The 57,531-nt window shown below is 70.8% G+C and carries 50 protein-coding genes (2 of these 50 cut by a window edge); 19 read left to right on the top strand and 31 right to left on the bottom strand.

The annotated features are described in order from the left end of the window. The 4 genes in view from AB0M76_RS20235 to AB0M76_RS20220 are tightly spaced (at most 16 nt apart) and all read left to right on the top strand, a layout consistent with a single transcriptional unit that may run on beyond the window. Positions 1-33 carry the 3' portion of a bifunctional cytidylyltransferase/SDR family oxidoreductase gene (locus tag AB0M76_RS20235; protein ID WP_365954138.1) on the top strand. The gene continues 1,473 nt to the left of window position 1, outside the view, so 33 of the gene's 1,506 nt are visible here — the last part of the coding sequence; its start codon lies off the left edge, out of view; it ends in the stop codon at positions 31-33. A gap of 5 nt (positions 34-38) precedes the next feature. Further along, complete coding sequence (locus AB0M76_RS20230) at positions 39-854, top strand: rhamnogalacturonan acetylesterase (RefSeq protein WP_365954137.1); 816 nt, start codon at positions 39-41, stop codon at positions 852-854. Next, complete coding sequence (locus AB0M76_RS20225; RefSeq protein ID WP_365954136.1) at positions 851-1,651, top strand: Ig-like domain-containing protein; 801 nt, start codon at positions 851-853, stop codon at positions 1,649-1,651. The genes AB0M76_RS20230 and AB0M76_RS20225 overlap by 4 nt, the downstream gene beginning before the upstream one ends. Before the next feature lie 16 nt (positions 1,652-1,667). After that, complete coding sequence (locus AB0M76_RS20220; RefSeq protein WP_365954135.1) at positions 1,668-3,269, top strand: glycosyltransferase family 2 protein; 1,602 nt, start codon at positions 1,668-1,670, stop codon at positions 3,267-3,269. Between the two features lie 73 nt (positions 3,270-3,342). On the opposite strand, the gene AB0M76_RS20215 is transcribed toward AB0M76_RS20220, so the two are convergent. After that, on the bottom strand, positions 3,343-4,395 hold the full coding sequence (locus AB0M76_RS20215) for a hypothetical protein (RefSeq protein ID WP_365954134.1): 1,053 nt from the start codon (positions 4,393-4,395) through the stop codon (positions 3,343-3,345). 221 nt (positions 4,396-4,616) lie between these two features. Between AB0M76_RS20215 and AB0M76_RS20210 the strand changes: the two genes are divergently transcribed. After that, on the top strand, positions 4,617-5,684 hold the full coding sequence (locus AB0M76_RS20210) for an LCP family protein (protein WP_365954133.1): 1,068 nt from the start codon (positions 4,617-4,619) through the stop codon (positions 5,682-5,684). A 62-nt stretch (positions 5,685-5,746) separates the two neighbouring features. Here the strand turns inward: AB0M76_RS20210 and AB0M76_RS20205 are convergent, their stop codons facing one another. From AB0M76_RS20205 to AB0M76_RS20180, 6 genes are all read right to left on the bottom strand, one after another. Continuing rightward, complete coding sequence (locus AB0M76_RS20205) at positions 5,747-7,231, bottom strand: amino acid permease (protein ID WP_365954162.1); 1,485 nt, start codon at positions 7,229-7,231, stop codon at positions 5,747-5,749. Positions 7,232-7,362: 131 nt separating this feature from the next. Next, positions 7,363-9,279 (bottom strand): 1-deoxy-D-xylulose-5-phosphate synthase, encoded by a 1,917-nt coding sequence (dxs, locus tag AB0M76_RS20200; RefSeq protein ID WP_266662632.1) that lies wholly within the window; start codon positions 9,277-9,279, stop codon positions 7,363-7,365. Between the two features lie 265 nt (positions 9,280-9,544). Continuing rightward, positions 9,545-10,804 carry a sugar ABC transporter permease gene (locus AB0M76_RS20195; RefSeq protein ID WP_365954161.1) on the bottom strand — a complete coding sequence of 420 codons (1,260 nt, stop codon included), beginning with the start codon at positions 10,802-10,804 and terminating at the stop codon, positions 9,545-9,547. Between the two features lie 29 nt (positions 10,805-10,833). Then, positions 10,834-11,622, bottom strand: a complete 789-nt coding sequence (locus AB0M76_RS20190) for an ATP-binding cassette domain-containing protein (protein ID WP_365954132.1) — start codon at positions 11,620-11,622, stop codon at positions 10,834-10,836. A gap of 279 nt (positions 11,623-11,901) precedes the next feature. Continuing rightward, positions 11,902-13,017 carry a sugar ABC transporter substrate-binding protein gene (locus AB0M76_RS20185; protein WP_365954131.1) on the bottom strand — a complete coding sequence of 372 codons (1,116 nt, stop codon included), beginning with the start codon at positions 13,015-13,017 and terminating at the stop codon, positions 11,902-11,904. A gap of 117 nt (positions 13,018-13,134) precedes the next feature. Next, positions 13,135-14,337, bottom strand: a complete 1,203-nt coding sequence (locus tag AB0M76_RS20180; RefSeq protein WP_365954130.1) for an ROK family transcriptional regulator — start codon at positions 14,335-14,337, stop codon at positions 13,135-13,137. Between the two features lie 584 nt (positions 14,338-14,921). Between AB0M76_RS20180 and AB0M76_RS20175 the strand changes: the two genes are divergently transcribed. Beyond that, positions 14,922-16,700, top strand: a complete 1,779-nt coding sequence (locus tag AB0M76_RS20175; protein WP_365954129.1) for an HAD-IC family P-type ATPase — start codon at positions 14,922-14,924, stop codon at positions 16,698-16,700. On the opposite strand, the gene AB0M76_RS20170 is transcribed toward AB0M76_RS20175, so the two are convergent. The 5 genes from AB0M76_RS20170 to AB0M76_RS20150 form a co-directional block, all read right to left on the bottom strand. After that, positions 16,693-17,628, bottom strand: coding sequence for a carbohydrate ABC transporter permease (locus AB0M76_RS20170; protein WP_365954128.1), 936 nt, complete (start codon positions 17,626-17,628; stop codon positions 16,693-16,695). The genes AB0M76_RS20175 and AB0M76_RS20170 overlap by 8 nt on opposite strands. Positions 17,629-17,641: 13 nt before the next feature. Then, positions 17,642-18,586, bottom strand: a complete 945-nt coding sequence (locus AB0M76_RS20165) for a sugar ABC transporter permease (RefSeq protein WP_365954127.1) — start codon at positions 18,584-18,586, stop codon at positions 17,642-17,644. 19 nt (positions 18,587-18,605) lie between these two features. After that, entirely contained in the window at positions 18,606-20,039 is a 1,434-nt protein-coding gene (gene ngcE, locus AB0M76_RS20160; protein WP_365954125.1) for an N-acetylglucosamine/diacetylchitobiose ABC transporter substrate-binding protein, read from the bottom strand. 298 nt (positions 20,040-20,337) lie between these two features. Further along, entirely contained in the window at positions 20,338-23,052 is a 2,715-nt protein-coding gene (gene acnA, locus AB0M76_RS20155) for an aconitate hydratase AcnA (RefSeq protein ID WP_365954124.1), read from the bottom strand. A gap of 199 nt (positions 23,053-23,251) precedes the next feature. Beyond that, complete coding sequence (locus AB0M76_RS20150; RefSeq protein WP_365954123.1) at positions 23,252-23,407, bottom strand: hypothetical protein; 156 nt, start codon at positions 23,405-23,407, stop codon at positions 23,252-23,254. Between the two features lie 295 nt (positions 23,408-23,702). Here AB0M76_RS20150 and AB0M76_RS20145 point away from each other — a divergent pair, with 295 nt between their 5' ends. From AB0M76_RS20145 to AB0M76_RS20095, 11 genes are all read left to right on the top strand, one after another. After that, positions 23,703-25,232, top strand: a complete 1,530-nt coding sequence (locus AB0M76_RS20145; RefSeq protein WP_365954122.1) for a UDP-N-acetylglucosamine 1-carboxyvinyltransferase — start codon at positions 23,703-23,705, stop codon at positions 25,230-25,232. A gap of 742 nt (positions 25,233-25,974) precedes the next feature. Continuing rightward, positions 25,975-27,141, top strand: a complete 1,167-nt coding sequence (locus AB0M76_RS20140; protein WP_365954160.1) for a helix-turn-helix transcriptional regulator — start codon at positions 25,975-25,977, stop codon at positions 27,139-27,141. Positions 27,142-27,199: 58 nt separating this feature from the next. Beyond that, complete coding sequence (locus tag AB0M76_RS20135) at positions 27,200-27,610, top strand: hypothetical protein (protein ID WP_365954121.1); 411 nt, start codon at positions 27,200-27,202, stop codon at positions 27,608-27,610. Then, complete coding sequence (locus tag AB0M76_RS20130) at positions 27,607-27,816, top strand: hypothetical protein (RefSeq protein ID WP_365954120.1); 210 nt, start codon at positions 27,607-27,609, stop codon at positions 27,814-27,816. Before AB0M76_RS20135 ends, AB0M76_RS20130 begins: the two co-directional genes overlap by 4 nt. Continuing rightward, positions 27,813-27,941, top strand: coding sequence for a hypothetical protein (locus AB0M76_RS20125; protein WP_365954118.1), 129 nt, complete (start codon positions 27,813-27,815; stop codon positions 27,939-27,941). Before AB0M76_RS20130 ends, AB0M76_RS20125 begins: the two co-directional genes overlap by 4 nt. Before the next feature lie 161 nt (positions 27,942-28,102). Continuing rightward, positions 28,103-29,239, top strand: a complete 1,137-nt coding sequence (locus AB0M76_RS20120) for a radical SAM protein (RefSeq protein ID WP_365954117.1) — start codon at positions 28,103-28,105, stop codon at positions 29,237-29,239. After that, the gene (gene amcA, locus AB0M76_RS20115) at positions 29,200-29,436 is read left to right on the top strand and encodes a multiple cyclophane-containing RiPP AmcA (protein ID WP_365954116.1); all 237 of its coding nucleotides are present in this window, start codon (positions 29,200-29,202) and stop codon (positions 29,434-29,436) included. Before AB0M76_RS20120 ends, amcA begins: the two co-directional genes overlap by 40 nt. 65 nt (positions 29,437-29,501) lie before the next feature. Beyond that, the gene (locus tag AB0M76_RS20110; RefSeq protein WP_365954115.1) at positions 29,502-30,176 is read left to right on the top strand and encodes a pentapeptide repeat-containing protein; all 675 of its coding nucleotides are present in this window, start codon (positions 29,502-29,504) and stop codon (positions 30,174-30,176) included. A gap of 13 nt (positions 30,177-30,189) precedes the next feature. Continuing rightward, positions 30,190-30,906 (top strand): hypothetical protein, encoded by a 717-nt coding sequence (locus AB0M76_RS20105; RefSeq protein ID WP_365954114.1) that lies wholly within the window; start codon positions 30,190-30,192, stop codon positions 30,904-30,906. Positions 30,907-31,083: 177 nt separating this feature from the next. Next, complete coding sequence (locus AB0M76_RS20100; RefSeq protein WP_365954113.1) at positions 31,084-31,704, top strand: excalibur calcium-binding domain-containing protein; 621 nt, start codon at positions 31,084-31,086, stop codon at positions 31,702-31,704. A gap of 115 nt (positions 31,705-31,819) precedes the next feature. Continuing rightward, the gene (locus AB0M76_RS20095; RefSeq protein ID WP_365954112.1) at positions 31,820-33,202 is read left to right on the top strand and encodes a cytochrome P450; all 1,383 of its coding nucleotides are present in this window, start codon (positions 31,820-31,822) and stop codon (positions 33,200-33,202) included. A gap of 26 nt (positions 33,203-33,228) precedes the next feature. On the opposite strand, the gene AB0M76_RS20090 is transcribed toward AB0M76_RS20095, so the two are convergent. Further along, the gene (locus AB0M76_RS20090; protein ID WP_365954159.1) at positions 33,229-34,710 is read right to left on the bottom strand and encodes an MFS transporter; all 1,482 of its coding nucleotides are present in this window, start codon (positions 34,708-34,710) and stop codon (positions 33,229-33,231) included. A gap of 163 nt (positions 34,711-34,873) precedes the next feature. Here AB0M76_RS20090 and AB0M76_RS20085 point away from each other — a divergent pair, with 163 nt between their 5' ends. Next, positions 34,874-36,991: a prolyl oligopeptidase family serine peptidase gene (locus AB0M76_RS20085; protein ID WP_365954111.1), complete on the top strand. Its 2,118-nt coding sequence runs from the start codon at positions 34,874-34,876 to the stop codon at positions 36,989-36,991. A 15-nt stretch (positions 36,992-37,006) separates the two neighbouring features. Here the strand turns inward: AB0M76_RS20085 and AB0M76_RS20080 are convergent, their stop codons facing one another. From AB0M76_RS20080 to AB0M76_RS20005, 16 genes are all read right to left on the bottom strand, one after another. Beyond that, positions 37,007-37,675 carry an HAD-IA family hydrolase gene (locus AB0M76_RS20080; protein WP_365954110.1) on the bottom strand — a complete coding sequence of 223 codons (669 nt, stop codon included), beginning with the start codon at positions 37,673-37,675 and terminating at the stop codon, positions 37,007-37,009. A 102-nt stretch (positions 37,676-37,777) separates the two neighbouring features. Further along, positions 37,778-38,713 (bottom strand): oligopeptide/dipeptide ABC transporter ATP-binding protein, encoded by a 936-nt coding sequence (locus tag AB0M76_RS20075; protein ID WP_365954158.1) that lies wholly within the window; start codon positions 38,711-38,713, stop codon positions 37,778-37,780. 98 nt (positions 38,714-38,811) lie between these two features. Continuing rightward, positions 38,812-39,879 (bottom strand): ABC transporter ATP-binding protein, encoded by a 1,068-nt coding sequence (locus tag AB0M76_RS20070; protein WP_365954109.1) that lies wholly within the window; start codon positions 39,877-39,879, stop codon positions 38,812-38,814. Then, positions 39,876-40,865 carry an ABC transporter permease gene (locus tag AB0M76_RS20065; RefSeq protein ID WP_365954108.1) on the bottom strand — a complete coding sequence of 330 codons (990 nt, stop codon included), beginning with the start codon at positions 40,863-40,865 and terminating at the stop codon, positions 39,876-39,878. Before AB0M76_RS20065 ends, AB0M76_RS20070 begins: the two co-directional genes overlap by 4 nt. Beyond that, entirely contained in the window at positions 40,862-41,866 is a 1,005-nt protein-coding gene (locus AB0M76_RS20060; protein WP_365954106.1) for an ABC transporter permease, read from the bottom strand. Before AB0M76_RS20060 ends, AB0M76_RS20065 begins: the two co-directional genes overlap by 4 nt. A gap of 22 nt (positions 41,867-41,888) precedes the next feature. Further along, the gene (locus AB0M76_RS20055) at positions 41,889-43,631 is read right to left on the bottom strand and encodes an ABC transporter substrate-binding protein (protein ID WP_365954105.1); all 1,743 of its coding nucleotides are present in this window, start codon (positions 43,629-43,631) and stop codon (positions 41,889-41,891) included. 267 nt (positions 43,632-43,898) lie between these two features. Next, positions 43,899-44,621, bottom strand: coding sequence for a hypothetical protein (locus AB0M76_RS20050; RefSeq protein ID WP_365954104.1), 723 nt, complete (start codon positions 44,619-44,621; stop codon positions 43,899-43,901). Positions 44,622-44,932: 311 nt separating this feature from the next. Continuing rightward, positions 44,933-45,643, bottom strand: coding sequence for a GntR family transcriptional regulator (locus tag AB0M76_RS20045; protein WP_365954103.1), 711 nt, complete (start codon positions 45,641-45,643; stop codon positions 44,933-44,935). A gap of 55 nt (positions 45,644-45,698) precedes the next feature. Further along, on the bottom strand, positions 45,699-46,661 hold the full coding sequence (locus tag AB0M76_RS20040; protein ID WP_365954102.1) for an ornithine cyclodeaminase family protein: 963 nt from the start codon (positions 46,659-46,661) through the stop codon (positions 45,699-45,701). Beyond that, positions 46,658-47,704 (bottom strand): proline racemase family protein, encoded by a 1,047-nt coding sequence (locus AB0M76_RS20035; protein ID WP_365954101.1) that lies wholly within the window; start codon positions 47,702-47,704, stop codon positions 46,658-46,660. The genes AB0M76_RS20040 and AB0M76_RS20035 overlap by 4 nt, the downstream gene beginning before the upstream one ends. Further along, the gene (locus AB0M76_RS20030; RefSeq protein WP_266634140.1) at positions 47,701-48,705 is read right to left on the bottom strand and encodes a proline racemase family protein; all 1,005 of its coding nucleotides are present in this window, start codon (positions 48,703-48,705) and stop codon (positions 47,701-47,703) included. The genes AB0M76_RS20035 and AB0M76_RS20030 overlap by 4 nt, the downstream gene beginning before the upstream one ends. A 16-nt stretch (positions 48,706-48,721) precedes the next feature. Beyond that, complete coding sequence (locus tag AB0M76_RS20025) at positions 48,722-49,654, bottom strand: dihydrodipicolinate synthase family protein (RefSeq protein WP_365954100.1); 933 nt, start codon at positions 49,652-49,654, stop codon at positions 48,722-48,724. 76 nt (positions 49,655-49,730) lie between these two features. After that, positions 49,731-51,131, bottom strand: a complete 1,401-nt coding sequence (locus tag AB0M76_RS20020; RefSeq protein WP_365954099.1) for an FAD-dependent oxidoreductase — start codon at positions 51,129-51,131, stop codon at positions 49,731-49,733. Beyond that, on the bottom strand, positions 51,112-51,426 hold the full coding sequence (locus tag AB0M76_RS20015; RefSeq protein ID WP_365954098.1) for a (2Fe-2S)-binding protein: 315 nt from the start codon (positions 51,424-51,426) through the stop codon (positions 51,112-51,114). Before AB0M76_RS20015 ends, AB0M76_RS20020 begins: the two co-directional genes overlap by 20 nt. 188 nt (positions 51,427-51,614) lie before the next feature. Beyond that, positions 51,615-52,766 carry an FAD-binding oxidoreductase gene (locus tag AB0M76_RS20010; RefSeq protein WP_365954097.1) on the bottom strand — a complete coding sequence of 384 codons (1,152 nt, stop codon included), beginning with the start codon at positions 52,764-52,766 and terminating at the stop codon, positions 51,615-51,617. A 102-nt stretch (positions 52,767-52,868) separates the two neighbouring features. Next, entirely contained in the window at positions 52,869-55,265 is a 2,397-nt protein-coding gene (locus AB0M76_RS20005; RefSeq protein ID WP_365954096.1) for a collagenase, read from the bottom strand. 173 nt (positions 55,266-55,438) lie between these two features. Here AB0M76_RS20005 and AB0M76_RS20000 point away from each other — a divergent pair, with 173 nt between their 5' ends. After that, positions 55,439-56,836, top strand: a complete 1,398-nt coding sequence (locus AB0M76_RS20000; protein WP_365954095.1) for an aminopeptidase P family protein — start codon at positions 55,439-55,441, stop codon at positions 56,834-56,836. A 25-nt stretch (positions 56,837-56,861) separates the two neighbouring features. On the opposite strand, the gene AB0M76_RS19995 is transcribed toward AB0M76_RS20000, so the two are convergent. After that, positions 56,862-57,389: a hypothetical protein gene (locus AB0M76_RS19995; RefSeq protein WP_365954094.1), complete on the bottom strand. Its 528-nt coding sequence runs from the start codon at positions 57,387-57,389 to the stop codon at positions 56,862-56,864. Between the two features lie 89 nt (positions 57,390-57,478). Further along, on the bottom strand, positions 57,479-57,531 hold the 3' portion of the coding sequence (locus AB0M76_RS19990) for a RidA family protein (protein WP_365954093.1). The gene runs 373 nt beyond the window's last position; 53 of the gene's 426 nt are visible here — the last part of the coding sequence; its start codon lies beyond the right edge, outside the window; it ends in the stop codon at positions 57,479-57,481.

Below are 57,531 nucleotides of genomic sequence, written 5' to 3'. Positions count from 1 at the left end.
CTGATCCAGACCACGGAGGACCAGGGGGTCTAGGCGTGATGTACACACCCGGACAGCAGCAGCCGCCGCGGAGGATCTTCGTGGCCGGCGACTCCGAGGCGGTCACCCGGCCGTACAGCTATCTGCCGATGGTGGGCTGGGCCCAGGCACTGCCCCTCTTCCTCACCGATGCGGTCGAGGTCGTCAACTGTGCCCGCGCCCGCGCGAGTTCGAAGAGCTTCCGCGAGCGCGGCCGGCTCCAGTGGATCCTCGACAACCTGGAGCCCGGCGACTACCTGCTGTTCGGCTTCGGCCAGATCGACTGGAAGACCGACCCCGGCCTGCACACCAAGCCGTTCTCCACCTTCCAGGAGAACATGGCCGCCTTCGTGCACGGCGCGCGCGAGCGCCAGGCCCACCCGGTGATCCTGCTGCCGTACGAACGGCGCCGCATGGACGCGCACGGCAACGTCGCCCGCTTCCTGGGCGACTACCCGCTCGCGGCCCGGCAGCTGGCCGAGGACGAGCACGTTCCGGTCGTCGACCTGTACGGCCAGAGCGTGCAGTGGTGGGAGGAGCTGGGGCCGGAACCGTCCAAGCTCGTCTTCACCTATCTGCGGCCCGGTGAGCCGCTGCTGGAGAACGTCCAGGACGGGGACAACGTGCACCTGCGCGCGGAGGGCGCGATCGAGTGCGCCCGGTTCGTCGCCCGCAGCCTCGCCGAGCAGGGCGTCATCCCCTCCCCGTGGGTCCGCGACCTCGACCGCCGCCGGTTCTCCTACGAGGAGATGGGCTGGCTGGACGAGGAGACGTTCTCGCACCGTACGAAGTCCCGGGTGTCCGAGCCCGCGGCACGCAAGGAGTCCAGCGCGTGAACCTCCTCCGCCGCGGGCAGGCCGTCGGCGACACCCCGTCACTGGGCGCCGTGTACGCGGCCCTTTACAGCTCCGCCGACCCGCGCCGCGGTGTCTCCCCGGGCGAGACCGTCCAGTTCGGCCTGTCCGTCGCACCCGATCAGGGCGCCTCGCGCGGCTGCGCGTACCTGGCGGAGGAACCGCTGACCGCCGTCGGCGAGATCGTCGGCGTGCAGGGGCTGGAGTACTTCCCCCGCCAGCGCTGGTTCCGGGCCCGCGCCGACGCCGGGGAGCAGACGACGGGGGTCCTGCACCTGCGCGTCGGCGACTCGGCCACGGCACGCAGCATCCGGCCCCGGATCCTCGTGGGCATCCCGGACGCCTCGGGCCGCAAGCTCGTACGGACGGGGAAACTCGCCGCCGAGCCCCTGCCGCTGCGGCCGGCCACCGCCCGTGGCCTGCGGATCGCGACCGAACCGGACCGGCCGGGCACCGTCAACGTGCTCTCGGCTGCGCCGGCGGGAAGCACGGCCATCTCCGTGACACAGCCGCGGGGCGGCCGGGCGCAGCTGTCGCAGGACGGCTGGGTCACGTACGCGCCCGCCCCCGGTTTCACCGGCTACGACCGGTTCGAGTACACGGTGGGCACGGCCTCGGCCGCCAAGCTGACCTCGCACGTGAACGTCTTCGTGGGCTCCTTGGAGCACATCCCGGGCGCCTTCCCGCAGCATCCGTCGGACAGCGCCCCGCGTCCTTGGCAATGGCCCGAACTCACCGGGGAGATGCCGTGGCCCCGCCCCGCCGCTCCGCAGAACTGACGAGGATCCCGACATCATGAACACCGCCGTCGTCGGCCCCACCGACGTCAAGGACGTGACGGTCGCCGTCCGGGTCTGCAATCAGGCCGCCGCGCTCGACGCCTGCCTGGCTTCCGTCTTCGTGCAGTCCATCGGTACGGAGCGACTGGAGATCATCGGCGTCGACGACGGCTCGACCGACGAGAGCGGGTCCGTACTCGCGCGCGCGGCGCACCAGTACCCCGCGTTCGTCCGCGTGGGGCAGGTGTCGCACGGGCTGAGTCCGGCGGCCGCCCGCAACTGGGCGCTGAGCCAGGTGCGCGGACGGTACGTCATCTTCCTGGAGGCCACGGACCGGCTGGCACCGGACGCGCTGGAGCGGATGGTCGCGGCGGCCGACGCGAACGAGGCCGACGTCGTGCTCGGCAAGCTGGAGAGCTCGGGCCGGCATACGGTCGCGACGTCGATGTTCCGCAAGAACCAGGCCTACACCGATGTGTACGCCTCGCGCGTCTACTGGTCGCTGACGCCGGACAAGCTGTTCCGCACCAGCCTGCTGCAGCGCCGCGGGCTGGCCTTCCCCACCGACATGGTGATCGGCGACGACCAGGCCTTCACGGCCGGCGCCTTCATCGGGGCCGACAACGTCTCGGTCGTCGGCGACGCGACCTGCGTGGTCAAGGGCCCCTCGCCGGCGGAGCGGGCGACGCTGCCGGACCGGGTCGCCCTGGTCTCCCGGATGCTGGCCCTGGTCGGCTCGCAGCTGCCCGAGGGGCCGCGCCGGGACAAGCTCCAGTCCCGCCACCTGGAGGTGGAGCTCGGCAAGGCGACCGCGGCCGCGCTGATGTCCGCCACCGATGCGGCGGAGCGGGACCAGGCGCTGTGGGCGGCCGCCGAGGTGCTGCGCACCCAGGCGTCCCCGGGGGCGCTGGCGCTGCTGCCGCGCATGGTGGCCGTACGGTTCGCCCTGCTGGCGCAGGGCCGCTTCGCCGAGGCGCAGCGGATGGCCGCGTTCGAGGCGGACAAGGAGCGTCCGGCCGTCCGTAAGACGGTGGAGAACGGCCGGGTGTACACGACGCTGCCGTTCTTCCGCGACCCGCAGGTCGCCCTGCCGGACGAGCTGTTCGACATCACCGGTGACATGACGGTCACCCACCAGTTGGAGAAGGCCCGCTGGGACGGGCCGATGCTGCTGCTGGAGGGCTTCGCGTTCTTCGAGCAGCTGTCGACGAAGGACCGCGCCACCCGGGTGGTGCTGCGCGAGCGGACGAGCGGTGCGATGGAGAGCTGCCCCGTCACGGCCCGCAGGGACGACGAGCTGACCAACGCCAAGGGCAGGCCCCGGGCGATGGGCCGCTTCTCCTGCCGGGTCAACCTGGCGCAGACCTCGAGCGGCTGGCCGCTCCCGCCGGGCACCTGGGACCTGCACCTCGCGGTCGGCTTCGAGGGCGTGACCCAGGAGGTGCGGCTCGGCCCGCGTCGTGCCGAGGAGCTCGACACGACGGCCCGGATGCCGGTGCGGATCGCGGCCGCGCCCGGTACGCAGGGCTTGGAGCTGGCGGCCACCCCGTACTACACGGAGTCCGGCGCTCTCAGCATCGAGGTGTCGCAGCGGACGCCGCTGCCGCGGCACGCCTGACGGCAGGGCCGCGGGACGGCCGGGACGGCCGTCCCGGCCGGCGCGGCCTGCCCGCCCGGCGCCGGCGTCCGCCTCAGACGGCGTCCCAGGGGCCGAAGACCAGCCCCTGCTGGGTCGTGTCCTGACGGGTGCAGATCAGTGCGCCGTCCGCGTCGAGGGCGGCCACGACGATGCGGCCTGCCGCGTCGACCGCCACCTGGGGCGCGTGCGCGCCGTGGCCGCCGAGGGAGGCCCACCAGGTGCCGTAGCCCTCGTTCTCGGTGACGTAGGCGGTGAGTTCGATGTCGCCCTCGGCGCCGGTCTGCGCGAGCACCGTGCAGTCGTAGCCGCCGATGACGGCCCGGACCACGCCCGGCGCGCCCGTGCCGCCGGCGCCGCCGAGGGCCATCAGGCCGCCGCCCTGCGCGCCCTGCTGCCCGGCCCGCCAGGCGACCAGCGAGCCGTCGCCCGGGTAGCGCCAGAAGTACGTCACCCTGCGCGGCCCCGTCTCGCACAGGACCGGGGTGCCGGGGACGACCGGCGTGGGGATGCGGTCGGCGAGCTGGAAGCGGCCCTGGCCGACACCCACCCAGCGGTCGGCTCCGGCCCGGCCGAGGGCGAGCAGCTCGAGCGGCCCGCCCGCCGACATGAGCGGGGCCACGTCGCCCGCGTACGGCTCCGGCGCCACCTGCTTCCAGCCGCCCCACGCGCCCTCGGCGTTGCGGCTGCGCCGCAGGACGCCGCCGTGACGCAGGGAGACGAGGACGTGCGTGGAGCCCGAGCGCTGGTTGACGGCGATGCGCGGCGGGCCGGCCAGCCGTTCGTCGGCGGGGCCGCCGCGCAGGCCGGGGGTGCCGAGGCTGTGCCAGTCGATCATTCCTCGGCCCGGCTGGAACTGGGTGGAGACGATGACCTCCGGCCCCTCCGAGTCGTCCTGGGCGGCCCGCAGGGCGACGAAGTGCACGTACCCCTCGCGGCTCTGCGCCATCGAGACGGTGCCCAGCCAGCCCGGGACCTCGAACGCGTCGGGGCCGGTCCAGCCGGCGCGGGGGGCCGCGGCCTCGGTCCAGCGCAGCAGGCCGTGCGGGGTGCACGCGTAGGCCGTCAGGCGGCCGTCGCCGCCCTTGAACAGCCAGTTTCCGGCCACCGACGGTGACCGGCGGGAACCTGGTCCGCCCGGGGCCGCATCCTGCGCCGTGCGGTCGGAAGTGGCGCCCCGGCTACCGCTTTTGCCTCGGATCACGCCACTGTCCACCCTTCTGCCGAGTATGTCCTGCTCAAGCGACGAGGCTCTTCACCGGAAAGAACCAGCCACTCGAAAGTGTGTCTTATGATGCACCCCATCGATAATAGAAGGGCTCTGCCTCCATGACCGACCGGCCCTCGGCCACTACTCCCCCGTCCCGGCGCAAGCCGCGGCGCGGCGGCAGGCGACGTGCCCTGCGAATCGTGCTGCTGACGGTGGCCGTGCTCATCCTCGCGGCCGGTGGCGCGGGCTGGTGGGCCTACAGCCATCTCAACGGCAACATCGACAGCGTCGACCTGGACCAGGCGATCGGCGACAACCGCCCGAAGAAGGTCGTCGCGGGCGCGCAGAACGTCCTCGTACTCGGCTCCGACTCGCGCGCGGGGGCCAACGCGGACCTCGACCACGGCGATGTGAGCGGCGCCCGCTCGGACACCGCCATGCTGGTGCACATACCCGAGGGCCGGTCCAAGGCCACCGCGGTGAGCATCCCGCGCGACACCCTGATCAGCCGGCCCGAATGCAAGGACGCCGACGGCAAGACCGTCAAGGCCGCGAACCGGGTCATGTTCAACTCGGTCTACTCGCTGGCCGGACCGGCCTGCGTGGTCAAGACCGTGGAGCAGATGTCCGGGATCCGCGTGGACCACTTCGTCGAGGTCGACTTCGCCGGGTTCAAGGGCCTGGTGGACGCGCTCGGCGGGGTCACCGTCACCCTGGACAAGCCGATGAGCGGAGCGAAGGGCGGCCTCAAGCTCGACGCCGGCACGCACCGCCTGAACGGCGCCGACTCGCTGAAGTTCGTCCGTACCCGCTACGGCTACGGCGACGGCAGCGACCTCGGGCGCATAGGGCTCCAGCAGCAGTTCATGATGGCGATGCTGTCGGAGATCAAGAAGCAGGACGCGCTCGGCAACCCGGCCCGGCTCTACAAGCTCGCCGACGCCGGCACGAAGTCGCTGACCACCGACTCCGACCTCGCCTCCCTCACCTCCCTGGCCGACTTCGCCCAGAGCATGAAGGGCGTGGACCCGGACACCATGGAGACGATCATGCTTCCGGTCGCCTACGACAAGGTGGACCCGAACCGCGTGGTCGTCGCGGAGCCGCAGGCGGGCCAGCTCTGGGAGGCCCTGCGCACCGACCGGAAGATCCCGGCGGAGGCGAAGAAGTCCCCCGCCAAGGGCTGACGGACCGGCACGGAAGCCGGCCGTACGGGTGACCCGTACGGCCGGCTTCCGGCTTTCCTCCGCTAGAACTTCGCGTCGGCGCCGACCTTGCCGAGGCGGCTGTGCGAGCGTCCGTAGGCGAAGTAGACGACGATGCCGATCGCCATCCAGACGACGAAGCGGATCCAGGTCTCGGCCGGCAGGTTGAGCATCAGCCAGAGCGAGGCCGCGATCGACAGGATCGGGATCACCGGCACCCACGGGGTACGGAAGGACCGGTGCAGGTCGGGACGGGTCTTGCGCAGGATGATCACGCCGAGGGCGACGAGCACGAAGGCGAACAGGGTGCCGATGTTCACCAGTTCCGCGAGCTTCTCCAGGCTGGTGAAGCCCGCGACGACGGCGATGATCCCGCCGAGCAGGACGGTCGCCCGGTAGGGGGTGCGGTACTTGGGGTGGGTCACGGAGAAGACGCGCGGCAGCAGTCCGTCACGGCTCATCGCGAAGAACACGCGGGTCTGGCCGAGCAGCAGGATCATGCACACGGTGATCAGGCCGACGGCCGCCCCGAGGCTGATGGCACCGGAGAAGAAGGGCTGGTTCACCGACTTGAAGGCTTCGGCCAGCGGCGCGGTCGGCGACATCTCCGTGTACTTCTGCATGCCGGTGACCACCAGCGTCACGGCGACGTAGAGCACGGTGCAGACCAGCAGCGAGCCGAGGATGCCGCGCGGCATGTCCCGCTGCGGGTTCTTGGTCTCCTCGGCGGCCGTGGCCACGACGTCGAAGCCGATGAAGGCGAAGAAGATGAGGGAGGCCGCGGTGAAGATGCCCATGACGCCGAAGTTGGTGGGCGCGTAGCCGAAGAGCAGCTGGACCAGTGGCGCGTGCAGGCCGTTGCCCGCCTCCTGCGGCTGGGCCGGAGGGATGAACGGCGAGTAGTTGTCGGCCTTGATGAAGAACAGGCCCGCGATGATGACCAGCAGGACCACGAAGACCTTGATGGCGACCACGACCGCGGTGATCCGCGCCGAGAGCTTCGTCCCGACGACCAGAATCGCCGTCAGCACCAGGATCAGCAGGAAGGCCAGCAGGTCGAAGCTTCCCCCCGCGTCCGGTCCGGACAGCGCGGTGGGCAGGTCCCAGCCCAGGTTGGTGTGCATCAGGTGACGCACGTACCCGGACCAGCCGACCGCCACGACGGCGGTGCCCAGCGCGAACTCCAGCACCAGGTCCCAGCCGATGATCCAGGCGGGCAGCTCACCGATCGAGGCGTACGAGAAGGTGTACGCGGATCCGGCCACCGGCACGGTGGACGCGAACTCGGCGTAGCAGAGCGCCGCGAGAGCGCAGACGATGCCCGCCGCCACGAAGGCGAGGGAGGTGGCGGGTCCGGCGTTGTTACGGGCAGCGATGCCCGTGAGGACGAAGATGCCGGTGCCGATGATGACACCCACACCGAAAACCGTCAGGTCCCAGGCGGAGAGCGACTTCCGGAGCGCGTGTTCCGGCTCCTCCGTGTCACGGATGGACTGCTCCACCGTCTTGGTGCGGAAGGGGCTGTTCATATCCCTACTCACCGACGCACCTCCGAACAGGTGTCGACGCACGCGAACGGGCCGGGAGGCCCACCCCTTCAAGGGTGATCTCCCGGCCCGTGACGTGCAACCGCGCGGCGATCCAGTGGCTGGTACCCGTCCTAGTCGACGGCGGCGGCCGGCTCGGTGTCGAACCGCCCGTCCAGCTTGGCGACCAGGCCTGTGACCTGGCGGGCGATGTCCGGCGCGGTCAGCCCGATCTCGGCCATGATCTCCTTGCGGAGGGCGTGGTCGAGGAAGCGCTGCGGGATGCCGAAGTCGCGCAGCGGCACGTCGACACCCGCGTCGCGCAGCGCCTGCGCGACGGCGGAGCCCACGCCGCCGGTGCGGCCGTTGTCCTCGACGGTGACGACCACGCGGTGCCGGTCCGCGAGCGGGGCCAGGGCCTCGTCCACGGGCTTGACCCAGCGGGGGTCGACGACGGTCGTGGAGATGCCCTGCTTGTCGAGCAGGTCTGCGATCTCCAGGCACATCGGGGCGAGTGCGCCGACGGATACGAGCAGTACGTCCGGACGGGTGACCTCGGGGGCCGGGGTGCGCAGGACGTCCATGCCGCCGATCCGGCCGACGGCCGGGACGGCCGGGCCGACGACGCCCTTGGAGTAGCGCACGACGGTCGGGGCGTCCTTGACCTCGACGGCCTCGCGGAGCTGGGCGCGCAGCTGCTCGGCGTCGCGCGGGGCGGCGAGCCGCAGGCCGGGTACGACCTGGAGGATGGACATGTCCCACATGCCGTTGTGGGAGGCGCCGTCGTCGCCCGTGACACCGGCCCGGTCCAGGACGAAGGTGACCCCGCACTTGTGCAGGGCCACGTCCATCAGGACCTGGTCGAAGGCGCGGTTGAGGAAGGTCGCGTACACCGCGAAGACCGGGTGGACCCCGCCGGTGGCGAGGCCCGCCGCCGAGGTGGCGCCGTGCTGCTCGGCGATGCCCACGTCGTAGATGCGGTCCGGGAAGGCCTCGGCGAACTTGTTGAGGCCGACCGGGTGAAGCATGGCGGCGGTGATGCCGACGATGTCCGCGCGCTCGTGGCCGAGCTTGACCATCTCGTCGGCGAAGACGGAGGTCCAGCTGGCGGCGGCGGTCTTGACCGGCAGTCCGGTGTCCGGGTGGATCACGCCGACCGCGTGGAAGCGGTCCGCCTCGTGCTCGAGGGCCGGGGTGTAGCCGCGGCCCTTCTGGGTGAGGCAGTGCACGATGACCGGGCCGCTGAAGCGCTTGGCGCGCTGCAGGGCGGACTCCAGGGCCTCGATGTCGTGGCCGTCGATGGGCCCGATGTACTTCAGGCCGAGGTCCTCGAACATGCCCTGCGGGGCGATGAAGTCCTTGAGGCCCTTCTTGGCGCCGTGCAGGGTCTCGAAGAGCGGCTTCCCGACGACCGGGGTGCGCTCCAGGAGCTCCTTGCCGCGGGCCAGGAAGCGCTCGTAGCCGTCCGTGGTGCGCAGGGTGGCCAGGTGGTTGGCGAGGCCGCCGATGGTGGGGCCGTACGAGCGCTCGTTGTCGTTGACGACGATGACCAGCGGACGGTCCTTGGCGGCGGCGATGTTGTTCAGCGCCTCCCAGGCCATGCCGCCGGTCAGCGCGCCGTCGCCGATGACGGCGGCGACGTGGTGGTCCTCCCGGCCGAGCACCTCGTTGGCCTTGGCGAGGCCGTCGGCCCAGCCCAGCACGGTGGAGGCGTGGGAGTTCTCGATCACGTCGTGGTCGGACTCGGCGCGCGAGGGGTAGCCGGAGAGGCCGCCCTTGGTGCGCAGGCCGGCGAAGTCCTGGCGGCCCGTGAGCAGCTTGTGGACGTAGGCCTGGTGGCCGGTGTCGAAGAGGACCTTGTCCTTGGGCGAGTCGAAGACCCGGTGCAGAGCGATCGTCAGTTCGACCACCCCGAGGTTGGGGCCGAGGTGCCCGCCGGTCTTGGAGACGGCGTCGACGAGGAAGGACCTGATCTCGGCGGCGAGCTGGTCGAGCTCCTCCTGGCTGAGCCGGTCCAGATCGCGCGGTCCCTTGATGCGGGTCAGCAGCACCCGTGCCTCCTTGCAGTTGCTTGCTGGTCTGTCGAGTCTAATGTTCCGTCGGCGACCGCCGTCATCGGGCTGCCGCACACGGGTCACAGCTTTGTCATGGCTGTAGACATCCCTGTGCAGATCACCCCGATGTCACACCTCACATTCAGGCGTATACCCACACAGGCGTACGCACAGATGTGCGTACAGACGTACGCACGGATGCCCGGTGCCACACGGGGTGGCACCGGGCACTGTGACCGGTCTTACCGCATCGGGCGCGGTGTCAGGCGCGTCCGGCCGTCTTCTGGGTCTTGCGGGTGACCGAGTCGATCACCACGGTGGCCAGCAGCACCGCACCGGTGATCATGTACTGGATCGGCGTGGCGATTCCCTCGAGAGCCAGACCGTACTGGATCGAGGTGATGACCATGACGCCGAGGAGGGCGTTCCAGGTCCGGCCCCGGCCGCCGAAGAGGCTGGTGCCGCCGATCACGGCCGCCGCGATCACGTTCATCAGCAGGTCGCCGGCGCCGGCGCTCTGGTTGGCCGCCGCGATCTTGGAGGCCCAGAAGAGCCCGCCGACGGCGGCGAAGGTGCCCGCGATGGCGAAGACCGCGATGCGGATCCCGGCGACGTTGATGCCCGCGCGCCGGGAGGCCTCGACGCTGCCGCCGAGCGCGAAGACGTTGCGGCCGAACGAGGTACGGCGCAGGAGGAAGTCCGTGCCGACCAGCACCAGCACGAAGAGCACCACCGCGAGCGGCAGACCCTTGTACTGGTTGAACACCGCGGCGGGACCGAAGGTGAACAGGGCCAGCAGGCCCGTGCGCAGGGCGATCTCGCTCATCGGGCGGGACGGGACACCCGCGGCCTCGCGGCGGCGGCTGTCGAAGAACGAGGCCAGGAAGTATCCGACCACGGCGACCGCGGCGAGGCCGTAGCCGGCCGCCACGTCCGTGAAGAAGTACGTGGTGAGCCGGCCCACCGGACCGTCGGGGTCGATGTTGATCGTGCCGTTGCTGCCGAGGATCTGCAGCATGGCGCCGGACCAGAAGAGCAGGCCCGACAGGGTGACCGCGAAGGCCGGTGCGCCGATCCTGGCGAAGAAGAAGCCGTGGATTGCGCCGATCAGGGCGCCGCCGGCGACCGCGGCCAGGATCGCCACCCACTGGTTGACTCCGTGGGTCACGGCCAGGACGGCGAAGATCGCACCCGAGACACCGCTGACGGAGCCGACCGAAAGGTCGATCTCGCCGAGCAGGAGCACGAAGATGATGCCCACGGCCATCATGCCGGTGGCGACCATCGTGATCGCGATGTTGGTGAGGTTCTCCGGGGACAGGAAGTTCTCGTTCAGTCCCTGGAAGATGCCCCAGATGACGATCAGACCGATGACGACCGGGAGGGAGCCCAGGTCGCCGGCCTTCATCTTGCGGCCGAACTCGCTCAGGTAGCCGGCCAGCCCCTGCTCACGCACGAGCAGGCGCGGGTCCACCGCGGGAATGGCGTCCGCCGGGGCGGCGGGGTTGGCGAGCTGGGCCACCTCTTCCGCATGGGTGTGGTGTTCGGTGCTCACTTGCTGGCCTCCCCGGTACGGGCCGCACGGCGGGTCACGGCGTTGTCCGTGGCTCCGGTGATGGCGGAGATGATCTCTTCCTGCGACGTGTCCTTGACGGTGAAGACGCCGTTGTTGCGGCCCAGCCGCAGGACCGCCACCTTGTCGGCGACGGCCTTCACATCGGCCATGTTGTGGCTGATGAGGATGACGGCGTGGCCGCGCTCGCGCAGCCGCTCCACCAGGTCGAGGACCTGTGCGGTCTGCTCGACGCCGAGGGCGGCCGTGGGCTCGTCGAGGATGACGAGCTGGGGCTCGCCGAGCATCGAACGGGCGATCGCCACGGTCTGGCGCTGACCGCCGGAGAGCGAGGCGATGGGGATGCGGACACTGGGGATCCGGATGGACAGGGTGGTCAGGAGCTCGCGGGCGCGGCGCTCCATCTCCACCTCGTCCAGGACTCCGCGGCGCTTGAGCTCGCGGCCCAGGAAGAGGTTGCCGACGACGTCGATGTTGTCGCACAGCGCGAGGTCCTGGTAGACCGTCGCGATGCCCAGGTTCTGGGCGTCGTGGGGCTTGGTGATCGAGACCGGCTTGCCTTGCCACTCGATGACTCCGTCATCGATGGGGTGGACGCCGGCGATCGTCTTGACGAGCGTGGACTTGCCGGCGCCGTTGTCGCCGACCAGGGCGACCACCTCGCCGGAGTGGATCTCGAGTTCTACGTCGGTGAGCGCCTGGACGGCACCGAATCGCTTCGAGACCCCTCGCAACGCCAGCACGGGCGCAGCGGACACATGAACCATCTCCTTCGCCGCCTGACCGGCGGGGATGTCGTGCAGTAAGTGCAGGAGCGGGGTGGGTTGGGGAAATCGTTTCTGCCCGGCGCCCCACGGGTGGCGGGGGAAGAGGGCGGGGCGCCGGGCAGGCGTGGGGGTCCTGGTGGACCGGAGGCCGCGGGGGCGGGCCTCCGGCCGGCAGGACGCTGGGGCCTCGGCAGGCCCGGGGGGACCTGCGTGCGGCCGGCACCGGCCCGTTTCGGGGCCGGGATGGCCTACAGGGGGCCTGTGTGAGGCCCGGTCGGCCTACTTCAGGCCGAGGGTGGTGCAGGCGGCCGCGTACTTGTCGGTGCAGATCTCGTCGGCCGTGTAGACACCGTCCTTGATGACAGTGTCCTTGATGTTGTTCTTGGTCAGCGAGACGACGGGGACCAGGACCGAGGGGATGCCCTTGTCGGTCGGGCTGTCGACCTTGGAGGTGGTGGCACCGTCCAGCTTCTCGCCCTTGGCAAGCGCGACGGCCATCTTCGCGGCGGCCTCGGCCTCGGGGGCGTACGGCTTGTAGACGCTCATGAACTGCTCGCCCGCAACGATCCGCTGCACACCGGCGAGTTCCGCGTCCTGGCCGGTGACCGGGGGCAGCGGGTCCATGCCGGCCGCCTTGAGGGCGGTGATGATGCCGCCGGCCATGCCGTCGTTGGCGGAGTAGACGCCGACGATCTTGTCCTTGCCGATCGCCGAGATCGCACCCGCCATGTTCGTGTTGGCGTTCTCCGGCTTCCACTCCTTGGTGTCGTACTCCTTGCCGATGGTCACCTTGCCATCGAGGACGGAGTGCGCACCCTTCTTGAAGAGGGCGGCGTTCGGGTCGGTGACCGACCCGTTCATCATGACGATCTCACCGGCCTTGGCCTTGTCGCCCAGGGCCTCGAGCAGGGCCTTGCCCTGGACCTTGCCGACCTCTTCGTTGTCGAAGGAGGTGTAGGCGTCGATCGGGCCCTCGGCGAGGCGGTCGTACGCCACGACCGGGATGCCCTTCTCCTTGGCCTTCTTCACCGATCCGGCGATGGCCTTGGAGTCAACGGCGTCGATGACCAGGACGTTCACCTTGTTGGTGATCATCGTGTCGACCTGCGAGTTCTGCGTGGTCGCGTCCTGCTTGGCGTTGGCGTAGACCACCTCGGCCTTGCCGCCGGTGAGTTCGGCGACCTTCTTCTCGAAGAGCGGCTTGTCGAACTTCTCATAGCGCGCGGTCTGGTTCTCCGGCAGGAGCAGACCGATCTTGATCGCGCCACCCGCGGCGGCGGAGCCGGACTCCTTCGGCTTCTCACCGGCCTCCTTGGCGCTGCCACAGGCGGCAAGGGAAGCGGCCATCGCGGTGGCGGCGACGGCTACGGCGGCTCTACGCATGCGCGTGTTCATTTCTTGAACCTCCCTGACGAGGCCGCAACATTGCGGCCGAGGTGGACGTGAGTCAACCTCGGCCGCAGTTTGCCGTCAAGGAGTGAATCCTTAACGAGATGACAACGGTGCCATCCGTTATCTAACTGAAGGCAAGAGCTTGAGGGTCGGCGAACCGGCCAGAAGGGTTGAATCGCCCATCTCGCTCAGCACCAGGGCCAGCGCGCCCAGCACCTCGGCCCGGCTGCCCAACGACCCGGTGAGCACGGACAGTTGCCGTGCCGCACTGGGGATCGCGTACCGCCCCACCGACTCACGTATGGGGGCCAGGATCAGTTCACCGGCCTCCGCCAGCGAACCGCCGAGCACCACGCGGCTCGGATTCAGAACATTGCACAGGTTCGCGACACCACTACCCACATGGCGGCCCACGTCGGCGATGACCCGGCGGCAGCCCGGATCGCCCTCCCGGGCGAGTTCGACCACCCGCTCCATGGTGAGCTCGGGCCCGTGCGTGCTCTGCAGCAGCGGCAGCACGTACCGGGCCGCGGCGAACGTCTCCAGGCAGCCGCGGTTGCCGCAGCGGCAGACCGGGCCGGACTCGTCGAGGGTGATGTGTCCGATCTCGCCGGCGGTGCCGCCGGGCCCCCGGTAGATCTGGCCGTTGATCACCAGGCCGGCGCCGACGCCGCTGGCGACCTTGATGTACGCGAGGTCCTTGACCCCGCGGCCGCTCCCCCACACCAGCTCCCCGAGCGCTCCGAGGTTGGCGTCGTTGTCCACGTACACGGGCACGCCGAGGCGCTGCGACAGCTCCTGGCGCGGGTTGATCCCGGCCCAGCCCGGCAGGATCGCGGTGGAGCCGAGGGTCCCGGACTCCACGTCGATGGGGCCGGGGACGCCGAGCCCCACTCCGATGACCTTGTCCAGGCCCACCCCGATGCCTGCGATCAGCTCTCCGACCAGGGCTTCCGCCCGGTCGAAGCCGTCCGCCCAGGAGGCGTCCACGTCCAGCGGGGCGGACTCCTCGGCCAGGACCTGGTGGGCGAGGTTGCCGACCGCCACCCGAAGGTGGGTGTGGCCGAAGTCCACGCCGATCACGATGCCCGCGTCGCCGCTGAGCGAGACGCTGCGCGCCCGCCGCCCGCCGGCCGAGGTGTCCGTGACCTCGACGGTCCCACCGTCCTTGAGCTCGCGGACGATGTTGGAGACCGTGGCCGCCGACAGTCCGGTGGACCGGGCGATCTCCGCCTGGGTCAGCGAACCCGCGAGCCGCACCGCCCGCACGACCCGTTCGAGATTCGCGCGGTGCAGTGAAGACTGCGATCCGGGAGTCTGCACGACTCATCCACTCCTGCCCATAAGCGACGGCCGACCGTCGCCCCCCGAGCCGGCATCGCGGCTTGGTGCTCCGAGACCCCGGCGTCTCTCCAACTTGTGAACCTTAAGTCGAGCCTTTGGCCCTCCAGACGTCAAGAGGCTGACACGGAACGAATCGACCCCTACCGGTCATAAGTATGAAAGACATCCCTCTAGATCGTGCTACGGTCGCCGAGGCGCCGGTCCTCTGCGGCCTTTCCGGCCGGATCGGGCGCCTTGTAATGACGGCGCTACGCAAGGAGGTGTTCGGGATGAGTCCCGATCGAAGTCCTTGCAGCGCTCTCGTCGGCTGACCTTGATCAGCTGATCCTTCCCTGAGTGCGCACGGCTGCGGTACACCACCGCTGTCCCCGTGCGTTTCTGCATTCCTTCTTTCCCCTCCCCACCTTTCCTTCCGCATGCCCCGGCCCTTCCGCCGGGCGTGCGTCATCCATGCCCATCGGCGTGTCCGCCGGCGCTTCGCGCCGCCCTGCGCCGACCCATGATCACTCCACGTGACCGCGCGGCTCCGTGCTGCCCGGACGCAGTGGAGGGAGGTATTCGTCATGACCATGCTCACCCCCCGTACCCCGGCCAAGCTCGCACCGCCGGGCAAGGGCCGCCGCGAGCACAAGGCCGCCGAGCTGGAGTCCCGCACCCGGCTCGCCGGCGAGCAGCTCGCCCGTTTCGGCGCCCGCCCCGGCGCCCAGGTCCTGCAAGACCTTTCCGCCACGCGCAGCGGCCTCACGCACGCGGAGGCGGCGCTCCGCCTGGAGCGGCACGGCGCCAACGTCGTCGCCCACGAGCGCGCCCCGCGCTGGTGGGTCCAGCTGGCGAAGGCGTTCCGGAACCCCTTCATCGCCGTCCTGGTCTTCCTGGCCGCCGTCATGTGGTGGCAGGACCCGGCCGATCCCGGTGTCGTCATCCTCTCCGTGATGGTGGGGATCAGCGGACTGCTGCGCTTCTGGCAGGAGTTCCGCTCCGGCCGCGCCGCCGACGCACTGAAGAAGCTCGTCACCACCACCTGTGCGGTGCAGCGCCGGGCCGGCAGCGGCGCGGGGCCGACCACCCTCGAGGTGCCCATGGACCGGGTGGTTCCGGGCGATGTGGTGAAGCTGGCCGCAGGTGACCTGATCCCGGCCGACCTGCGGCTGATCACCTCCAAGGACCTGATGGTCGGCCAGGCCGCGCTGTCCGGCGAGTCCCTGCCGGTGGCCAAGGCCGACACTCCCCCTCGCTCCGCCGGGGGGACCCCCGGCATCGAGGACTTCGGCCAGTTCGAGACCACCGACCCGGTCGAGGCCGGCAACCTGGTCCTCATGGGGACTTCGGTCACCTCCGGCACCGCCACCGGCGTGGTCGTCGCCACCGGCGCCGACACCTACTTCGGCTCGATGGCCGGCTCGCTGATCGGCGAGCGCCCGCAGACCAACTTCGACAACGGGGTGCGCAAGGTCAGCCTCCTGCTGATCCGCTTCATGCTGGTCATGGTCCCGGTCGTGTTCGCGATCAACGGCCTCACCAAGGGCGACTGGGACGAGGCCTTCCTCTTCGGCATCGCCGTCGCTGTCGGCCTGACCCCCGAGATGCTGCCGATGGTCGTCTCCGCCAACCTGGTGCGCGGCGCGATCGCCATGTCCAAGCGCAAGGTCGTCGTCAAGCGCCTCAACGCGATCCAGAACCTCGGCGCGATGGACGTGCTCTGCACGGACAAGACCGGCACCCTCACCGAGGACCGGATCGTCCTGGACCGCTACCTGGACGTGCACGGCAACGAGGACAGCGAGGTCCTGGAGTACGGCTACCTCAACTCCCACTTCCAGACCGGCCTGAAGAACCTGATGGACCAGGCGGTCATCAACCGGGTCAACGAGGCCGAGGAGGTTGTCGTCGACGCACGGTTCTCGATGGTCGACGAGATCCCCTTCGACTTCGCCCGCCGGCGGATGTCCGTGGTACTCAACCGCAACAGCATCGTGGGCGACCTCGGCCGCTCCGAGCACATCGTGATCACCAAGGGTGCGGTGGAGGAGGTCCTGGACCGTCCCCTTCATCCAGTCCCGGGCCTCGTGGCCGGTGATGGTGACGACCGTCCTCGCGGTGCTGACCGGGCTGTACCTGCCCTTCTCGCCGCTTTCCGGGTCGCTGGGCTTCGTGCCCCTGCCGGCGGGTTACTTCCCGTGGCTGATCGGCGTACTGCTGGCGTACTGCACGCTCACGCAGCTCCTGAAGACCCTGTACATCCGCAAATTCGGCAGCTGGCTGTAGGCGCCCGGCACGACGGGCCGAACGGACGGCCGGGGGCGATCGGCGTCGCCCCCGGCCGTCGCAGCCCCGCTACTTGAGGGTGGCGGAGGTAAGGCCGGCCTGGATCTGGCGCTGGAAGGAGAGGTAGACCGCCAGCATCGGGATGATTGCGATGGTGGCGCCGGCGAACAGCACCGGCAGGTCCGTCTCGTAGCCCATCTGGTACTGGAGCTGGATGAGGCCCTGGGTGAGCATGTAGCGCTCGGGGTCTCCGGTCGTCTGCGGCTGCATCAGCACGGCGGGCAGGATGTACTGGTTCCACTGGCCCAGGACATTGAATATCCCGACGCTGATCAGGCCGGGCTTGGCCATCGGCACCATCACCTGGAAGAAGATCCGGGTGTCGGAGGCCCCGTCGATGACCGCCGCCTCGTAGATCGCCGTCGGCAGCGTCCGGAAGAAGGAGTGCATGAAGAAGACGGTGAACGGCATCGAGTAGGCGACGTACACCAGGATCAGGCCCTGGTAGGTGTTAAGCATGTCGAAGCGCTTGACCATGAAGAAGAGCGGGACGAGCGCCAGGAAGACGGGGAACATCGCCCCGCTGACGAAGAAGTAGTAGATGACCCGGTTGCCCCGGAAGGGGTAGCGGGCCAGTACGTACGCCGCCATCGAGCCGAGCAGCATGGTCAGCGGCACCGAGAAGACGAGCACGATCAGCGTGTTGGCGAAGTAGTCGCCGATGCCCTTGGTCCAGGCCCGCGCGAAGGCGTCGAAGTGCCAGTTGGAGGGCAGGCTCAGGGCCGAGCCGCCGATCTGCGCGTCGGTCTTGAAGGCACCGAGCGCGAGCCAGATCAGGGGCAGCACGATCATTATCGCCCAGATGGCGAGGAATCCGTGCGAGAAGACGTTGAGGACTGTGCCCTCGGAGCCGGGCTTGTCCCGCTCCTTGGTCCGTCCGGGCCCGCCGGACCGCTCCGCGGCCGCTTCGCCCGGAGCCTTGATCACTGTGGACTCTGCAGTCATCGTGGCACTCCTCTCAGAACTCGATGCGCTCGCGGCGGGTGGCGCGCAGCGTGATGACGGAGAGGATCATGGTCAGGACGAGCATGACCACGCCCATGGCGCAGGCGTAGCCGCTCTTGCCGAAGTACAGGAAGTTGCGCATCAGGACCGTCGCCATGACCTCGCTGTGGTGGTCGGGGCCGCCGCCGAACTGTTGTGAGGTCATGGTCGACACCAGGACGAACATGTCCATCGCGGCGATGCCCAGATAGACCGCGGCGGTCTGCACAGAATCCCACAGCAGGGGCAGGGTGACCCTGAAGAAGGTCTGGGCGCGCCCGGCGCCGTCGAGCAGCGCGGCCTCGTAGATGTCCTTGGGGACGGACTGCATGGCCGCGGAGAACAGGACGAGGTAGAAGCCGACGCCATGCCAGACGACGATGAACAGCAGACACCAGAGGACGAGGTTGGGCTCGTTGAGCCATTCGACGGGGTGCTGTGCGTCGATCAGGCCGATCTTGGCGAGGAAGCCGTTGAGCAGGCCGCCCTCGTCACTGCGGTAGATCGCGCCGAAGAGCACGGCGAGGATGGCCAGGGAGAGGACCTGCGGGAAGAAATAGATGATCTTGTAGAAGCGCGAGCCGCTGACGCCCTGCACTCCGCCGGCCCCGCTGCGCCCTCCCGCGTTCACCATGAAGGCGAAGAAGAGGGCGAGCAGGATGGTGATCACCGGGACGAACACCAGGAGCAGCAGGTTGTGCCAGAGTGCGCCGCGGAAGACCTCGTCGTTCAGCAATGCCGAGTAGTTGTCCAGGCCGACGAAGTCGAACGTCGGTGACTGGCCGCTCCAGTTGGTGAAGGAGTACCCGAACGTCTGTACGTACGGCCAGATGACGAAGGTCAGGTACAGCGCGAGGGGCGCGAGGAGGAAGCCGGTGATGAAACCGCCCTTCCCTCTCCCCTGGGCTACATGGCTCATGGTGTCCGTCCCTGCGGTGTCAGCTGCGGTGGTTGTTCTTGGCGTTCGGGTCCTTCGCCGCCTTGTCTACCGCAGCCTGGGCCCTCTTGATCCACTCCTTTGGCTGAATCCGCTGGGCCATCAGCTCATTGGACGCATTCTGGATCTCGGTGTCCATCTCGCTGTACCAGTCGGGGTAGCGGTAGGCGAAGGTGTTGCCGCCCGCCGCCTTGAGCGCCTCCACCGCCGACTGGGTGCCCGGCCGCAGCTTGACGCTCGGGTCCACGCCGTCCTTCACCACGGTGAGCGAGTTGGCCTGCTGGGCGAAGATCGTCGCCCACTCCCGGGACAGCATCGAGCGGAGGAACTCGAAGCCCGCGGCCTTGTTGGCCGCCTTCTCCGGGACGATGAAGGGCTCGTCGACGCCGGCCCGGATGGCCTCGAAGGGCAGCTTGCTGTCGGCGAGCAGCGGCATCGGCAGGAACTTCATGTCGAAGTCCTCCGGGGTCTGCTTCAGCTGCTCGTTCTCCAGCCAGGAGCCGGAGGGGATGAAGGCGGCCTTGTACTGGTTCCAGGCGGTCTGGGACTCCGTGTGGGTGAGGCCGTTGGTGCCCGGCATCAGCAGGCCCTTCTCGACCACCTCGTAGACCGCCTCGACGGCGGCGAGGGCGGCCGCGTTGCCCTCGAAGGCGTTCGGCTCCAGGTTGTCGATCGCCTTCATGGCCTCCAGACCGCCCTTCTTGGCGATCAGGTCCATGATGACGACGTTGATGTAGTACGGGTACTTGCCCTGGTGGGCGAGGCCGCCGATGCCCGCCTCCTTGGCCTTGGTACAGACGGCCAGGAACTCGTCCCAGGTCTTCGGCGGCGCCCAGCCCTTCTCCTTGAAGAGCTTGCCGGAGTACCAGAAGCCGAACACGGCGTACACGTACTTCAGCACGACGTACTTGCCGCCCTGCAGGCCCTGTTCGTAGGCACCCTCGACCAGGGTGTCGCGCACCTTCTTGGCCGGGTCGTCGAGCGAGGGCGCGTCGAGCACGGCGGTGAGGTCGGCGAGCTGGCCGCCCTTGGCGAGCACGTCCAGCTTGATCTGCTGGGCGCCCGAGTCGTCGATGACGTCCGGCGGGTTGCCGCCGTTGAAGCGCGGCTGGAGCTTGGCGGTGATCTCCTGGGTGCCGAGGTGGGAGCTGGTGGTGCCCCACTTCTTGTCGAAGGCGGCCTCCCAGGCCTTCGCGTAGTCGTCGCCGAACCCGCCCTTGAAGACGACGACGTCGAGCTTGCCGCCCTTGGCGACGCCGAAGGGGTTCTCCTTGGACACGACCCCCTTGTCCGGGCCCTTCGTCGAACCGTCCCCACCGCCGGAGGCGCAGGCGGACAGGAAGCTCATCGTCGGCACCGTGATCAGTCCGAGTGCCGCGGAGCGCTTGATCAGATCACGGCGCCCGAGTCCCTCACCAGTGGATCCCATGCTCATGTCCTCGCCTTCGTCAGAAGTGTGAAGGAGGCCGGAAATCACGGCGGTTGCCGTGCATGCGGACATCACCGCAGGTCCCCCGCCCATCCCCCGGTCCGGAGCCGCTCGTACCGCGGTGATCCGGACGGGCACAGGTATAGTCCACTTCCGCTCGTCTGAGCAAGATCATGCACACGGATGTCCGTCAGCTTTTCCGAGTTGAGACCTCCCCGAAACCTGGACCCTGCCCGGCAAAACGGAAGGGCCGTACCCCCTTAACGGGGATACGGCCCTTTGGTGCCGATGTGCTCAGCGGTGACTAGCCGCGGATCAGGTTCCGGAGCACGTACTGCATGATGCCGCCGTTGCGGTAGTAGTCCGCCTCACCCGGGGTGTCGATGCGGACGACCGCGTCGAACTCCACACCGGTGTCGGTGGTGACCTTGACCGTGCGCGGGGTGGTGCCGTTGTTCAGCTCCTCCACACCGGTGAAGGAGAAGGTCTCCTCGCCGGTGAGGCCCAGCGCGGCCGCGGTGGCACCCTCCGGGAACTGCAGGGGCAGGACGCCCATGCCGATCAGGTTGGAGCGGTGGATGCGCTCGTAGGACTCGGCGATGACGGCCTTGACGCCGAGCAGCGCGGTGCCCTTGGCGGCCCAGTCACGGGACGAGCCGGAGCCGTACTCCTTGCCCGCCAGGATGACCAGCGGGATGCCGGCGGCCTGGTAGTTCTGCGAGGCGTCGTAGATGAAGGAGACCGGCGCGCCCTCGACCGTGAAGTCGCGGGTGAAGCCGCCCTCGGTGCCCGGCGCGATCTGGTTGCGCAGGCGGATGTTGGCGAAGGTACCGCGGATCATGACCTCGTGGTTGCCACGGCGGGAACCGTACGAGTTGAAGTCGCGGCGCTCGACACCGTGCTCGGTGAGGTACTTGCCGGCCGGGGTGTCGGCCTTGATCGCACCGGCCGGGGAGATGTGGTCGGTGGTGACCGAGTCCCCCAGCTTCGCCAGCACGCGGGCGCCGGCGATGTCGGAGACCGGGGTGGTCTCCATCGTCATGCCGTCGAAGTAAGGGGGCTTACGGACGTAGGTGGACTGCGGGTCCCACTCGAAGGTGTTGCCGGTCGGGATCGGCAGCGCCTGCCACTGGGCGTCGCCCGCGAAGACGTCCTGGTAGGACTTGTTGAACATGTCCTCGCCGATGGCGTTCGCCACGACGTCGTTGACCTCGGCCTCGGACGGCCAGATGTCCTGCAGGAAGACCGGCTTGCCCTCGGTGTCGACCCCGATGGCGTCCTTGGTGATGTCCACCTTCATGGAGCCCGCGATGGCGTACGCGACGACCAGCGGCGGGGAGGCCAGGTAGTTCATCTTGACGTCGGGGTTGATCCGGCCCTCGAAGTTGCGGTTGCCGGAGAGCACCGAGGTGACCGCGAGGTCGTGCTCGTTGATCGCCTTCGAGATCTCCTCGTCCAGCGGACCGGAGTTGCCGATGCAGGTGGTGCAGCCGTACCCGACGAGGTTGAAGCCCATCTTGTCGAGGTACGGGGTCAGGCCGGCCTTGTCGAAGTAGTCGGTGACGACCTTCGAGCCCGGGGCCAGGGTGGTCTTGACCCACGGCTTGCGCGACAGGCCCTTCTCGACCGCCTTCTTCGCCACGAGGGCCGCGGCCACCATGACGTAGGGGTTCGAGGTGTTGGTGCAGGAGGTGATCGCGGCGACGGTGACGGCGCCGTGGTCGATCTCGAAGGACGAGCCGTCCGCCAGGGTGACCAGGGTCGGGCGGGTCGGCACGCCGTTGACGGCGGCCGGGGCGTCGGAGGCCGGGAAGGACTCCTTGCCCGCCTCGTCGTCGTCCTCGACGTAGTTGCGCACGTCCTGGGCGAACTGCTCGGCGGCGTTGGCGAGGACGATGCGGTCCTGCGGGCGCTTCGGGCCGGCGATGGAGGGGACGACCGTGGAGAGGTCGAGCTCCAGCTTCTCGGAGAAGTCCGGCTCGGCGGCCGGGTCCAGCCACAGGCCCTGGGCCTTGGCGTACGCCTCGACGAGCGCGACCTGCTGGGCGTCGCGGCCGGTCAGACGCAGGTACTTCAGGGTCTCGTCGTCGATCGGGAAGATCGCGGCGGTGGAACCGAACTCCGGCGACATGTTGCCGATGGTGGCGCGGTTCGCGAGGGAGGTGGCGGAGACGCCCTCACCGTAGAACTCGACGAACTTGCCGACGACGCCGTGCTTGCGGAGCATCTCGGTGATGGTCAGCACCAGGTCGGTGGCGGTGGTGCCGGTCGGCAGCTCGCCGGTCAGCTTGAAGCCCACGACGCGCGGGATCAGCATGGAAACCGGCTGGCCGAGCATCGCTGCCTCGGCCTCGATGCCGCCGACGCCCCAGCCCAGCACGCCCAGGCCGTTGACCATGGTGGTGTGCGAGTCGGTGCCGACGAGGGTGTCGGGGTACGCCTGGCCGTTACGGACCATGACCGTGCGGGCCAGGTGCTCGATGTTGACCTGGTGGACGATGCCGGTGCCCGGGGGGACGACCTTGAACTCGTCGAAGGCGGTCTGGCCCCAGCGCAGGAACTGGTAGCGCTCCTTGTTGCGGCCGTACTCCAGCTCCACGTTCTGGGCGAACGCGTCGCTGGTGCCGAACTTGTCGGCGATGACGGAGTGGTCGATGACCAGCTCGGCCGGGGCCAGCGGGTTGATCTTCGACGCGTCGCCGCCGAGGGCCTTGACGGCCTCACGCATGGTGGCGAGGTCCACCACGCAGGGGACGCCGGTGAAGTCCTGCATGATCACGCGGGCCGGCGTGAACTGGATCTCCTCGCTGGGCTGGGCCTGCGAGTCCCAGTTACCGAGCGACCGGATGTGGTCGGCGGTGATGTTCGCGCCGTCCTCGGTGCGAAGCAGGTTCTCCAGCAGGACCTTCAGGCTGTAGGGAAGGCGGGCGGAGCCCTCGACCTTGTCCAGCTTGAAGATCTCGTACGACTCGTCGCCCACCTGCAGCGTGCTGCGGGCGTCGAAGCTGTTCGCCGACACGACAGTCTCCTTCATGCATGAAATTCGCGCGTTTTACCGCAATCCTGCCGCCACGCCCTGTGGCCAATCCGCTAAGGTAAGGCTAAGTTAGGTAATCCTTACCAGCAGGGGCGGCTACGGTACGCCTTCGGCAGATATCTCGATGTCGAGATAACTCTAGTGCATTGCCGCGCCCTGGTCATGCACGGCATGGGCCAGATCACAGGGAAGGCGTACGGGAAGACGTACGCACGGTCAGCGCGGCCGGGACGGTCAGTCGGCCCGGCGGCGCGCCCTGCGGGGACTCCAGCAGCGCGACCGGCGCGGCGACGGCGTTCTCCCCGATCGCCTCCGGCCGCAGGGTCACGGTGCTCACCGCCGGGTCTCGAGTCGCGTCGCGGGGCGGCCGCGCCGTACGCGGAGCGCAGCGCGATCCGCCGGGCCCCGGAGGCGGCGAGGTGGTCGAGGTCCACCCACACGTCCACGGGCCGCAGTTTCTGTCCCCTTTGTCCCCACAAGAGCGGGAACAGCTCACCCGCCTCCTCGGCCGGGTCGTCGCGCACCACGCACCCGCCTGTCCGACCATGGGACCAGGCGGAACTGACGGTCAGTAACACCCATCTGCCACACCCGACGCGGGTGTCATCTCATATCTGAGATACGGTGCATCCATGGCAGACGACTACCTCGTACGCATCGGCAAGCTCATCCGTGACGCCCGGCAGCACCGGGGCTGGACACAGAGTCAGCTCGCGGATGCACTCGGCACCAGCCAGAGCGCCGTGAACCGGATCGAGCGCGGCAACCAGAACATCAGCCTTGAGATGATCGCCCGAATCGGTGAAGCTCTCGACAGCGAGATCGTCTCCCTGGGCTATGCCGGCCCGATGCATCTGCGGGTCGTCGGCGGGCGCCGGCTGTCCGGCGCCATCGACGTCAAGACGAGCAAGAACGCGTGCGTGGCGCTGCTGTGCGCCTCCCTGCTCAACAAGGGCCGCACGGTCCTGCGGCGGGTCGCCCGCATCGAGGAGGTCTACCGGCTCCTCGAGGTCCTGAACTCCATCGGTGTCCGCACCCGCTGGATCAACGAGGGCGTGGACCTGGAGATCGTCCCGCCGGTCCGCCTCGACATGGACGCCATGGACGCGGACGCGGCCCGCCGCACCCGGAGCATCATCATGTTCCTGGGCCCGCTGCTGCACCGGATGGACCAGTTCCGCCTGCCGTACGCCGGCGGCTGCGACCTCGGCACCCGCACCATCGAGCCGCACATGATCGCCCTGCGCCGCTTCGGCCTGGACATCACCGCGACCGAGGGCATCTACCACGCGAAGGTCGAGGCGGGGGTCTCCCCGGGCCGCCCGATCGTCCTGACCGAGCGCGGGGACACGGTCACCGAGAACGCCCTGCTGGCCGCCGCCCGGCACGACGGCGTCACGGTCATCCGCAACGCCTCCTCCAACTACATGGTCCAGGACCTGTGCTTCTTCCTGGAGGCGCTGGGCGTCAACGTCGAGGGCATCGGCACGACCACCCTGACCGTCCACGGCGTCCCGAACATCGACGTGGACGTGGACTACTCCCCCTCCGAGGACCCGGTCGAGGCGATGAGCCTGCTCGCCGCCGCGGTCGTCACGGAGTCGGAGCTGACGATCCGCCGGGTCCCGATCGAGTTCATGGAGATCGAGCTCGCGGTGCTGGAGGAAATGGGCCTCGACCACGACCGCTCGGCGGAGTACACGGCGGACAACGACCGCACCCGCCTGGTCGACCTGACGGTCCGCCCCTCGAAGCTCGAGGCGCCGATCGACAAGATCCACCCGATGCCGTTCCCCGGGCTGAACATCGACAACGTCCCGTTCTTCGCGGCCATCGCGGCCGCCGCCCAGGGCCAGACCCTGATCCACGACTGGGTGTACGACAACCGGGCCATCTACCTGACGGACCTGAACCGCCTCGGCGGCCGCCTCCAACTCCTGGACCCCCACCGCGTCCTGGTCGAGGGCCCCACGCGCTGGCGCGCGGCGGAGATGATGTGCCCGCCGGCCCTGCGCCCGGCGGTGGTCGTCCTCCTGGCCATGATGGCGGCGGAGGGCACCTCGGTCCTGCGCAACGTCTACGTCATCAACCGCGGCTACGAGGAACTGGCGGAACGCCTCAACTCGGTAGGCGCCCAGATCGAGATCTTCCGCGACATTTAGGGATTCGGGCGCAAGGTATCGAAGCGGAAAAGTGGCCGCTGACCTGCGGAAATGCCTTCCGATGCCCCTCGACACCTTCCAGCAGTTTCCATCCCCTTGCGCAAGAACTGTGCAACGGATGACCCAACGACTGACGCAGTGTCAGTTAGCGCGAGGCCCCGCTATCTCCTAACGGAGGGTGACGGGGCCTCAGTCGTTTCATGGTTGTTTGTCCCTAAAAGTGCAGGCCATAGGGGCAGGTCGGGAACTGATGGAGTGTTTGACGCTACCCAGAGTGGCGGGTTAGCTTCGCGTCCGTAGCTGCGCGGACGTCCCCCAACCGGGCCATCCGGGCTGCCTCACGACGCCCAAGGCCGCGTATCTTCTTCGTCTTCCTCGTCATCGTGGGGGGCTTCGTGGGGTTCGTAGGGTGCACCAGCCTGGAGGATGCCTGCAAGTACGGCACCACCCAGTGAGTACAGCTTGCATCGCGCCGGGGACTGCCCGTACCCCGGCTATGCCCCCAGACGGTGACCGGGCCACCAGCATCGGGCTGACGCCGAGCCCCGCCACCTGGAACTCCCGGGCCGGCGGGGGTTCTGCATTCTGAGACCCCTTGGCCAAGGGCCGCCACCTGCCGCGTCCCGGCGGTACCTTCGCGTCAGAAGTGTGGTCGCAGAGCGGGGTGGTGGGTGTGAGCGGGTACATCGAGGAGCAAGAGCGGATCGGGCAGCGGGTCCGGCGTCAGCGGCTCTCCGTAGGAATGACTCAGGCCGACCTCGCCGCCGCGCTCGGGCGGACCCAGGGCTGGGTGTCCAAGCTGGAAAAGGGCCGGATCGAGCTGGACCGGGCCGGGCTGATCAACGCCGTGGCCGCCGCCCTCCACTGCCACCCGAACACCCTGATCGAGCGTCCCTACACGGGCGCCGGGGCCGAGACCAAATGGCAGGTGTCCGCCGCCTCCATCCTGCGCGAGCTGCGCCGCTACGACCTGGCGCCCGTCTTCGACGGCACCCCCCGCCCATCCGAGGTGCTGTGGCACGACATGAAGAGACTGCTGCGGCTCCGCGATGCCGCCGCGAACGGCGCCGTGTTGAGTGAACTGCCGGACATGCTGCGCGAGGCCCGCGCCCTCGCCGAGGTGTCCTCCGGCCACGAGCGTGAGGAAGCATTCGCGGTCTACGCGGTCGCGTGCAAGTTCGCCCACACCGCCGCCCACGCCCTCGGACACCCCGAGCTGGTCGCCATGGCCTGCGAACGGGCCACCTGGTCCGCGCAGCTCTCCGGCGACCCGGTGATGCCCGCAATGGCGCTGTGGATGCGGATGTGGGACACGTGGGCGTCCGCCGACTGGGACGACGCGCTCGCCCTCGGGGACAAGGCCCTCGCCGGCATCGAGACGGAATATGAAGCCGGTGACCAGCTCGCACTGCGCATGTGGGGCGCCCTGCACCTACGGGCCGCGATCTCGTACGCGCGGTCCGGGAGTGCGGCCGGGTCGGACGAACGGCTGGCCCTTGCCCGTACAGCGGGAGAGCGAGTCAACGCCTACGTCGGACCCGAGATCCAAGACCGGCACTCGGTCACGTTCAGCCTCGGCAACGTCGTCATCCACAGCGTCAGCGCCGCCCTCGAAATGAGCGACCAGACGAAGGCCCTGCGGCTCAACCGCGAGGCGGATCCCGCGCACATCGCGGTCCTGCCGAACTCCCGTCTGGGCCACCACCACATGGACTTGGCCCGTGCGTGGCTGTGGGACGGCAACCGCGACCAGGCCCTGACCGAGTTGGAGACCGCCGAGCGCATCGCCCCGCAGCTGGTTCGCAACCACCCCGTCGCGAGGGCGACTCTGCGAAAGATCATTTTCACCGAGCGGGCGGCTACCCGTCAGCGCCTGCGCGGCATGACCGGACGCTTTTCGCTGGACTGAGCTGCGGGTATTCCGCGCATTCATATTCGCCTGTAGCGGGCCACCTACGGTCCGCTACATGACGACGCGTCGCACTGACCATGACCGCGTACGACAGCAGGCGGACGACTCCGAACCCCGCTGGCCCCTGCGCGGCGACCTCGCGTACGACACCGCCACCTCCCGCACGGGTGTGGTCATAGATGTCCCCGAGGACACTGGCACCACGATTTACCGCCTGCGCCCCGAGGGCGGCGGCGCGGAGGGCTGGACCGCCAGCCTCGACACCTTGATGCCCGCCGAGGACGCTCCCTCCCAGTCCCTCCCGCGCCGCGCTCCCGGCAGCACCATCCAGGACCAGCCGGAGCCCGAATACGCGCCCTGGGCCGACCCCTTCGGAGGTCCCGACCCCAGCCCCGCCCTCCAGGCTCGTGCCGAGTCGGGCATGCGGCGATTCTTGAAGTCGGCCGACGCGGACGGTGCGGCATGAGCAGGCGCCCCTCCTGGCTCTACGAAGGGGCCCGGATCTACGACCACGCCAGGGAGTGCGAGGCGGTGGTGCAGTTCGTAGGCCAGTGGGAAGACCCCGCCACCCGCCGCGTCATCCACGAAGCCGTGTTCCTGCGCCCCGAGGGTGGCGGCGTCGAATGGGTCGTCTCCGACCACCAGACCCTGCGCGAGGCGGACGCCCGATGACGACGAGCGGCTTACCCGACCGCGACCCGTGGGGCTGGCGCCAGCAACTCGCCGCCCTGCTCTACGTGCTCGCCGTCAGCACCACCGTGATCGTCCTCGCCATCGCCGGTAAGCCCGGCCCGTGATCTCCCCGCCCCGCTGATCTCGCAGGCGTCAGCGGCGGCGGGGGCACCACTCCGCCCGCCCCTTCCCGCGCAGCCGGGCGGAGCACGGCGCCGGGGGTTTCCGTCACCCACGGCCCCCGGCGCCCTCCAGGCACCACTCGCTCACACCCCAGAGGAGCACGATGCACAGTGCCTTACGGCTCGCGACCGTTCCCCGGTCCGTGATCATGCAGCCGACCACGCAGTGCCTCCCCATGGACTGCACGTACTGCTACCTGCCATTCCGGAAAATGAAGCACCTGATGCCGGCGACCGTCGCCGAGGCCGTGGCCGCAGCCGTCAACCCGTGGGCGGCCAACGATCCGGCGTTCGAGGTCGTGTGGCACGGCGGCGAGCCACTGGCCACCGGCCGCGAGCACCTGGCCGCGCTGATGGCCCCGTTCAAGGGTGTGAAGCACTCCGTGCAGACGAACGCCGCCCTCGTGGATGACGCGTGGTGCGAGTTCCTGCTGGAGCACGGCGTGCACGTGGGCGTCAGCATGGACGGCCCCGCCGACATGAACACCCACCGCATCACCCTCGCCGGCCACCCCGGGTTCCGCGTCACCATGCGCGGCATCGAACGGCTGCGGCGCCACAGCATCCCGTACTCCGCCATCGCCGTTGTCTCCGATCCCGACCCGGCCGACGCCGCCCGCTTCTACGGGTTCTTTGCCGAGCTGGGCGTGACCACGCTCGGCGTCAACGTCGAAGAGGAGGAGGGCGTCAACACTGGCTCCAAGGACGCCGACCCCGTGCGGGCGGCGGAGTTCTGGGCGGCCCTCGCCGATGCCTGGCGCGGCAACCCCGTCATCCGGCTGCGGGAGGTGCAGCGGGTCCTCAACTTCGCCGGGGCCGTCCTCCAAGGCCACGACACCGCCCCGCTGCCCGCGTCCTCGCCGTGGGATCCGCTGCCGACCGTCGCCTACGACGGCGGCGTGCTCATGCTCTCCCCGGAGTTGGCCGGGTTCACCGACCACCGGTTCGGCGACTTCACCACCGGCAACGTGCTCAAGGACGGCCTGGGCGTCCTGGTCGCCGAAGCCGAGGAACGCACCCCGTGGATCGCCGAGTTCTGGGAGGGCGTGGACGCCTGCCGCGCCACCTGCCCCACCTTCGCCTTCTGCGGAGGAGCGCATCCCGCGAACCGGTACTTTCGAGCACGGGGGCCGCATGGACGGCACCCGTACCTCGTACTGCACCACCTCGAAGATCGCCCTACTCGAAGGAGTCACGCGACATGTCCGCGAACACAGCCACTGACGCCACCACGCTCGTGATGGACTCGGCACCGGGATTCACGTCTCTGCTGGAGGCCGCCGGTTCGCAAGCCGTCGCCCGCTGGGGCAACGCCTGGAGCAACGCCGACTTCGACAACCAGGTCACGGCCGCGACCTTCGACAACCGGCCGACGTGGGACAACCCGAACCCGGTCTTCGACAACCGCCCCACCTGGGACAACTGGAAGAACAAGTAGCAGCCCCGCAGCGGTCCCACCAGCCGCGTGGGACCGCTGCGGCACCCCACAGAACGGAGCACCCCATGACCACCCGCACGTTCGGCAACGTCATCGTCACCACCCCCGACCTGGACGAGCCGGGCCTGTACCTCTCTTCCGTCGACACCCTCGACAGCCCGCGCGGCACCGTCCAGGACTTCGCCTTTGGTGAGGCCGACCTGCGGTCGCTCGACCTCACGGACACCCAGCTCATCACCGGCCGCATCACCGGCCTGCGGTCCAAGCGTGTCGAGTTCGAGGGCCTGAACCTGCACGGCGTGGAGATCACCAGCAGCGACCTCGGCGCCGCCCGCTGGGGCGACAGCAAGCTGACCCGGGTCCTCCTGCGCGACTGCAAGCTGATGGGGGCCGCCCTGGACGGCCTGGTACTCGATGACGTTCTCTTCGAGGGCTGCAAACTCGATTACGCCACCTTCGAGAAGATCCGCACCACCGGGCCCGTCGCGTTCGTCGGTTGCACCTTCACCGAGGCCACGTTCAACGAGTGCGACCTGTCCGACGTGGTGTTCTCCGAGTGCACACTGCGGCTGACCGAGTTCGGCACCGGCCGCTACCGGGACACCGACCTGCGTGGCAACGACCTCTCCACTCTCCGAGGCGTCGCCAACCTGGCCAAGGTCCGCATCGGCCACGGCCAGCAGAGCGACCTCGCCGACGCCCTCGTGAACGAACTCGACATGACCCTCGGCGACGACTAGTCCAGGAGGACCCGTGCCCTTACACGTAGCCTTCACCAACCCGGACGCCTTGCGGGCGCAGTGCGACTTCGCCTCGGTCCGCACCGTCAGTGGGGATCCCGCCTTCGAAGACAGGGCGGTCGTACCGTCCGGGCAGTGGCAGCCGCTGACCGAGACCGCCGCGCAACCGCTGACCGCCCCGCTGTGGGCACCGCCGAGCACGCTGGTAGAGATCGTCCGGCCGCCCGCGCCGACCGGCGAGAACCTGGAAGACCTGGCACAGCAGATGGGCGACGAACAGGCCCAGTACCTCGGTCAGGCCCTCGCCAAACCAGACATGCTCACCACCACCGACAACTACCAGGACGGCCGCCTCATCGGCCTTCACCTCGACAACTGGGACAAGCTCAAGTACGGGCAGAAGGCGACCGGCCGGCGCCGCCTCGCCCTGAATTTGGGCCCCGGGACCCGGTACATCCTGCTGGGCGCCCTTGACGCCCAAGCCGTCTGCCGGGCCGTCCGCCCCGAGGATTACGCGTACCGCTACCCCGGCACGGACGACTACCGCGCCCACGTCGCCGCAGGGCACCCCATCCGGTGCGTCCGGATCCGCCTCGCGCCCGGTGAGGGCTACATCGCCCCCACGGAGTACCTGCTGCACGACGGCTCAACCGAAGACCAGGACAAGCCCTCGGCCATGGCGTTCTGGCTCGGTCACTGGCCACGCGGAACGCTCCCCTCGCTCATCTGACGATCGGAGACAGGCATGTCCGAACGACGTGACGTCACCGTCATCGTCGCCCGCGACGACCGCCGCCAGGTCGCGATCCTGTCGGCCCCTGTGGTGGAGTGACACCCGTACGCTGCGGCGGTTCTGCCCAGTGTTCGTCTTGGGGGGTCATTCATGTTCCACCGTCGGGGATTCGCCATGGCAGCGCTCGTCGGGGCGGTGGTCCTGCTCGGCAGCGGATGCGAGGATGCCGCGCCGAAGAAGGGGGCGGACAAGCCGGCCGCTGCCACGACCGGTGCCGCGCCCTCGGCCTCGCCCAGTACGCCCGCCATGCCCGCGCTCGTCGGGCAGAAGTTCACCGACGCCGAGGCCGCCGTCAAGAAGCTGGTCAGCAGACCCGTCGAGGCCCGCAGCGCCTACAGCGACGTCCCGTTGGCCCCGGACCACGGCACCTGGGCGGTCTGCTTCCAGACCCCGGCGGCCGGGAGCCCCCTCGAGCCGGCGTCCGCCGTCGAGCTCTCGCTCGTCGCGCCCGGCCGGCCGTGCCCGGACAAGGCCGGCGCCGCCCTCGCCCCCTCCAAGGCCCCGGCGGCGAGCCGGACTCCCGCACTGCCGAAGCCGAAGACCTCGCCCCCGACCGACGGCGGCTCCACCGGCGGTGACGGGGGCGGCACCGGCGGCGGCAGCGGCGGGAGCAGCGTCTACTTCAAGAGCTGCGCCGAGGCCAAGGCCGCCGGGGCGGCGCCCATGCGGCGCGGCCAGCCCGGTTACCGCGAGGCCCTCGACCGCGACAAGGACGGCATCGCCTGCGACAAGTAGCGACAAAAAGGTAAGCCGACCGATGGGTTTCAGCCGCATGGCGGGGCGATCCTCGGCGCCCCCGGCGCGGGCCGGGCAGAATCGGCCCCGTCGGTACGGTGTCGAGGGGGCGGCCATGGCAGCAGTGGATACAAGGACGGAAACCGGTACGGAGGTACCCGCGCTCGGCGGGATCCCCCTGCTCGGTTCCCTGTTCGACCTGAAATCGGACTCGCTCGGGACCTATCTGCGCGCCCAGCAGCAGCACGGCGACGTCGTACGGATCACCGCCGGCCCCCCGGGGCTGCGCGCCGAGCTGTACTGCGTCTTCTCCGCGGAGGGCGCGCAGCAGGTCCTGGCCTCGGAGTCGGCCAACTTCCGCAAGGACAACGCCTTCTACCAGGAGATCCGGGACTCCTTCGGCAACGGCCTGCTGACCAGTCAGGACGAGGACTACCTGCGCCAGCGGCGGCTGGTCCAGCCGCTGTTCACCAAGCGCCGGGTGGACGGGTACGCCGGCGCCGTCGCGGCCGAGACCCAGGCGGTCATCGCGGGCTGGGAGCAGGCCCCCGGCGGAGTGGTCGACGTCGGCGAGGAGATGATGCAACTCGCCCTGCGCGCGGTCGCCCGGATCCTCTTCGGCACCGACGTGGAGGCCACCGTCGACGTCGTCGACCGGTGTTTTCCGGTCATCACGGATTACGTGCTGCGCCGCGGCTACTCCCCCGCCAACATCCCGCGCACCTGGCCCACACCGGGTAACAAGCGGGCGGCCGCCGCGATGGACGAGCTGTACGCGGTGTGCGACAAGATCATCGCCGAGCGGCGCAGCGGGGCCACGGCCGGGGGCGAGGACCTGCTGAGCCTGCTGGCCGCCGCAACGAGCACGGACGACGGCGAGTTCGACGCCGCCGAGCTGCGCGACCAGGTACTGATCTTCCTGCTCGCCGGCCACGAGACGACGGCCACCTCGCTCGCCTTCTCCCTGCACCTGCTGGCCCGACACCCCGAGCAGCAGGCGCGGGCCCGGGAGGAGATCTCCCGCGTGCTGGGCGACCGTACGCCGGAGGCCGCCGACCTGGACCGGCTCCCGTACCTCACGCAGGTCCTCAAGGAGGCGATGCGGCTCTACCCGGCCGCCCCGGTCATCGGCCGCAGTTCGGTCGCGGCCACCGAGGTCGACGGACGGACCATCCCGGCGGGCTCGGACGTGATCCTGGCTCCGTGGGTGACGCACCGGCACCCCCGGTACTGGCCGGATCCGGACCGCTTCGACCCGGACCGCTTCACCCCGGAGGCGGAGGCCGGCCGCCCGCGCTACGCCTGGTTCCCGTTCGGCGGCGGCCCGCGCGCCTGCATCGGGCAGCACTTCTCGATGCTGGAGTCGGTGATCGCGCTGGCGATGATCCTGCGGGCGTACGGGTTCGAGGCCGTGGACACTGACATCCCGCTCAGCGCCGGGATCACCCTGCAGGCGGACGGCCCGATCCGCTGCCGGGTCCGGGGCGCGGCCGGATAGCGGCCGGCTTCCGCCGCCTGCGCGTCTCAGGCGGCCGCCGGGGCATGGTGGCCCTTGAGGCGTTCCAGGTCCGAGGGGCGGACCTGGATCGCGAACAGCGCGATGACCGCGGCGATCAGGGCGAAGGCGGCCGCGACGATGAACGCGGCGCTCACGCCCGAGGTGAGCACCTGGTCGCCCCATGGGTCCGGTAGCTGGCCGGTCCGCAGGAAGAGGGCCTTCTGGGCGGGGTCGGCCTGGCTCAGGAAGGCCGGGACCTGATCGTGCGCCTCGTTGCGGCTGGCCGTACCGAAGACCGTGACCAGGATGGACAGGCCGAGCGATCCGCCCACCTGCTGCGTCGTGTTGAGCAGTCCGGAGGCAGCGCCAGACTCCCGCTCGGCGACATTGGACAGGGCCATCAGGGTCAGCGAGACGAACTGCATGCCCATGCCGAGGCTGAACACGAGCACCGGGCCCAGGATGCTGCCCAGGTACGTCGAGTGGACGTCGGTCTGCGTCAGCCAGGCCAGGCCGGCCGCCGAGCACAGGGCGCCCGTCACCATGAAGGGTTTCGGTCCGATTCTGGGCAGCAGCTGGGAGGTGATGCCCGCGCCGACGGCGATGACGACGCTGACCGGCAGGAACGCGAGGCCGGCCTGAACCGGGCTGAAGCCCAGCACGTTCTGCACGAACAGGGTCAGGAAGAAGAACATGCCGAACATCGCGCAGGCGAGGAAGAGCATGATGCCGTAGGACCCGGCCCGGTTGCGGTCGGCGAACATGTGCAGCGGGGTGATCGGCTGTGGCGAGCGCCGCTCGTTGAGGAAGAACAGCAGGAGCAGGACCACGGCCGCACCGAAGGAACCGAGGGTGATCGGGTCGGTCCAGCCTTCCTGGGAGGCGCGGATGAAGCCGTAGACGAGCGCGACCATGCCCGCGGTGGACAACAGCGCGCCGGCGAGGTCGAAGTGTCCGGGATGGCGTTCGGACTCGTGGATGACGCGCCTGGCCATCACGGCGATGGCCAGGGCGATCGGGACGTTGACGAAGAGCACCCAGCGCCAGTCGAGCCATTCGACCAGGATGCCGCCGGCCAGCAGCCCGATCGCGCCGCCGCCCGCCGAGACGGCGGAGAACACGCCGAACGCCCGGTTGCGTGCCGGGCCTTCGTGGAACGTGGTGGTGATCAGTGCCAGGGCGGTCGGGGAGGCGATGGCGCCGCCGACGCCCTGCAGGGCCCGGGCGGCCATCAGCTGGCCCTCGTTCTGTGCGAGACCGCCGAGCAGTGAGGCCAGGCCGAAGAGCAGGATGCCGAAGATGAACACGCGTTTGCGGCCGAGGATGTCGCCGGTGCGCCCGCCGAGGAGGAGCAGTCCGCCGAAGGTGAGGGTGTAGGCGTTGACGACCCAGGACAGGCTCTCGGTGGAGAAGCCGAGGGCGGTCTGGATGTGCGGCAGCGCGATGTTCACGATGGTGATGTCGAGAACGACCATGAGCTGGCACGAGGCGATGACGAACAGCGCCAGCCCGTTGCCGCTGCCCCGGACCTTGCCGTCGGTCCCCTTGCTGGTCGGCGTTGCATTCCGGTCCACCTTTTCGACGCTAAACCTGCTACCGGGGGTACACCACTCGAATGGCCTAGGATGCATGACATGTACAGTGTGCCATTTCACATGACACACTACGATCATGGATGACTTCCTCAGGCTCTCCGCGAGCACCGGCCGCTTCACGTACGGCGCCCCGCGCGCGTTCTCCTTCGGGGACGACGGCCGGCTGCTCTGGTTCCTCCGCTCCACAGGCCCCACCGACGCCTTCGACAGTCTCTGGGTCCTGGACACCGCCACCGGCACCGAGACCCGCCTCGCCGACCCCCGCGAGCTGTCCCCCGAGCCGGGCACCCTGCCGGCCGCCGAGCGCCGGCTGCGGGAGCGGATCCGGCTGGTCGCCGCCGGGATCGGCTCGTACGCGCTCTCCGGCGACGGCCGCAGCGCGGTGTTCCCGCTGTACGGGCGGCTGTACCGGGTCAGGTACGAGGGCACCGCCGCGGTCGCGGTCGGCGGCACCGGGCAGTCGGCCGGGAAGCCTGTCGGCCGGCCCGAGGAGATCCCGGCCGCCGGGCCCGCCCTCGATCCGCGGCTCGACGCCGACGGCTCCCGCACCGCCTACGTCACCGACGACGCCCTGTACACCCACCCGGGCGGCCGGGTCAGCCCCGCCGACGGAGCCCGCTGGGGCGTCGCCGAGTTCGCCGCCGCCGAGGAGCTGGACCGGGGCCGGGGCCACTGGTGGTCCCCCGACGGGGAGGCCCTGCTGGCCGCCCGCGTCGACGAATCCGCCCTCCAGCGGCGCCACTTCGCCGACCCCGCGCACCCCGAGCTGCCGCCCGAGGACTTCGCGTATCCCGAGGCGGGCGGGCCCAACGCCGAGGTCCAGCTGTGGGTGCTCGGCCCCGACGGCGCCCGGGTACGGCTCGACTGGGACGCCGAGGCGTACCCGTACGTCTCCGATGCCGACTGGCCCGCCGATGACACAGCGGAGCGGGAGATCCTGCTGACCGTCCAGGACCGGCTCCAGAGTTGCGTCCTGCTGCTCACCGCCGACCCGGCCACCGGCCGTACCCGCGAGCTGTCCCGCACCACCCACCCCCACTGGGTCGACCCGATGCTGCCCGGCACCCCGGCCCGGCTCGCCGACGGCCGGATGCTCACCGCCGCCGACACCCCCGACGGCGCCGCCCGCGGCCTCGCCGTCGACGGGAAACCGCTCACCGGGGACGGGATCCAGGTCCGCCGGGTGGCCGGCACCCACCGCGACCGCCTGCTGATCGAGGCCGGGCAGCGCGACCCCGCCGAACAGCAGGTCCTGCTCCTCGACCCCGCCACCGGGGAGCTGACCCCGCTGGCCGACGGACCGGGGGTGCACAGCGTCCAGGCCTCCGCCGGAACCCTGCTGCTGACCTCCGCCGACGCCGACGGGATCCGGCGGACCGTACGAACCGCCGACGGGCGCGAGTTCGAGCCCGCCGACCTGTCCGCGCCGCTGCCCTACCGGGTGGTCCCGCTGCTGGAACGGGTCACCGAGCACGCCGTCCCCACCTCGGTGGTGTTCCCCCGCGGCCACGTCCCCGGCCGGCAGCTGCCCGTCCTCATGGACAGCTACGGCGGCCCCTGCTTCCAGGACGTGTCCGCCGAACCGCGCCGCTGGCAGCACCGCCAGTGGTGGGCCGACCGGGGCTTCGCGGTGGTGACCGTCGACAACCGCGGAACCCCGTACGTCTCCCCCGCCTTCACCCACGCCGTGTACCGCGGGTTCTCCGAGGTCACCCTGGACGACCAGGTCGCCGCCCTGCACGCACTCGGCGAACGCCACCCGGACCTGGACCTCGGCCGGGTCGGGGTACGCGGCTGGTCGTACGGCGGCTACCTGTCCGCGATGGCGGTGCTGCGCCGCCCGGACGTCTTCCACGCGGCGGCCGCCGGGGCCGCGCCCACCGACTTCCGGCACTACGACACGGCGTACACCGAGCGCTACCTCGGGCTCCCGCAGGAGAACCCCGAGGTGTACGAGCGGGACTCCCTCATCCCCGACGCCCCGAACCTGATCCGGCCGCTGCTGCTGGTCACGGGCCTGGCCGACGACAACGTCCACCCCTCGCACACCCTGCGCCTCTCCCAGGCCCTGACGGACGCAGGCCGCCCGCACCAGCTCCTGGCCCTGCCCGGCGTCACCCACATGACCCCGAACGGCACGAAGGAGAAGCTCATGGCCCTGGAACTGGAGTTCTTCCGCCGCGAACTGGCCTGACGGGTTGCGAATCGCTCAGACCGCGGAGTCCCGGTGCGATCCCGTCGCGAAGGCGAGGATGTCGGGTACCGCCTCGCGCAGGCTCGCGAAGTGGCGGTGCACTCCGTCCACCGGGACCGCGGTGTTGACTCCCCACACCGTCATGCCGGCCCGCAGCCCCGACTCGACGCCGGACGGGGCGTCCTCGATGACCAGGCAGTCCTCCGGCCTGGCGCCGAGACGCTCCGCGGCCAGCAGGTAGGGGACCGGCGACGGCTTGCCCTCGGCGACGGCGGCGGCGTCCACGAGCACGCCCGGAACCGGCAGCCCGGTCCGGGCGAACCGCCCGCGCACCCGGTGCCCGTAGTTCGAGGTCACCAGTGCCCAGCGCCCCGGGGGCAGGCCGGACAGCAGCTCCGCCGCGCCGTCGAATGCCGCATAGACACCGGACCGGACGTCTTCGTCCTCCAGTTCGTGCAGCGCGGCCAGGCATGTGTGCGGGTCCTGCTCCGGGGCCACCGCCGCGAAGGTCTCCATGGGGCGCGTCCGCAGCGCCACTTGGTAGACGGCCTCGGGGTCGATTCCGTACCGCGCCGCCCATGTCTCCCAGACCCGGCGCTGGTTGGCCACCGCGTCGATCAAGGTCCCGTCGACGTCGAAGAGGACATGTCGCGCGGAGGCCGGCCGGGTCGGTTCTCTGGTCACGCCGTGATCATGCCATCAGCCCCACGCCTCGCGGACGGCGGAGGCCCCCGGAGCCGATCGTGCCGGCTCCGGGGGCCTCCTCCTTCTTCCCCTGGATCCCCGTCAGTCACCGGGGAAGTGGCAGGCCACCTCGCGCGAGGCGGCGATTTGGAGCAGCGGGCGCTCCGTCCGGCAGATCTCCTGCGCCTTCGGGCAGCGCGGGTGGAAGGTGCAGCCCGGGGGCGGTGCGGCCGGACTCGGCGGGTCGCCGAGCAGCACGATCCGCTCCCGCCGCCGCTCGGCAGCCGGGTCCGGCAGCGGTACGGCGGACAGCAGGGCCCGGGTGTACGGGTGCTGGGGGTTCTCGTACAAGCTGCGCTTCTCGCCGATCTCGACGATCCGGCCGAGGTACATGACGGCGACCCGGTCGCTGACCCGTTTCACCACGGACAGGTCGTGCGCGATGAACACGTAGGCCAGACCGAGTTCGCGGCGCAGGCGCTCCATCAGGTTGACGATCTGCGCCTGGACGGAGACGTCGAGCGCGGAGACGGGCTCGTCGGCGACGATCAGCCGGGGGCTGGTGGCCAGTGAGCGGGCGATCCCGATGCGCTGGGCCTGGCCGCCGGAGAACTCGTGCGGGTAGCGGTCGATGTGCTCCGGGATCAGCCCGACCAGGTCCATCAGCTCGGCCGCCCGGCGGCGCGCGTCGGAGGCCGACCAGCCCTGCACGAGCAGCGGGTCGGAGATGATCCGGGCCACCGTCTGGCGGGGGTTGAGGGAGGAGTGCGGGTCCTGGAAGACCATCTGAAGGTGGCGGCGCAGCGGACGGAGTCTTCCTTGCGGGAGCCGGGTGATGTCCTGTCCGTCGAAGGCGATGCTGCCCGAGGTGGGCTCCAGCAGCCGCACCAGCATCCGGCCGGTGGTGGACTTCCCGCAGCCCGACTCGCCCACCAGGCCGAGGGTTTCGCCCGCCGCGAGATCGAAGGAGATCCCGTCGACGGCGCGCACGGGCGCCCCCCGGCGCCCGGACGCCGAGCGTCTGCCGGGGAAGGCCATGGTGAGATCGCGTACGGACAGCAGCGGATCGGGCGGCGCCGGATCCGCCCCGGCCCGGTCCGGCCGTGCGGTGGTGTCCGGGGGGCGGGCCTCTACGGTCATCGGGACGCCTCCGGGGCGGTCGGGGCAGTCGGGGCGGTCAGGGCAGCCGGGGTGGACGCCGTGCCCGGCACCGCGTCGGCCCCCGTGAAATGGCATGCGGCAGTGCGCCCGGCGATCCCGTAGGGCCGTGGCTCGGGCCGCTCGGTGGCACAGCGGCGCTGCTGCTCCGGGGTGCCCGCGGCGGCGAGGTGGCAGCGCGGGGCGAACGCGCAGCCCGGGGCGGGCGCGAGCAGGGAGGGCGGGGAGCCGGGGATGGCCCGCAGGGGCTCGTCGTCGGCGTCGTCCAGCCGGGGCAGCGAGTCGAGCAGGCCCCGGGTGTACGGGTGCGCCGGGTCGGCGAACAGCTCGTCGACGCCGGCCTGTTCGGCGGCCCGGCCGCCGTACATGACCAGCACCTCGTGCGCGACGCGGGCGACCACCCCGAGGTCGTGGGTGATCATCACGACGCCGAGGCCGCGCTCCTGCTGGAGCCGGGCGATGAGCTCCAGGATCTGCGCCTGCACGGTCACGTCGAGGGCGGTGGTGGGCTCGTCGGCGATCAGCAGATCGGGTTCGCAGGCCAGCGCCATGGCGATCATCGCGCGCTGGCGCATGCCGCCGGAGAACTGGTGCGGGTACTCCCCCGCCCGGCGGGCCGGTTCCGGGATGCCGACCTCGCCGAGCATGTCGACGGCGCGCCGGCGCGCGGCGGCCCGGCCGGACTTGAAGTGCACCCGGAAGTGCTCGGCGATCTGCTCGCCGACGGTGTAGTAGGGGTGCAGGCTGGACAGCGGGTCCTGGAAGATCATGGCCATCTTCCGGCCGCGCAGCCGGGACAGCTCCTTCTCGGACATCCCGGTGAGCTCCTGCCCGGCCAGTGCGATGGAGCCGCCGACCTCGGCACCCCGGTGCAGGCCCATGACGGCGAGCGAGGTGACCGATTTGCCGGACCCGGATTCGCCGACGATGCCGAGGGTCCGCCCGGCCTCCACGGTGAAGCCGAGCGCGTCGACGGCCCGTACGGAGCCGCGCGGGGTGGTGAAGGTGACGCGCAAATCGCGCACTTCCAGCAGGGGAGCGGTCATGAGTACCTCACCCTCGGGTCGATCACGGCGTACAGGAGGTCGACGACGAGGTTGGCGACGACGATGAAGAAGGCGGCGAGCAGCGTGACCCCGAGGACCACCGGCTGGTCCGAGCTGACCAGGGCCCCGTAGAACAGCCGCCCGATGCCCGGGAGTCCGAAGATGGACTCGGTGATGACGGCTCCGGCGAGCAGCCCGCCGAGGTCCATGCCGAAGATCGTGAGGATCGGGGTCATCCCGGAGCGCAGCCCGTGCTTGACGACGACCGTGCGCTCGGGCATGCCCTTGGCGCGGGCGGTACGGATGTACGGCTCGGCCATGGCCTCGATCATCGAGCCCCGGCTCTGGCGGGCGTACATGGCCGCGTAGAGCAGGGCGAGCGCGGTCCAGGGCAGCAGCAGGTTGGCCGCCCAGGCGCCCGGGTTGTCGGTGAAGGCCTGGTAGGTGGGGTAGGGCAGGAGCCCGGCGACGCGGATGACCCCGTAGATGAGCATCACGGAGGTGAAGTAGACCGGCAGCGAGGCGGCTGCGACCGCGCCGACCATCAGGGCCTTGTCGGTGACGGTGTCCTTGCGCAGGGCCGCGGTGACACCGGCGCCGAGGCCGAGGGCGAGCCACAGCACGGCGGCTCCGACGGCGAGGGAGGCGGAGACCGGGAGGCGGTCCATCAGCAGGTCCCACACGGGCAGGGAGTTCTCGTACGAGTAGCCCAGGCACGGGAAGTCGCACTGGACGGCGTACTGGCCGGTGCCGAGGGTGCGGCCGGTGAAGATCCCGGTGAGGAAGTCGGCGAACTGCCGCCACACCGGCTGGTCGAGGCCGAGGTACTCCCGTACGTCGGCCAGCCGTTCGGCGCTGCAGGTCTTGCCGCAGGCGGCCGCGGCCGGGTCGGAGGGCAGGACGTAGAAGATGAGGAAGGTGACGGCGGCGATGGCGAGCAGGACGCCCGCGAGGGCGAGCAGCCGGCGGCCGAGGTAGAGGATCACGTGCGGCCGCCCCTCGGGTCGAGGATGTCGCGCAGGGCGTCGCCGAGCAGGGTGAAGGCGAGTACCGCGAGGAAGAGGAAGGTGCTCGGGATGACGAAGTACATGGGGTCGGTCTCGTAGAAGGCGACGGACTCGGCGATCATCTGGCCCCAGGACGGGGTGGGTGGGCGCACGCCCACGCCGAGGTAGCTGAGCGCGGCCTCGGTGCTGATCATGCCGGGTATGAGCAGGGTGGTGTAGGCGATGACCGGGCCGGAGACGCCCGGGAGGATGTCGCGGGTCAGGATCCGCCAGGAGCTCGAGCCGCCGACGCGGGCGGCGTCGACGTACTCGCGGTGTTTGAGGGAGAGGGCCTGGCCGCGGACGACGCGGGCGACGCCGGGCCAGCCGAAGACGCCGATGACGGCGGTCATGAGCACGATCCGGTTGACGTCCTTGGCCACCGACAGCATCGCGATCATGAAGATGAGGGAGGGGAAGGACATGGTCAGGTCCATCAGCCGGGACAGGACGGCGTCGGTACGGCCGCCGAAGTAACCGGCGGCGATCCCGGCGGCGGTGCCGGTGACCACGACGATGGCGGTGGCGGCGAAGGCGATGAGGAGGGAGACCTGGGCGCCGTGGACGACGCGGGCGAACAGGTCGCGGCCGGTGACGGGTTCGACGCCGAGCCAGTGCTCGGGGCTGATCCCGCCGAGGGAGCCGAGGGGCTGGCCGCCGAGGTAGGGGTCGATGGCGGACTTGTCGAACTCCTCGGGGGACCAGCCGCCGAGCGCGCCCAGCCAGGGGGCGGTGACGGCCATCAGGACGAAGAGGAGGACGACGCAGAGGCTGACGCGGACGGCGGGGCGGCGGCGGAGCTCCCGCCGGGCGAGCTGCCAGGGGCTGCTGCCGGTGGCTGTCGCCGCGGTGCCGTCCTCGACGGCGCCGGGGGCCGGTGCCCCGCCCGGAGCCGGAGCCGGGGCCGCATGGCCGCCGGCACCGGGTGCGGTGGTGGTCATGGTGTCAGGGGTTCCGTATTCCTCAGCCCTGGCTCTTCGAGGGGTCCTTGAGGCCGACCGTGCCGTAGTCGATGGTGCCGGTCCACACGGGGTGGCCGTAGGCGCCCGCGATGTTGGGGCCGACGAGCAGCGGCTTGCGCTCCAGCAGGACCGGGATCGACGGGGACTTCTTCATGAGCTCCGCGTCCAGGTCGATCCAGGCCTGGTTGGCCTGCTTGGCGTCGGCCATGGCGTTGATCTCGTCGATCCGCTTCATGGTGGCCTCGTCGCGGAACTGGCTGTAGTTGCCCTGGTTGCCCTTGTCCTTGATGGTGCGTCCGTCGAAGACGAAGGGGATCCAGGTGGAGCCGGAGGGGTAGTCGGGGCACCAGCCGGTGAGGGTCATGTCGGGGGTGGTGGAGAGGTCGCCGATGACGTCGTAGTAGGCGCCGGGGTCGACGGTGTCGATGACGACCTCGACGCCCGCGCGGGACAGGCCCTGCTGGATGGCCTCGGCCTTGCCCTTGTCGCCGGTGGAGACGGTGAGGGAGACCTTCAGGGTCTCCTTGCCGGCGGCCTTGAGGAGTTCCTTGGCCTTGGCCGGGTCGCCGGCCGGGGGGATCTTCAGGGTGTCGGCCTGCTTGCCGCCGGAGAGCGCCGGGGGCAGGTAGGCGGTGGCGACCTCGTTGAGGGCCGGGCCGCCGCCCGCGGTGATCACGGACTCCTTGTCGACGGCGTACTGGAGGGCCTCGCGGACCTTCGGGTCGTTGAAGGGGGCACGGGAGTTGTTCAGGTGGAGCATGACCGTACAGCCCTGGGACTCGGCGAGCAGACGCGCCTTGATCTCCGGCTTCGGCAGTACCTTCGGGGCGCTCTCGGGGCGCATGTTGAAGTACTCGACGGCCGAGGCGTCGGCGCCTTCGCCGGCGATGATGCGGTCGTCGACCTGGCCGCCCTTGAGGCCCATGACCACGACGAACTTGTCGGGGTAGGCCTTTCTGACGCTGTCGGTCTTCGGGTCCCAGTGCTCGTTGCGGACGAGGACGAGCTTCTTGTCGCGGTCGTACGACTCGATCTTGTACGGGCCGGAGGAGAACGGGCGGGCGTCGTACTGGGTGCCCTTCTCCTGGGACTGCGGGACGGGGGCGAAGGTGGGGAGGGTGGCGGTCGCGGAGAACTCGGCGACGGGCCGCTTGAGTTCGAAGACGATCGTGCGGTCGTCGGGGGTCTTGACGGAGTCGAGGTGCTGCCCCTGGAGCGGGCCCTTGTAGCCCTCGGTGCCGGCCAGGTACTGGGCGGCGTAGTCGGGGCCGCCGGTGAGGTCGGGGGCGAAGGAGCGCTCGACGTTGTACTTGACGTCCTGAGCCTTGATCGGCGAGCCGTCCTCGTACTTCACGCCCTCCTTGAGGGTGAAGGTCCAGGTCTTGCCGCCGTTGGAGGGGGTGCCGAGGTCGGTGGCGAGGTCGGGCACGAGCTCGCTGCCGGCCTTGCCGGGCTCGGCCTTGAAGGTGACGAGCGTGCGGTAGAGGAGGCGGGTGCCGAAGTCCATCGTCGGCATGACCCAGTTGCGGGCGGGGTCGAGGTGGGCGAAGTCCTGGTTGGACAGGACGGTCAGGGTCCCGCCCTTGACGGGGGCGCCGCCGAGGATCTTGCCGTCGTTGGCGGCGGCGGGGTTGCTCGCGCCGGCGCCGGTGGAGCCCTTCTTGGGGTCGGAGCAGCCCGAGGCACCGAGTGCGAGTGCGGCCACCAGGGCGGTGGCGAGGGCGAGTTGGCTGCGCTTGGTCATGGGTCACTCCAGTGAAGGGCCGCGCTCTATGATGTGACCGATAACATAGTAATGTGAAATTGTACTGACAAGGGGTTGGTGCCGCCGTTATCCAGCCGTGTCCAAATCCGGGCATTCGAAGGCGAGTTGAGACTGCCGGGCCGCACCGTGCGATGACCCGACGACGCGCAGCGCCGGGCAGCCGGGAGGGCTGCCGCCCTCGTCACCGCCTGGCGCTGCGCGTCACGACGAACGGCCGGAGCGGACCCGCTCCCGCCGGGAATCAGCTCAGCGCGGCGAACCGGCCGGCTGCTTTTCCTTGTGCTTGCTCAGCACCGGACGGAAGTTGCTGTTCGTCACACAGCCGAGGTTCCGGTAGATCCTGTCGTTCGTCTGCGGGTCAAAGCCGACGAAGTGGTACTGGCAGGCCCCCTCGATGAACCTGCCTTCGACGCCGCCGGGGAAGTCGATCTCCTTGTTCCACAGGAACTGCGACTGGAGGCCCGTCTGCCGCGCGGTGGCGTTGATGTCGATCCCGCCGGGAGCCTGGATCGCGTAGACCCAGCCGTCGTTCCCGCCCCCCGTGGCGAATTCCTGCGCCACCCAGCGCTCACAAGTGGTGCTCACGTGCGCGGCGTTCTGCTGCCCGCTTCCCCCGATGATCCACTGCGACAGCGGGGTGAGGTCCGTGCCCCGTGGGGCGAAGCCGCTGGCGAAGATCGTTTGGGGTGGCCGTGTGTCGCCCCGCCACAGCGTGTTCCCGTCGTGCCGCCAGAACCAGGCCTCACGCACGGCGGCGAGGTCCACCTCCGGCTGGATCGAGGGGTCCGTCGTGGTCTGCGTCCACTCCGACGCACTGTAGCCGCCGGTCGGGCCGCAGGGGCCGGTGTCACGGATCTGCTGCGGGGTGCCCGGGTACGGATCCGTCGCCGCGTCGGCGGGCGAGCCGAACGCCAGCGAGACGGCGACCAGGGCGGTGGCGGAAGCGAGCCGGAATGCAGTCTTCAACATGTTCGGGAACCCATCACTCGGTGCACATGACCCAGTGTTCGTAGACGGATTCCGGGCGGAATCGACCTCCGTTCGCAACCATCACCCTTAGGCGCCACGAGCTCCACCCGCCCGGCGCACTCTCCCGCGCACCGCGCCGACGGTGCTAGTGCCGCGTCAGGCAACGTTTGCCCGTCAGGGAGCGGCGTCCCGGTGCGTGCTCTCGGCGTGCCGGCCGCAAGCGCTCGCACTGGACGTACTTGAGCTTTCGGCCGGCGTGGCGAGAGTGCGTGCCGGGCGTCGCGACGGGGCGAACGTTGCCTGACGCGGCACTAGACGCCCGAGCCCAGGCCTCCCGGTGTGCGGCCGACCGGCTCGTCGCGGCCCTGGGCCCAGAGGGAGCGGACGTGGCCGAGGTGGCGGACCATGCAGGCCTCCGCCGCCTCCGCGTCCCCGGCGATCATCAGGTCCAGCAGCTCGATGTGCTCCTCGGCGGAGGAGTCCAGCTTTCCGGCCTCGTCCAGGCCCGTCAGTCCGTACAGCCGTGAGCGCTTGCGCAGGTCCCCCACCGTCTCCACCAGCCGGTCGTTGCCCGCCAGGGCGAGCAGCGACAGGTGGAAGCGGCGGTCCGCCTCCAGGTAGCCGATGAGGTTGTGCTCGCGGGCGCTGGTGACGATCTCCTCCGCGATGGGCCGCAACGCCTCCAGCTGCTCCACCGTGGCGATCTTCGTGATCCGGCCGATGGTCGGCACCTCGATCATCGTGCGCAGTTCGGTGTACTGGTCCAGGTCGCGCTCGCTGACCTCGGTGATCCGGAAGCCCTTGTTGCGTACGGGTTCCACCAGGCCCTCGCGGGCCAGGTCGAGCATCGCCTCGCGGACGGGCGTTGCGGAGACCCCGAGCTCGGCGGCCAGGCCCGGCGCCGAGTAGACGCTCCCGGGGCGCAGTTCACCCGCTATCAGGGCTGCTCGAAGGGCGTGGCCGACCTGGTCGCGGAGCCGTTCCTGGGCCTTGATGAGACTGTGCTGCTTCAGGTCACCCATTGCTCTTCCTCCGAACACCTTCGCACCACCGAGTGCAGAGGGACAGCGTACAATGTCACGTTGCGCTTGATCCCCGAGCGGTGGTGTCTCCCGCGGCGCGATACATCGCCACCGCCACAGCGAGATCTTCCCAGGCCATGCCCACGCTCTTGAAGAGCTGTGGACAACTCGGGGGTCCGGCCACCGGCATCCGGCCCGTCACCAGGTCGGCCAGGGTGCCGCTGATATGACCGGGTCCGATCGCCCCCTCCGCCTCCGGCACCAGCAGGTCCCCCGCCTCGCGCAGCGCCGCCGCCCGCGACTCCACGTACACGGCGGCCCGCCGCACGAGGGCGGTGTCGGTCTCCCGGGCGTCCGGCTCGTGCGAGCCGACGGCCACGACCGTCGCGCCCGGGGCCACCAGCCGCCCGTCGAAGAGGGGTTCGCGGGCTGTGGTGCAGCACAGCACCAGGTCCGCGCCGGCCACGTCCGCCGGGGTGCCCGTACGGGCCCGCACGCCCAGGGCTCGGGCATGCTCCGCCAGTTTCTCCGCGGCGACGGGATCGCGGCCGACGATCACGGCCTGCGCCAACTCCCGTACGGCCCGTACCGCTTCGAGATGCCCGTACGCCTGCGGGCCGGCGCCGAAGAGCACCAGCCGCAGGGCCCGCCCGGCGGGCGCGAGGTGGCGCAGGGCGAGCGCCGAGACCGCCGGGGTGCGCAGGGCGGTCAGCGCCGCGCCGTCGAACAGGGCCAGCGGGCGCAGGGTCGGCCCGTCCAGCAGCAGGTACGAGCCCGTGATGCGGGGCAGGCCGAGAGCCGGATTGCCGGGCGCCACCCCGGCGATCTTCACCCCGGCGTACGCCCCCGCCGCGGCCGGCATCAGCAGCAGCTCGCCGCCGCCCGGCACGGGGACGGCCGAGCGCTGCGGACAGGTCTCCGGGTCCAGCCCGGCCCGCAGTACGTCGGCCAGCGCGTCGGCGGCTGCGGCCGGGGTGAGCAGCGCCGCCGTCTCCTCGGCCTCGAACTGCGGGATCACAGCAGGAATCCGGGGCCGAGGGCGTCCTGCGGATCCCGTACGAAGGTGTGCTCGCCGGTGCGGTACGCCGCGCCGGTGACCTCCGTGACGAGGCCGTCGCGGGAGCCCCCCGGCACCACCCGGCCGGTGAACACCGTGCCCACCACCGACTCGTGGAGCAGGTCCTCGCCCGCCCCGAGCCGCCCGTCCTCCGCGAGCAGCGCGAGGCGCGCCGAGGTTCCCGAGCCGCAGGGCGAGCGGTCGATCTGCCCGTCGGCGAACACGGTGACGTTGCGCTGGTGCGGCCCGAAGGGAGTGTCGGGCAGCTCCTCGTGGAGGATCACCCCGTAGACCCCGGAGAGCAGCGGCCCGCCGGGGTGCCAGGTCCCCGGGTGGGCGGCCAGCGCGGCCCGGATCTCCTGCCCGGCCCGGACGAGTTCGGGCAGCGCGGCCCGGGAGACCGCCAGGCCGAGGTCCCGGGCGGCGACGGACGCGTAGCAGGCGCCGGCGTGCGCGAGGTCCACCTCCGCCATGCCCAGGGTGGTCGCCACCGGCACCTTGCGGGCGCTGACCCGGGCCGGGACGTTGCGGAAGGTGACCCCGGTGGTGCGGCCGCCGCTGCGGTGCACGGTCGCGGCGACCCGGCCCGAGGGCACGTCGATCCGCACCTGTACGTCCCCGTCGTCCGGGGCGGCGACCCGGCCGGTGTCCACGGCCCAGGCGCCGAGGGCCATCGTGCCGTGGCCGCAGGCGGTGGAATAGCCGTCCTTGTGCCAGAACAGCACGCCGAAGTGGGCCCCGTCGTCATCCGGGGGCACGACGAACCCGCCGTACATCCCGGCGTGTCCGCGCGGCTCCTGCACGAGGAGCCGCCGTACGTCGTCCAGCGGGCTCCGGCGCGGGGCCGTCCCGGAGCCTCCGGGACCGATCGCGGTGGCGCAGCGCTCGGCGACGGTGTCCCCGGGCACGGGCGGCAGGCCGGCCGCGGCGACGTCGACGATCCGGAAGGGCTCCCCGGCCGTGTGGTAGTCCACGGTGCGTACGGCGGCGCTCGCGCCGCTCACAGCAGGAACCCTGCGGGGAAGGGGTCGGACGGGTCGAGGAAGTACTGGGCGGTGCCGGTGATCCACGCCCGCCCGGTGACGGTGGGGACGACGGCCGGGAGCCCGCCCACGGTGGTCTCCCCGATCAGCCGGCCGGTGAACTCGGTGCCGATGAAGGACTCGTTGACGAAGTCCGCGCCGAGCTCGAGGAGGCCGCGGGCGTGCAGCTGGGCCATGCGCGCACTGGTCCCCGTACCGCAGGGCGAGCGGTCGAACCAGCCCGGGTGGATGGCCATGGCGTGCCGGGAGCGGCGGGCGTCGGAGCCGGGGGCGGCGAGGTAGACGTGCTTGACCCCGGCGATGGAGGGGTTCTCGGGGTGGACGGGCCGGTCGCCGGAGGCGTTGATCGCGTCCATGACGGCGAGTCCGGCGGCGAGGAGCTCGTCCTTGCGGTCCCGGTCGAAGGGGAGCCCGAGGGAGTCGAGGTCGACGAAGGCGTAGAAGTTCCCGCCGTAGGCGAGGTCGTAGGTGACCGTGCCGTGGCCGGGAACCTCGGCCTTGAGGTCGAGCCCTACGCAGAAGGACGGGACGTTGGTGAGGGTGACGGCGGTGGCCGCCCCGTCCTCGACGCGGACGTCGACACTGACCAGCCCGGCCGGGGTGTCGAGCCGGACGGTGGTGACCGGCTCGACGACCTCCACCATGCCCGTCTCCACCAGGACTGTGGCGACCCCGATGGTCCCGTGCCCGCACATGGGGAGCAGGCCCGACACCTCGATGTAGAGCACGCCGAAGTCGGCGTCGGGCCGGGTGGGGGGCTGGAGGATGGCGCCGCTCATCGCGGAGTGGCCGCGCGGCTCGTACATGAGCAGGGTCCGGACGTGGTCCGTGTGCTCGATGAAGTGGAGCCGCTTCTCGGCCATGGTGGCGCCGGGGATCACCCCGACGCCACCGGTGATCACCCGGGTCGGCATGCCCTCGGTGTGCGAGTCCACCGCGTGGTAGATGTGGCGCGTACGCATTCCGCTCCCCCTGTGACTAGTTGAGGCCCTCGGCGAGGGCCTTCTCGGTGGCGGCCCGGACGGCCGCCTCGATCTCCCCGGTGAGGGGGAAGCGGGGCGGGCGGGTGGCGCCGCCGGGGCGTCCGGCGAGGTCCATGGAGAGCTTGATGGCCTGGACGAACTCGGTCTTGGAGTCCCAGCGCAGCAGGGAGTGCAGGGACTTGTACAGCGGCAGCGCGGTGGCGACGTCTCCGGCGACGGCAGCCCGGTAGAGCTCGGCGCAGGAGCGCGGCAGGGCGTTGGGGTAGCCGGCGATCCAGCCGACCGCGCCGGCGAGGGCGAGTTCGAGGAGGACGTCGTCGGCGCCGATGAGCAGGTCGAGGCCGGGGGCGAGTTCGGCGATCTCGTAGGCGCGGCGGACGTCCCCGCTGAACTCCTTGACGGCGACGATGCTGCCGTCGCCGTGCAGGCGGGCGAGGAGGGCGGGGGTCAGGTCCACCTTGGTGTCGATGGGGTTGTTGTACGCGACGACGGGCAGCCCGGCGCGGGCGGCCTCGGCGTAGTGGGCGCGTACGGTCGCCTCGTCGGCCCGGAAGGCGTTGGGGGGCAGCAGGAGTACGGAGCCCGCCCCGGCCTCGGCGGCCTGGTCGGCCCAGCGGCGGGCCTCGGCGCTGCCGTAGGCGGCGACGCCGGGCATGACGCGGGCGCCGTCGCCGGCGGCCTCGACGGCGGTGCGGACCACACGGGCCCGCTCCTCGTCGGTGAGGGTCTGGTACTCCCCGAGCGAGCCGTTGGGGACCACGCCGTCGCAGCCGTTGGCGATGAGCCAGGCGACGTGCTCGGCGTAGGCGTCGTAGTCGACGCCGAGGTTCTCGCGCAGGGGCAGCGCGGTGGCGACCATGATGCCGTGCCAGGGGCGGGTGCGGGTGTCCGTACCGGTGGTGGGCGCGGGGGTGTGCGCGTCGGTCATGTGAGAGCTCCCTAGGGTGATGTGTGACATTTTACTAGTGGGTGTGAGGTGGCCACAAGGGCTCCGGCCTGGTGGATCAGCCGTCCGCCGACGGCAGTTCGGCGAGGTGGCGCAGCGGGACCGGGCAGGACAGGGGCCGCCGGTCGGGTGCGGGGTCCTCCCCGGCCAGAGCGGCGACGGCCGGTCCGCACATCCGGCCCTGGCACCAGCCCATTCCGGCGCGGGTGAGGAGTTTGACCGAACGGGCGTCCCGCGCGCCGAGGTCGGTGACGGCCTCGCGGATCCGGCCGGCCGGGACCTCCTCGCAGCGGCACACGTCGGTGTCGTCGCGGAGCCAGTCGGTCCAGCCGGCGCCCGGGCGGTGGGCGGCGCCCATGGCCTCGGCGAAGGCGCGGAGGCGGCCGCGGCGGCGGGCCAGGTCGGCGGGGACGGGCCGGCCGGCAATGGCGTGGGCGGCGATCTCCCCTTCGAGCAGGGCCAGTTGGGCACCGCCGATGCCGCCGGTCTCACCGGCGGACCAGATGCCGGGTACGGAGGTCCGCTGCTCGGCGTCCAGCGCCAGGGCGGCGGTGCCGTCGGCGCTGCGGCGGGTGGCGCAGCCGAGGCCGGTCGCCAGCTCCAATTGGGGGACGAGCCCGTGGCCGACGGCCAGGGCGTCGCAGGGGATCCGGCGGGCGGTGCCGGGCACGGGCCGCCAGTCCCGGTCCAGGCGGGCCACGGTGACGGCCTCGACGCGGTCGGTGCCGTGGGCCTCGGTCACGGCGTGCCGGGTCAGCAGCCGGATGTGGCGGCGGAGCAGGGCGCTGCCGTACGTGGCGGCCTCGGCGAGCTTGCCGGGGTTGCGCAGCAGAGCGGGGACGTGGCCGGCGTAACCGCTGTACGCGGCGGCTTCGACGACGGCCGGCACCCGGGCCCCGGCGGCGGCGAGCGACCCGGCGGCGGCGAGCAGCAGCGGCCCGCTCCCGGCCACGACGACCCGCCTGCCCGGCAGTACGAGCCCGCTCTTGAGCATGGCCTGCGCCCCGCCGGCCCCGACGACCCCGGGCAGGGTCCAGCCGGGGAAGGGCAGTTGCCGCTCGTAGGACCCGGTGGCGAGGAGTACGGCCCGGGCGTGCAGGGTGGCGGCCGCCTCGTCGGGGCCGGCGACGGCGTGCAGAGTCCAGCCGGGGCTGTCCGGTACGACGGTCCAGACGTGGTGGGCCGGGAGGTACGTGATGCGGCCGGCCTCCTCGTGGGTCCGGAGGGCGGCTTCGCGGGAGGCGAAGGCGGCCCACCCGTGGTGCAGGGCTTCGGGACGGTCCGCCCCGAGCCCCGGCGCGGGGTGGCGGTAGTACTGCCCGCCGGGCCGCTCCCCCGCATCGAGAAGGACCACCCGCAGCCCGAGCCCGGCGGCGGTGACGGCGGCGGCGAGCCCGGCGGGGCCCGCGCCGACGACGGCGAGGCCGGACGGGGCGACGTCAGCAGCCGAGCTCGGCATGGCCGGTTCCCTCCTGGGTGGTGACGGTGTCCCCGGGACGGGCGGGGACGAGGCAGGCGCGCTGGTTCGGGCGGCCGTTGACGGTGACGAGGCAGTCGTAGCAGCTGCCGATCCCGCAGAACGCCCCGCGCGGGGCGCCGCGTTCGCGGGTGGTCCGCCAGGCGAGGATCCCGGCGCCCCAGAGCACGGCGGCGATGCTCTGGCCCGCCTGGGCCGTGAGCTCGCGGCCGTCGAAGCGCAGGACGTACGTGGCCGAGGGGGCTCCGCCGACCAGGGTGCGGGGGGTTGGGCTCATCGGCGGTTCTCCTTCGGCGTGGTGCAGGTGGCGGGGCGGTACCGGCTTCCGCTGCGCGGGCCTTCTCCCCGCCCGGCGAGATCCGGCCCCGCCGGCGTGTGAGGCGCGGGGTCCGGGCAGAGCCCGGTTTCGGGAAGGGGCGGGGTGGGGGAAGAGGCCAGCGCAGCGGGCACCCGCACCGGGACCGGTCATCGGGCGGGCTCCGCGTCGAAGCGGTCCGGGCGGAACGGGTACAGGGGGAGCGGGGGTTCCACCCCCGTCAGCGCTGCCGTGAGGAGAACGCCCGTGGCCGGGGCCAGGCCGATGCCCGCGCCCTCGTGGCCGCAAGCGTGCAGCAGGCCTGGGACCCGGGGGTCCGGGCCGATCGCCGGGAGGTGGTCCGGAAGGTACGGGCGGAAGCCGTGGTAGGTGCGGAGGATCCGGGCGTCAGCCAGGACGGGGAACAGTGCCGCCGCCTGAGCGGCGAGGCGGCGCAGGGCCTCCACCGACAGGGACCGGTCGAAGCCGACCCGCTCCCGGGTGGCCCCGATCAGCACCGGGCCCGCCGGTGTGCCCTCCACCACCGCCGAGGACTGCAGCGCCGCCGAGCCGCTGGCGACGTCCGCGATGTAGTCGGCGGCGTAGACCTTGTGCCGGACCACCCTCGGCAGCGGCTCCGTCACCAGGACAAACCCGCGGCGCGGAAGCACCGGCAGGGACACCCCCGCCAGTTCCGCGATGCGGCCGCCCCAGGTGCCGGCCGCGTTCACCACCGCCGGGGCGAGGAGTTCACCGCCGCGCGTGCGGACCCCGCGGACACCCCCGGGCCCCGTCAGGATCCCGGTCACCTCCTCCCCCAGGTACACCGAAGCCCCCGACGCGGCGAGCAGCCTGGCCGCCGCCTGGGCCGGCTGGACCTGGGCGTCCTGCGGGTACAGGAACCCGCCGGCCGGCCCCGGGGCCAGATGGGGCTCCAGCTCGCGGAGGTCGCGGGCCCCCGCCTCGAGGGCTTCGACCCCGACGGCGCGCTGGCCTTCGGCGAAATCTCGCAGCGCCTCGAGCGAAGCCTCGTCCGGGGCGACGACGAGCCCGCCCTTGGCCTCGTACTCGATCTCCTGCGGGAGGACCGCGGCGAGTTCGCGCCACAGGCCGGCCGACAGCAGGGCCAGGTCGAGCTCCGGGCCCGCCTCCTTGTCGGAGACGAGCAGGTTGCCTTCCCCGGCTCCCGTCGTGCCGCCCGCGACGGGGCCGCGGTCGACGACGGCCACGGAGAGTCCGGAGCGGGCCGCGTAGTACGCGATCGCGGCTCCGACCACGCCGGCGCCGATGATCACGACGTCCAGGGGATGTCTCTTGGGCACGGCAGTAATATGTCACATTCTTTAGTCGGTGCCTAGGTCGGCCGGCCGGTCCGCGTGCCGGTCCCTCCCCCCGTTGCGGAAGGGACCGGCACGGTCGCGGGATCAGCTGCGCAGCGGGCCCTCGCAGCTGTAACCCGACGTCCCCGCCTTGTGGTCGGTCCAGATCTCCACGGGGCCGAAGGAGCAGTTCATGTCGGCCAGGTTGTTCGAGGCAGCACCCGCCCGGTCGAGGATGAAGTAGTCCACCGTCTCCGACATGTCCTTGAAGTTCTGGTCGTCGCTGCGCCAGTTCTTCAGGTTCGCGCTGATCCGGCCGGTGCAGGTGAACCGGCGCTTGCCCGGGTCCCCGTTCTCCACGCAGTCCGGGGTGCTGTACGTGGCCGTCGCGAAGGCCGACTTCACGTTCGCCAGCGCGGAGTCCCGCAGCCGGTCGTTGGGCGTGAAGACCGTGTTCGGCACGTAGAGCTGGTCGACCTTGGCGATCTGCGCGTCCAGGAAGCGGTCGTAGTCGCGCTGGAGGTAGGTGTCGGCGCCCATCCGGTGGCGCCACGCGTCGTACCCGGCGACGTCGTTGGCCCGCAGGTGGGTGTACATCTCACGCAGCAGCGAGGGCTTCTCGGTCCACAGGAACTCGAAGAACGTGCCCGCGTAGTTGTAGAAGCGGAATCCGTCGCCGTCATAGGTGGCGTTCAGCAGCTGCTCGACCGACATCCGCGGACCGCCGCCGGCGGTGTCGCCGATGATGCCCTTGACCAGGGACTTGCGGACGGCGATGCCGTTGTCGCGGGTGGCGCCGTCGAAGAACTCGGCGGTGCCCTCGTCCATGGCGGTGGTGCGGTCGCCCTCGTACCAGGGGCCCTCGCCGAAGAAGCCGGGGACGGCGAACCGGCCGTTGAGGTAGTGCGTGTATTCGTGACGGAAGAGCTCCTCGAGGGTCAGGGAGGAGTCCTGCGGGACGCGCCGCTGGTACGTGTAGAAGGTGGCGCCGTTCTCGATGTACATGCCGCCGTTGTTGGTCCCGTAGCCGTACAGCATCGTCTGGTAGGTCACGTAGTCGGCGCGGGAGGCGTACAGCACGATGTTCAGCGTGGTGTTGGGGTCGCCGGCCAGCGGCTGGTCGGTCCCGAGCACCCGGTGGAACTGCGTCTTGACCTGCTTGCTCGCGTAGTAGAGCTGGTCCACGGTGGCCCGGTCGAGGGCCGTGCGGACCTTGATGGCGCCGTTGTCGTAGGCGTACGTGTTCGGGAAGAGCATCTTCTCGATGTCCTCCTTGCACACCCCGTACTGCTTGCACGCGTTGTAGGTGTTCAGCCAGGAGACGATCTTGGCCCACTGCTCGCTGCCGTTGCCCCACCCGGCCTTGACCGGCTCCAGGAGGGCGCCGAGGTCGGCGGCGATCTGGTCCTGGAGGCCGTCGATCTGGCCGAAGCGGCCGTACTCGCCGAGCGCGTCGCGGGCCGCCCAGTCGTTGGCGGTGCCCTTGAGGTGGGTGTATCCGGCGAAGGCCTTGAAGGCGGCCCGGTAGGAGGAGTCGGCCTTGGCCGCGGCGTGGAAGGCGCTGTCCTGGTTGCCCGGGTACACGCCGAGGTAGTTGACGGTGAGGGCGGCGAGGGCCGCGCCGCCCCAGGCCGCGTCGGTGTTGGTCGCGGTGTGCGACGCGTCCAGGGTGGCCAGGACCTTCTTGACGAGGCCGAGCTGGCTCTGGCGCATGCCGGGGCCGGTCGCGTAGAGGGCCTCGCGCAGGGTGCGGGCGTTGGAGGCGGTGGCGTCGAAGGTGCGGGCCGCATTGCCGAAGTCGGTGACGGCCTTGCTCATGGCGCCGACGGTCGCGGCGTCGGTGAGGTCGATCTCGGAGCGCGAGAAGTCGTGGTACGTGGCCGCGTGCAGGAACGTGAACATCTCCTCCAGGTGCGAGGAGCCCTGGCCGTCGTGGGCGGCGGCCAGGCCGGATATCCGGCGGGAGACGGCCTGGACGTGCGCGTCCGACATCACGGGCACGAGGCGGGCGTCCCAGGTCCAGATCAGACCGCGCAGACAGCCGTCGGCGGTGACGGCCGGGTCGGCCAGGAAGTCGGCGAACTGCTCGGGGCTCAGGCCCGTGATCCCGTCGAGGGTGCACGGGACGCCCGCGGCGACGCTCTGCGCGGTGGTCGCGGCCTGGGCGGCGGCGGCGAGCTTGCGGCTCTTCTCGGTGCGCTCGGTGCGCTCGGCCGGAGCGGCAGCGGCCGGGGCGGCCCCGGGGACGCGGCCGTCGGCGGCCAGCCCGCCGGGGGCCTGGGCCGTGGCGGGCGCGGCCTCCTTGGGCGAGGCGAGGTGGTCGACCTCGTCGAAGGGGTTCGGGGCGGGCGCACCCGAGGTGAAGGTGCCGGGCACGGCGGCGGGGGCGGCGAGCGCGGGCCGCTCGGCGGTCTGGGACACGGCCTGGCCCGCGGAGGCGAGCAGCGTCACCGCGACGGCGGCGGAGAGGAGAGACGTACGCACAGCTCTGTGCTGAGACACCAAAGACTCCTGGTTGGGAGGGGAGGTGGGGGAAGTGGTGCGTGAACTGCCCTGCGTCACGCGGCGTTTGACGGGGATTAACGTGCCGCGGTGTGAGCTGTAACATAGTAATGTGAAATTGCACTGACAAGACCTGTGCGCTCACCAGTTCGCATCTTCTTGAGGGAGCCCCCATGACCGACACCCCCTCCGGCGCCTCCCCCGGCGCCGAATCCCGCCTCAACATCGGCAGCCACGACCTGCCGGTGTCACCGGAGTTGTCCCGTTTCATGGCCGCCGACTGGGCGGCGTCCCCCCTCCCCGACGCCGCGCGGGTCTCCGCGTACGAGGTCACCCCGGCCCGGCGCGCCCGGCTCTCGGCGCGCTTCCCGGGCGAGCGGCTGATCATCCCGGCCGGCGAGCTCAAGGTCCGCTCCAACGACTGCGACCACCGCTTCCGCCCGCACAGCGCGTATGCCTGGCTGACCGGGCTGACGGGCGAGGACCAGGTGGGCCACGTCCTGGTGCTGGAGCCCTCGGGCCCGCACGGGCACGAGGCCGTGCTGTACCTGCGCCCCCGCTCCCCGCGCGTGGACGGCAACGAGGAGTTCTACCGGGACCGCCGGTACGGGGAGTTCTGGGTCGGCCGCCGCCCCGACCTGGCAGAGGCGCAGCGGCTGACCGGCCTGCGCTGCGCCCACCTGGACGACCTCGGCTCCCCGGCGGGCCGCAACGCCGCGACCGACACCGAACTGGCAGCAGCCCTCTCCGAGTTGCGCCTGGTCAAGGACGCCTGGGAGGTCGGGCAGCTCCAGCTCGCCGTCGACCACACGGCGGCCGGTTTCGAGGACGTCGTACGGGCGCTGCCGCGCGCCCTGGCGCACCCGCGCGGCGAGCGGTGGATCGAGGGGGTCTTCGGCCTGCGCGCCCGGGCGGAGGGGAACGGCACCGGATACGACACGATCGCGGCGTCGGGCGCGCACGCGTGCGTCCTGCACTGGATCCGCAACGACGGCCGGCTCGACCGGGACGAACTGCTGCTGCTGGACGCGGGCGTGGAGACCGACAGCCTCTACACGGCGGACATCACGCGCACCCTCCCGCTGTCGGGGCGCTTCTCCCCCGTCCAGCGGCAGGTGTACGAACTGGTGCTGGCGGCGCAGGACGCGGGCATGGCGGCGCTGCGCCCGGGCGCGAGCTTCCGGGACTTCCACCGGGCCGGGATGCGGGTGATCGCGGAGGGCCTGGCGGAGTGGGGCGTCCTGAAGGACGCGCGGGGCGACCTGCACCGGCGGTACACGCTGTGCAGCAGCGGTCACATGCTGGGGCTGGACGTGCACGACTGCGCGAAGGCGCGCGCGGAGACCTACCTGGACGGGGTCCTGGAGGAGGGCCAGGTCCTGACGGTCGAGCCGGGCCTGTACCTGCAGCCGGACGACGAGACACTGCCCCCGGAGCTGCGCGGCATCGGCGTGCGCATCGAGGACGACCTGGTCATCACGGCGAAGGGCGCCCGACTGATGTCAGGCGCCCTGCCCCGCACGGTCGCGGGGATCGAGGAATGGATGGGGACCCTACTGGAGAGCCGGTGAAGCCGGACGGTCAGTGGCTGAGTGGCTAGTGGCCACCGCCACCTCCGCCGCCTCCGCCGCCACCGCCGTCGCCACCACGGCCGCCACCGTCGCCGCCGCCACCGCCGCCGTCGTCATGGCCGCCGCCACCGCCGCCGCCGTCGCCACCACGGCCGCCACCGTCGCCGCCGCCACCGCCGCCGTCGTCGTGGCCGCGGTCACCGGATCCGTTCCAGCTGTTGTCGTGGCCACCGCTCCAGTTGTCATTGTTCCGGTTGTCGTGGTTGGAGCGGCTGTCGTTCCAGCGGTCGTTGTTCCAGTTGGCGTTGTCGTGCCGGCCGTCGTTGCGGGAGTCGTTGTCCCAGCACCAGCTGGGGCGGTCGTTCCCGTTGTGCCAGCGCGAGGAGTCGCAGCAGTCACGCGAGTGGTCCCCGCGCCAGTCGTCGGAGCACCATCCCGTGTTGTTCTGCTGGGTCTGAGGGAGACCCGCGGCGAGCGCCCCGCCGACAGGCATCAGGCCGAGCGCGACGCCCGCGGCTCCTGCCACGATCGTCGCGGTGATGACACGGCGCATGACCATGCACCTCCGAGGATTGAGACATTCCTTACAAAAAGGTCATTTCCACCCTCACCCCTCCCTGGCTCGCTGTCAAAAGCAGCTGGTCAGCGATCCGGCAACTCGGATGCGGCCGTAGCGAGTACGGCAATACCGTCCA

The sequence above is a fragment of the Streptomyces sp. NPDC051364 genome (genome assembly GCF_040682115.1).
In the GTDB taxonomy this organism is placed as follows: Bacteria; Actinomycetota; Actinomycetes; order Streptomycetales; family Streptomycetaceae; genus Streptomyces.
The sequence above is the reverse complement of the archived record's forward strand: the minus strand, read 5'-3'. Positions and strand labels throughout refer to the sequence as shown.

Excerpts from the sequence above, each read along its gene's own strand:
- AB0M76_RS20130 (WP_365954120.1), top strand. The coding sequence starts at position 27,607 with ATGAGCAGGCGCCCCTCCTGGCTCTACGAAGGGGCCCGGATCTACGAC.
- AB0M76_RS20205 (WP_365954162.1), bottom strand. The coding sequence starts at position 7,231 with ATGAACAGCCCCTTCCGCACCAAGACGGTGGAGCAGTCCATCCGTGAC.
- AB0M76_RS20030 (WP_266634140.1), bottom strand. The coding sequence starts at position 48,705 with ATGCGTACGCGCCACATCTACCACGCGGTGGACTCGCACACCGAGGGC.
- AB0M76_RS20185 (WP_365954131.1), bottom strand. The coding sequence starts at position 13,017 with ATGAACACGCGCATGCGTAGAGCCGCCGTAGCCGTCGCCGCCACCGCG.
- AB0M76_RS20230 (WP_365954137.1), top strand. The coding sequence starts at position 39 with ATGTACACACCCGGACAGCAGCAGCCGCCGCGGAGGATCTTCGTGGCC.
- AB0M76_RS20220 (WP_365954135.1), top strand. The coding sequence starts at position 1,668 with ATGAACACCGCCGTCGTCGGCCCCACCGACGTCAAGGACGTGACGGTC.
- AB0M76_RS20025 (WP_365954100.1), bottom strand. The coding sequence starts at position 49,654 with ATGACCGACGCGCACACCCCCGCGCCCACCACCGGTACGGACACCCGC.
- AB0M76_RS20210 (WP_365954133.1), top strand. The coding sequence starts at position 4,617 with ATGACCGACCGGCCCTCGGCCACTACTCCCCCGTCCCGGCGCAAGCCG.
- AB0M76_RS20000 (WP_365954095.1), top strand. The coding sequence starts at position 55,439 with ATGACCGACACCCCCTCCGGCGCCTCCCCCGGCGCCGAATCCCGCCTC.
- AB0M76_RS20175 (WP_365954129.1), top strand. The coding sequence starts at position 14,922 with ATGACCATGCTCACCCCCCGTACCCCGGCCAAGCTCGCACCGCCGGGC.
- AB0M76_RS20045 (WP_365954103.1), bottom strand. The coding sequence starts at position 45,643 with ATGGGTGACCTGAAGCAGCACAGTCTCATCAAGGCCCAGGAACGGCTC.
- AB0M76_RS20050 (WP_365954104.1), bottom strand. The coding sequence starts at position 44,621 with ATGTTGAAGACTGCATTCCGGCTCGCTTCCGCCACCGCCCTGGTCGCC.
- AB0M76_RS20075 (WP_365954158.1), bottom strand. The coding sequence starts at position 38,713 with ATGGCCTTCCCCGGCAGACGCTCGGCGTCCGGGCGCCGGGGGGCGCCC.
- AB0M76_RS20135 (WP_365954121.1), top strand. The coding sequence starts at position 27,200 with ATGACGACGCGTCGCACTGACCATGACCGCGTACGACAGCAGGCGGAC.
- AB0M76_RS20100 (WP_365954113.1), top strand. The coding sequence starts at position 31,084 with ATGGCAGCGCTCGTCGGGGCGGTGGTCCTGCTCGGCAGCGGATGCGAG.
- AB0M76_RS20060 (WP_365954106.1), bottom strand. The coding sequence starts at position 41,866 with ATGACCACCACCGCACCCGGTGCCGGCGGCCATGCGGCCCCGGCTCCG.
- AB0M76_RS20145 (WP_365954122.1), top strand. The coding sequence starts at position 23,703 with ATGGCAGACGACTACCTCGTACGCATCGGCAAGCTCATCCGTGACGCC.
- AB0M76_RS20165 (WP_365954127.1), bottom strand. The coding sequence starts at position 18,586 with ATGAGCCATGTAGCCCAGGGGAGAGGGAAGGGCGGTTTCATCACCGGC.
- AB0M76_RS20120 (WP_365954117.1), top strand. The coding sequence starts at position 28,103 with ATGCACAGTGCCTTACGGCTCGCGACCGTTCCCCGGTCCGTGATCATG.
- amcA (WP_365954116.1), top strand. The coding sequence starts at position 29,200 with ATGTCCGCGAACACAGCCACTGACGCCACCACGCTCGTGATGGACTCG.
- AB0M76_RS19995 (WP_365954094.1), bottom strand. The coding sequence starts at position 57,389 with ATGCGCCGTGTCATCACCGCGACGATCGTGGCAGGAGCCGCGGGCGTC.
- AB0M76_RS20095 (WP_365954112.1), top strand. The coding sequence starts at position 31,820 with ATGGCAGCAGTGGATACAAGGACGGAAACCGGTACGGAGGTACCCGCG.
- AB0M76_RS20110 (WP_365954115.1), top strand. The coding sequence starts at position 29,502 with ATGACCACCCGCACGTTCGGCAACGTCATCGTCACCACCCCCGACCTG.
- ngcE (WP_365954125.1), bottom strand. The coding sequence starts at position 20,039 with ATGAGCATGGGATCCACTGGTGAGGGACTCGGGCGCCGTGATCTGATC.
- AB0M76_RS20020 (WP_365954099.1), bottom strand. The coding sequence starts at position 51,131 with ATGCCGAGCTCGGCTGCTGACGTCGCCCCGTCCGGCCTCGCCGTCGTC.
- AB0M76_RS20170 (WP_365954128.1), bottom strand. The coding sequence starts at position 17,628 with ATGACTGCAGAGTCCACAGTGATCAAGGCTCCGGGCGAAGCGGCCGCG.
- AB0M76_RS20125 (WP_365954118.1), top strand. The coding sequence starts at position 27,813 with ATGACGACGAGCGGCTTACCCGACCGCGACCCGTGGGGCTGGCGCCAG.
- AB0M76_RS20070 (WP_365954109.1), bottom strand. The coding sequence starts at position 39,879 with ATGACCGCTCCCCTGCTGGAAGTGCGCGATTTGCGCGTCACCTTCACC.
- AB0M76_RS20015 (WP_365954098.1), bottom strand. The coding sequence starts at position 51,426 with ATGAGCCCAACCCCCCGCACCCTGGTCGGCGGAGCCCCCTCGGCCACG.
- AB0M76_RS20140 (WP_365954160.1), top strand. The coding sequence starts at position 25,975 with ATGACTCAGGCCGACCTCGCCGCCGCGCTCGGGCGGACCCAGGGCTGG.
- AB0M76_RS20085 (WP_365954111.1), top strand. The coding sequence starts at position 34,874 with ATGGATGACTTCCTCAGGCTCTCCGCGAGCACCGGCCGCTTCACGTAC.
- AB0M76_RS20190 (WP_365954132.1), bottom strand. The coding sequence starts at position 11,622 with ATGGTTCATGTGTCCGCTGCGCCCGTGCTGGCGTTGCGAGGGGTCTCG.
- AB0M76_RS20055 (WP_365954105.1), bottom strand. The coding sequence starts at position 43,631 with ATGACCAAGCGCAGCCAACTCGCCCTCGCCACCGCCCTGGTGGCCGCA.